Raw genomic sequence first — 57,671 nt, forward strand, 5'->3', positions numbered from 1 at the left:
TCGGGTACAGCGAATTTTGGACGAACATTTGTCGGACGCAAGTTTCAATGCCGCGGCATTTGGCGAACGTATAGGCATGAGCCGTATGCAATTGCACCGTAAATTACAGGCCTACACGGGCCTAAGTACTACCGAATTTATTCGTTCACAACGTTTACGGCAGGCTGCTCAAATCTTAAAAACTACTGACATTACCATTAATGAGGTGGCCTATACCGTAGGCTTTAATACCCCGTCTTATTTTATCAAATGCTTCAAGGAAACTTATAAAAAAACACCCTCAGAGTATCTTCAATCTCCTAATTGACCAACATTAGTCACTGTGTTACATCTATTGCATACATTGTTACATATGTAATATTCGTTGTGTGCTTGCTTCAATAGCTTTGATTCATTGATAAAATAGATGTTTCTGAATTTTTAGTTGGTATGAAAGTGAAGTACACATTAATCGGTTTGTGTTTTTTTCATCTATTGGCTTCATGTGAGAATTTGGGCGAAGATATTGAAGAGAGAATAGGTGAGAATACAGGGGAAACCTGTTTGTTTCCTGATCATCAGACGATTCCTGCGTATATGCGTGCTCTAAGAGATGAGTATAACGCTCAAATGTTGACACCTGATTCAGAGGGTAATATGCAATCTTACGAAAAATGCAAAGCAAATCTTGAGGCTGCCGAATTATACTGGAGCAATTTGGATAATGTAAATCATCTTTTAGACGATTATTGTCCTGAACGTAATAGTAAACGGAACCAAGAACATAGAAGGGATGTAGAAAAACTTAGAAGTGACCTTCAAAGGCAAATCAATGAAACAAATTGCGAATCGGTTTTTGGGGAAGGGGAATAAACCATGGTAATCTTGGTTTCGAACCCTGAAAAAATTACTATAAAAATGTGTGACGGTAAAACTTGAATTATTAAGAACTATTTGATGAACAAGCTTAAATGTTTATTACTTATAATTTGTTTGGGAACCTGTTCAGTAGTACGGGCACAGACCCATAGTACCAAAGAAACTAAGGTAATATTGGTAGTAAGTGCCAACACTCAGGTAGTAACCCATATGGTTTTGTTCAACTCCTTTGAAAAACTGAAGAGACAAGAGGTTGAGAATGCTTTTCCTAATAGTAAGTTTTACATAGGTCTCTTAAAGGGAAACTATATTTTAGACGACTACGGGCTTAAACCTGAGAAAGACACCGAGGTGATTATCTATTCGAACCGACAAGTTTTTCAGGAAGAGCCATTTTTGGCTGGGGAAGACATTGCATTGGGTGATAAGATTAAGCTTGGGAACAGAACGGCACGCATAATTTCAAACAAAAAGGGAGAAATAACGCTAAGAACACACTGATAAGAATTTGAGAAAAACTTAAGGAGATGACAAGCAAAAAAATTGAACGAGGGATTAACATGGTTTTTTTGGGTATTTTTATTTTGGCCACCTTTCTAATCGTTGCAGCACTTTGGGCAAATTATTTCTAATTCATAAAGTTTATTGATGCCTATGTTAAGTTTACCGGTGATATAGAAAATCGTGCTGTTTACACATATTTTCTTGAACCGTACTTGCTAGCTATTATTTTCAAATTTTTTAAGAGGAGAGATGTGGGTCTATGCCTGTCAAGAAAGTCAAAAACCATGTTTACTTTTTCAAAAAAAAGACACCAATAAGTATAAAACTATAAAATTATGAAAACAATGAATTATTTACTTGCCATCGCATTCGTTTTTACGGTAGGCTCTTGTTCAAAAGAAAAACCTGCTGAAAATGAAGATTTGGCCGCTGTCGATTTTAGAGGGCGGATGTCTCATGAAATTCAAGAACCACAAAAAATTCTTGAATTGGATCTGCATAAATTCTATGTGCTCAATCAGCTCGCCAAACTTGATTTTGAAAAGAGACAATTGGAAGAATTAATCGATGGGGGCAGAAAAGATTTGATACCCAAATTAGAATTGACGATGAAGTCTTTCTCTGAATATGAAACACAATTGTTAGATATACAAAAGGCCATATGTTCTTTTTTAGGATTCATTGCCGATGAATTGGCAGAACTTGCTTCAGCAGGGGATTCAGATGCTGAAAAAAAACTATGGGAAATGGACGAGAAACTAAAAGAGTGTGGCATAGAGGTCTCATATGCTTATTTCGAAATTAGTGGTGTCAATTATGCCACTTTGCCCAAAACCAAAACTGTGGGCGGTTGCAAAATTCCGAAACGAGCCTTTAAAGCCTGTGATGTTCCTTTATCATTAGGAGAGCATATTGTCTTGACTAATGATAGACTTGACCAAGTAATCATTAAATCCGGGAAGGGCCAGACGATAGGTAAAGCAGAGCTAATTGGAAAAAGCAAGGTAATTGATGGGTATTATGAATATGCACTTACGATATCTTCTTCAATAGGCTCTCAATTGTCAATGGAAGTTTCCAAAAAAGATGAGATATATAATGTACCAATTGTGGTTGCAGAGGGCATTTAGCAGAAAGAATTTAGCGCAAGTTCCCAAAGATGTAATTGTATATTTTTGGGAATCTTGTTTTTTCAGTACCTTAAAATTCTTAGCGTATTTAGAAGTAATTTCTTCAATCATTTTATGCCCCGAAGAATGAGCGATAAATGAAAAAGAAAACTTTTTATATCAAATACATGCGCAGTACTTGCCTATTGGTCTTTTTTTTCTTTGTTTCGGTAGGTGCAGTATCTCAGAATATCGCCGATAAAGAAAAATTGGTAGAAAAGTTTTATTTCAAGGGCTTGGAGTTGACCAACACTAAAAAAGACAGTTCTTTTTTTTATTACCGACTGGCATTACAACACGCAGAAGAATTACAACACCATTCCGACGCGATTGAAATTCTTTTTGGATTGATTTTAACAGCCCGAAAACATGGTGATATAGAGCATCATCAGATTTTTTTACAAGAAATTGACTCTATTCTGACAAATGAGGATGTTCGTATTGCATTAGACGATTACCAATATTATGAAAATAGGTTTATTTATGAAAAGGCCACCTATTTCTATGACCTACTAGAGTATGATCAGGCAAAGAGAGACTTTCAAAAGCTGTATACCCTTCTTTCAAAAAAAGAACTCGTCAAGTTAGATGAATACGAGTACAACCTCTTAATTCATACCACAAACTATCTTGCACTAATCTATAGTCATAATTCGAAATATGATTTGGCAGAGACCTATTTTAACCGATCGCTAAATTTCATTCAAAGCAATCCAGTTGACGAATCGGAAACTTATAGATTAGCTACGCTGCAATTGTTGGCCCAGTTACATAGGTTTACCCAAAACTATAAGAAATCCAATACTATTCTTAATGAGGTTCTGGGTGCTTATAAAGTTCGGTATGCCAAAAATAAAGGTTATAAAAACAATGTGAATGCGGCCTATGGCAAGTTGGTGGAAATTGCAATAGACCAAGGAAATCTACAAAAGGCATTATCCAATTTACAAGAAGCCCAAGAATATCTTTTAGATAATGACCCCTTCTACAAAGATTATCTGATCTTATATGGAGATATTTATTCTGGTCTTAAGAACGATGAAAAATCTTTGGAAAGCTACCAAGAAGCACTTCGACTTTTTCAAGAATACCGCCAAAACCAACCCCACCAAGACATTGCCGAAGTCCAAGGAAAGATTGCTGAACTTTACTTAAAGCAAAAAAACTATCAAGAAGGGCTGAAAACGGTTAAAATAGCCTTCAATGCTGAGGGAAGTAATATTAAAATCACAGATTATAAGCATAATCCAAATCCGACCCAGGTTTTTTCAAAAACTCAACTACTACATTTACTAGATGTAAAATTGCAACTTTTGCAAGGCACCTATGAAAAAGCAAGCGATGCCTCGGTTCTAGAGGCGATGCTAAAAACAAGCAATAACATTTTAGAAACTTTCGACCTGCTAAAAACAGAATTCGACAGCAAACTCGACAAACAGTTTCTGGCCGAGAAAGCCTATCCTATCTTCCATCGTATGATGGGGGTTGCCTTTATGGCTTACAAAAGCGACCATTCGCCAGAAGTGCTGGAACTAGCTCTTAATATTGCTGAAAAAAATAAAGATTTTGTTTTGTTGGAAGCCCTTCGTAATGCGCAGGCGGTCCAATACGGTGATGTGCCGCAAAAAGTAATGGATAAAGAGGCGCAACTGCGAGCAGAAATCACCCATTTTGAAAAAGAAATTTTCGACACCACTGGCGGCACAACCGAATTTTCAGACCAGCTTTTTATCTTGAAACAAAAATATTATGGTTTGTTGGACACGTTGAAACAGAAATATCCAAAATACCACGATTTAAAATATGGTAGCCAAACCATGGATCTTGCGACGATACGGAATACTGTTATTGGAGATGGGAATACTTTACTATCCTATACGATGACCGATAATTATCTTTACATTATTGTTCTCGACAACAAAGATGAAAACTTTATAAAACTCCCCTTCTCGGAGGCCGACAGGGAAGATATTCGCAAATTTTATCGGCTACTTTCAAAACCGGATTTAAACGGAGCGGAAGAAGAAGTGATTATTTTAGGTGAAAATCTTTTCGACAAACTTCTAAAAGAACCTTTGAAATATTTCAAGGGGCAAAACCTGACTATAATTCCCGATGGTGAACTTTATTATCTACCATTTGACATTTTGCATGAAAATGGGTCTTATTTATTAAAAACAAAGAGTATTGGTTATGGTAATTCAGTTGCCTCCCTAATCGCGCTCAACAAAAAAAGATCGATTAGCAAGAACAAGGTTTTGGCCTTTGCCCCGAATTTTACCGATGCTGTAGTGTCGAGTACCGACCGACAATTCGGAAAATTGCTTTATAACGATGATGAGGTAGCTAATATTAGTTCGTTCTACGATACCGAAACCGTTCTGGACGAAAAAGCCACCTTGGCCAGTTTTAAAATGAAGAATTCACATTTCAATATGCTTCATTTGGCCACACATGCCTCGGCCAATGATGAGTATCCTGATTATTCGTATTTGGCTTTTAGTCAGGGGAAAGATAGTAGCGAGGGCAACATTCTTTATATTAAAGACCTTTACAATATCACCTTAAATGCCGATATGGTGACTTTGAGCGCTTGCCAGACCGGCATCGGAAAACTACAAAAAGGGCAAGGCATGCTGAGCCTTTCAAAAGGCTTTTATTATGCCGGTGCGAAATCATTGGTGAATACCCTGTGGAAAATCAACGACAAAAGCAGCGTAAAGTTAATGAAGTACTTTTATGAGGGGTTAAGTAACGGACAGGGTAAATCGGAAGCTTTGCGAAAGGCGAAGCTCAAATATCTGGCAAGTACTGATGATAACCTGTTGAAGCACCCTTACTATTGGTCTGCTTTTGTCGTTTCAGGAGATGTGTCACCCATAAGCCCCAATCACTTTTGGGAATATACTGTTATGGGTGTTTTGATTTTAGGAATTGTTCTTCTCTACATTGTTGGGCGTAGAAATTTTTTTCGTAGTAATCGAAGTACTTTCAACATTAAAATAAATATGAAAAGGTGATGAAATTCACAGGGTCTCGCTAGTCGAGTTTTTTCAATAGCTCTTTTGCCGCTTCTTGTTTAAAGCCATTTCGGTCTATTAGTTTCTGCAATTGGTCTTCACTTTTGGTAATCGCTCGAAGTTTAAGGTATGAAAGTGCCAAATACCATCTGGCACGATCTTTCAGTTGGCCATCATTTTTAATATAGGTTTCCAGTATTGAAGCGGCCTCTTGGTGCCGATTCAATTGCATCAACACAACAGCCTCATAAAAGTCGATGTATGGGTCGCCCTGCTGTATTTGTAGTTCTTCGAAGAGTTTAAGTGCCAACATGTAGTCTTGATCCTCGTAGGCCGTAAAGGCTCTGGTTTTGAGATCTTTCAATTGTTCACCACGTTCGATGGGGTGTACTACGTTTTCATAAGGTGCAAAATTGGCAGCGTACAACTGGTCGGTGTTCAAGTCGGTATTGTTGAAAAACAAAAGCCAAGATCCTAGTGCGATCAATAAGGCAAACGAAGCAGCAATCAACCATGGGCGCATGCGCACGACTCTGGTTTTTGCTGTTGTCGCTTCTATGTTAAGACCAGCGAACATTGCTTTGATTTCTTGACGCTCCTCTTTTTTGAGCGAACGTTGAAGTTCTTTTTGAAACTCAAAGTCTGTAGCAAATGCTGTATCAGTTTTAAGCAAACGTGCTAACTCCTCCAATTGATTTTCGGAGAGGGAACCTTCAAAATATCCGTTAATCAATTCGTGTTTATCCATCGTTGCGTTGAATTAGCTCTTTTAGTGATTTCAAACAGCGCGATTTTTGGCTTTTAACTACATTCTTGTTATCATAGCCCTGTACGCTCATAATTTCTTCCAGTTTTAGGCCTTGCAAATAGAACAGTTCTAAAATTTCACGACACTTGTCACCTAATTTTTTAAAATTTTCCACCATTTTTTTTTGGTATTCGCTAGGGCCTTCATCTTCATACACATCATCGATTACCGCCTTTTCTTTTTGGTCAAAAACATAGGTCTCTTCGGTGGCTATTTCCTTGGTATCCCTGAACTTTTTAAAAAGCATAAACTTTCCAGTACTGAATAGGTAGGTTTTTAGACTGCCATTCAAGTGGTCCAGCTTTCCTGCTAGGGCGTTTTCGTAGAGTGCTATAATGGCATCCTGGAAAATATCCTCTAAGGTATCATCTGCTTTGGTGTATCGCGAGGCGAATCTGAAAAATTCGGACTTGTATCCGCGATATACGTCTTTTAGCGCATTTCTGTCCCGCCTTTTCAATTGGGCAATCAGCTGCTGGTCATTCATTAGTGTACTATTAGTAAAAAGGTAAACATTCTTTAAATATATATTTTTTTATCCGTGATGTTGACCTTTTCGAATGTTAGGTACTAATGTGTGTAAAAGAAATAGAGCTTATATGTAAAGGCCTTTAAAATAAGTAGAAAAAACTTTTTAAAAGGTAGGTTAATTATAGCATGTTACATCTCTTGCATGTTCGGTTACATATAGTATATGATTTGTTGCTAGTCCATACTAGATTCGAGTTAGGAAAAATTGACAGGAACAAAAAAAACAGAGAAATGAAAACGAAAAAAAACAGCAAGTTGCTAATTATTTTATTCCTATTGGTAGGAATGAATGCTCAGGCGCAATTCTTTAAAAAGATAGCTAAAAGTGCCGAAAAAGCGGCAGAACGAACGGTTTTAAAAAAGACAGAGCAAAAGACGTCCGAAAAAACCGATCAAGCCCTCGATGATATTCTTAATATGGATTTCGGTTCAATGGGCGGGTCTAATGTAGACCCTTCGACCTTACCGAAGTCTTACGAGTTCGATTGGCGCTATACCTTACAGATGTCACACGAGAAGGGAGATATGAAATTCCATTATTTCTTATCGGAAGATGGCGGGGCCTTTGGTAGTAGACCAGAAATGGCACAAGGTGGAACCGTAATGGGTAACATGCTCATGGTAATTGACCCTACGCTTTCAATAACTACAATATTGATGGATAATGGCGGGAGAAAAACGGGAACTGTAATGTCAAATCCTGATATAGTCAACGAAGCTACCCAAGAAAGTGATTTGAGCGATTATGAGTTTAAGGAAATTGGCACGAAGAAAATTTTGGGTTTCACGTGTCAAGGCTTCGAAATGGAAAGTGAAGACCACAGAATGACAATGTATGTGGCCTTTGATGCTCCAGTGAGCTTCAATAGCATGTACAGTGGTAATAATTCTAAACAGATGCCTAAAGGCTTTGATCCCAAATGGTTTGAAAAGATGGGGGATAACAGTTTGTTGATGGAAATGGATTTTCACAATAAGAAGAAACCAAAGGAGAGTGCTAAGATGACCTGTGTTGCCTTGGAAAAGGAACCTCTGCAAATAGATGTTTCTCAATACGAGTTTCTACAGATGCAAGTACAAAAATAAGAGTGTAATAATAATCAATAACTAAGAATTAAAATCATGAAAACAATTAAAGAAATGAAAACAAGACTTTTTTTGATCGGCTGTGGTGCTGCAATAATCACATTCACAAGTGGGTGTAGTAAAGACAACCCTTTGAATCCCAATGGAAATTGTTTCGGTGGAAATTGGGCGGACCAATATACCAATGAGTTACAGGCTTGGTCGAATGCTGCCACTGCTTATAGCCAAGAACCAAGCCAGGCAAATTGTACAAACTATAAAAATGCTGCAAAGGCTTATCTGAATGCTTTAGATGACATTTATGACTGTGTGCCCAATACAAGTCGGGCCGAAATTGACAGAGCCATAAAAGAAGCCAAGGCCGATATTGATCAAGAAAGTTGTGATTAAAAATTTTTCACATGAGTCATTTTAACATCTTGTAGAGCCTTGAAATATTTTGGTTTATTACGAGATGTTAAATGGCAAATTGAGATTTAACCAAGATTCTAATAGCAATGAAAACACTAGGAATAGTATTAGTGACCTTTGCCCTTGTTTCGTGTACGGGAGAGGTAAAAGAAAAACTGAGAAAAGTGAAGCAGAACGTTTCGAACGTGACTACCATTGCCGATAGGGCTCAAGAAGCTAATGCCGACTTCGAAAAACTAAAGGATGCCAAGCCATTAACCAATGAGCAGTTGAAGGAGTGGTTGCCCGCATCCTTGAATGGGTGGGAGCGGACAAGTTTTGGTGTAGGTAAAACTGGCTATATGAACGTTGCCTCTATTGAGGGTGGTTTCACAAACGAAATCGTCATAAAATCTGATACGGGTGAATCGGAAACCGTACGGCAGAAATTCTCGGTCAGCCTTGTAGATGGGGCAGGTCCATCGGGAAGCATCATGGTAGCAGGCCTTGGTATGGCCGCAAAGATGGATATGGAAGAGGAGAACGAAAACAAACATACCATGGCAATAACGGTTAATGGTATTCGCGCGCAACAGACCTTTCATAAAAAACGAAACGAGACGGCCCTTCAATTTGTTTATGGCAAACGTTTGGGAGTCATTGCCAACGGCGTAAAAATGAATCCCGAGGAAACTTGGGCAATGATCGAAAAATTGGATTTGAAAAAACTGACCGATACAGCAGAATGAATTGCCAAATAAAAAAAGTTTAAATCACTAAATAAATAGAAAAATGGAAACCACTAGAACCAAATCGCAAAATGCCGAAGCGGCAACTGCAAACGAAGAATCGAAGAGAATTGCGGTAATTGCCTATATCACATTTATTGGGCTAATCATCGCCTTCGTAATGAATAATGATAAAAAACAGGATTTCGCTAGCTATCATATCCGCCAGTCTTTGGGACTTTGTATCACCGGACTTGCCCTTGGTGTTATTGGTGTCATTCCCATATTGGGTTGGATTATCAACATTATCGGCATATTCGTGTTACTCTATATGTGGATTATGGCCTTAATGAACGCCATCAACGAAAAAGAAAAGCCCGCTCCAATTTTAGGAAAGAAATATGAGGAGTGGTTTAAGAACATTTAAGTAAAAAGCATCGAAGCGATTCATAGGGTAGTTTTCCACATGATTTTTTGCAGCAAGTAATGTTTGATTGCATTACTAGGTCGGAAATGGACTTCTTTTTTTGAAAGGGATCTGCTTATTTGCAATTGACACAAAATTTGATGCCAATTATACAATTTCAAAATATGTTGGCACAAGGTTTGATACCTTGGTATTCGAATTAAGGGAATGAACATTTTGAATCGTATTCGTATTCTGAGCCGTTAGGAGCCCCTAAAAAGTTTAACCATTTATGTTTTTCGACATAAACTGTAAACATCGCAAATCATGAAGTCTATTATAACTTACGTTGTGTTACTTACTATTGCTTTTTTAAGCCTGATTTCTTGTTTAAGTATGGCGCTTACCTAATACAATACTCATTTCTTTGAGGTAGTAGTATATATAACCGACGAAGGAAACCAAATCATAGAAGGTCATTTATACCATTTAAAAATGGTATATAAATTACTTGAAATTAGCATTTTACATAGTTTGTGAAAATTTATGGTGACACAATAGTCTCTTAAGAAGAGAGGCAATTAAAATGCAATAAAATTTTAAACCAAAAAGTATGTTTTTATATACTTTTTGGTTTGTTTTTTTTAAGTCCTTTTTTTAAAATATTTATACTTTCCAAAAGGTCAATGAACATCACTTGCCAAGCTACATTTCAACAGATCGTGTTAAAAACTTTGTATCCTTATTGTATGAATCCCCTTTCCCGATCGCCTATAATTTTCCATCTTTGTTAATCCCGACAGTGAGGTAATTTTCACCCTAACTTATCGAAGGTTAAAATAATTGCACATACCAATTGTCTCTTCCACTTTATCAGAAAACGGAAGTGTAAGACAAGAGAAATGAAAAACGCAATCGCCTTTTGGGCGAAAAAATTAAGTAAAAAGAAAATAAAAACTATAACACCATGTCAACAGCAGAAGAGCCCATTTTAACCGAAAACGCAGACCGTTTTGTGATTTTTCCTATCAAACACCATGATCTATGGGATTGGTATAAAAAATGTGAGGCTTGTTTTTGGACTGCTGAAGAGATAGACCTTCATCAAGACCTTACCGATTGGGAGACCAAATTGAGTGGTGACGAACAATATTTTATCAAGCACATATTGGCTTTTTTCGCAGCCTCCGATGGTATTGTAAATGAGAATCTTGCCGAAAATTTTGTGAGTGAAGTGCAGTATGCCGAGGCTAAATTTTTCTATGGTTTTCAGATTATGATGGAGAACATTCATTCAGAAACCTACTCGCTCCTAATCGACACCTATGTGAAAGATGAAAAGGAAAAGAACATTTTGTTTAACGCCATCGAGAACTTTCCGGCGATTAAGAAAAAGGCGGACTGGGCTCTAAAATGGATTGATTCCCCAAGTTTCGCAGAGCGATTGATTGCTTTTGCCGCTGTAGAGGGTATTTTCTTCTCTGGGGCATTTTGTTCGATTTTTTGGTTGAAGAAAAGAGGGTTGATGCCCGGCCTTACGTTCTCCAATGAGTTGATTTCCCGTGATGAGGGTATGCATTGTGATTATGCCGTGCATTTGCATAACAAACATTTGATAAATAAAGTGCCCAAAGCACGAATTACCGATATTTTGACGAATGCTCTTGATATAGAGCGGGAATTCATAACCGAATCTCTTCCGGCCAGTCTGATTGGAATGAATTCCAAGCTTATGACCCAGTATTTAGAATTTGTAACAGATCGTCTTTTGGTCGAACTTGAATGTGAAAAGGTATATAATTCAACGAATCCTTTTGATTTCATGGATATGATTTCACTTCAGGGCAAGACGAATTTCTTTGAGAAACGTGTATCGGAATATCAAAAAGCTGGAGTTCTTAATAATAAAGAAAAGGACGAAGATTCTCAGAAAATCAGTTTTGACGCTGATTTTTAGTCGGTTCCTCATGCTTGGATGACAATGAACTAACAGATGTCTTTTTAAGATGTCTTCCTTATAGTAAAAAACAAATCAAAACCCCCAGAGTTGAGTATTGTACATGTGCTGTAATTACTTGATTCATAACACCTTAATTCAGAAATTATGTATGTATTAAAAAGAGACGGAAGAAAAGAGCCGATGATGTTCGATAAGATCACGGCAAGGGTAAGAAAATTATGTTATGGCCTAAATGAACTGGTAGATCCTATCAAAGTTTCTATGCGTGTTATTGAGGGGCTATACGATGGGGTGACAACTTCCGAGCTTGATAATTTGGCGGCTGAGATTGCGGCTACCATGACTACTACGCATCCTGATTTTGCAAAGTTGGCTGCGCGAATTTCTGTTTCCAACTTACATAAAAATACGAAGAAGTCTTTCTCTGAAACCATGAAAGATTTATATGAGTATGTGAATCCCAGAACAGGCAAGAAGGCTCCTTTGTTGTCTGATGAGGTTTATAAGGTAGTTTCTGAAAATTCCGAGCAATTAGATTCCACGATCATTTATAATCGCGATTTTGGCTATGACTATTTTGGATTTAAAACTTTAGAGCGTTCGTATCTTTTGAAATTGAACGGTAATATTGCCGAACGTCCGCAACATATGTTGATGCGGGTTTCTATAGGGATTCACTTAGGTGATCTCGAAGCCGCTATGGAGACTTATGAACTCATGTCAAAGAAGTATTTTACACATGCGACACCGACATTGTTTAATTCAGGAACCCCGAAGCCACAAATGTCTTCCTGTTTCCTATTGGCGATGAAAGATGATAGCATCGACGGAATATATGATACCTTAAAACAGACCGCTAAAATTTCACAATCGGCCGGGGGCATCGGATTATCTATTCATAATGTAAGGGCTACGGGATCATACATTGCCGGTACCAATGGGACCTCTAACGGGATTGTTCCCATGTTAAAAGTTTACAACGATACAGCACGTTATGTTGATCAAGGAGGAGGAAAAAGAAAAGGAAGCTTTGCAATCTATGTAGAGCCCTGGCATGCCGATATTTACGATTTTCTAGATTTGAAAAAGAATCATGGTAAGGAAGAAATGCGTGCCCGTGACCTTTTCTACGCAATGTGGATTCCTGATTTGTTCATGAAAAGGGTGGAAGCCAATGAAAGTTGGACCTTGATGTGCCCAAATGAATGTCCAGGGCTTTTTAACCATCACAGTGAAGAATTTGAAAAACTATACCTATCGTATGAGGCTGAAGGTAAAGGTCGTAAGACTGTAAGGGCCCGAGAACTTTGGGAGAAAATATTGGAATCACAAATTGAGACCGGTACCCCTTATATGCTTTATAAAGATGCGGCCAACCGTAAGAGCAATCAACGGAATTTGGGTACCATTCGTTCCTCCAACCTTTGTACGGAGATAATGGAGTATACTTCACCAGATGAAGTGGCAGTGTGTAACTTGGCCTCGATTGCGCTACCTATGTTTATCAAAGGGGGCAAGTTTGACCATAAAGAACTATTTCGGGTAACGAAGAGAGTTACAAGAAACTTGAACCGTGTTATTGATCGAAATTATTATCCGGTAAAAGAGGCTGAAAATTCAAATATGCGGCACAGGCCAATCGGTTTGGGTATTCAGGGGCTGGCTGATGCATTTATTATGTTGCGTTTGCCTTTTACCAGTGATGAAGCCAAAGAATTGAACCAAGAAATTTTTGAGACCTTATATTTTGCAGCAGTTACCGCTTCTATGGAAATGGCTCAAGAAGAAGGGGTGTATTCTACTTATAAAGGGTCGCCTATTTCACAGGGTGAATTTCAACACAACCTTTGGGGTATAAAAGATGAAGAGCTCTCAGGAAGATGGGATTGGGGCAAACTTCGTAAAAGTGTTAAAAAGCACGGCGTACGCAATTCACTATTAGTTGCGCCTATGCCAACGGCGTCTACTTCCCAAATATTAGGTAATAACGAGTGTTTTGAGCCTTACACATCCAATATTTATACACGTAGGGTGCTATCTGGAGAATTTATAGTTGTAAATAAGCACTTGTTGGAAGACTTGGTAAATTTAGGTTTGTGGAATGAGAACCTGAAGCAAGAGTTGATGCGGGCCAATGGTTCCATACAGCACATTGATAATATTCCTGATGATATCAAAGAACTCTACAAGACGGTATGGGAGCTTAGTATGAAAGATATTATCGACATGAGCCGTCAACGTGGGTACTTTATTGACCAGAGTCAATCATTGAACTTGTTTATGGAGAATGCAAACTATTCAAAATTGACTTCTATGCATTTCTATGCATGGAAAAGCGGTTTAAAGACAGGAATGTACTATCTGCGTACGAAGGCGGCTGTAGATGCCATTAAATTTACTTTGGATAACACCAAGAAAAAGGAAGTGCCGGTAAGCGTAACTGCGGAAGCCGAAGTAGTTTCCGTTTCACCAACTGCCGCTAAGGCGATTGAAGTAAAGCCAACAGCGATTTCAGAATCACCTCAGGCGGCCGAGACAGATATACAGCCTATGACCGCAGAAGAAATGCGCGAAATGATTGCACGGGCAAAAGAAGGTCAAGCAGATGATGACTGCTTAATGTGCGGGTCATAATTACAAGGTTGTGATTATTAGATAGCTCCACAATAACATTATTGATTGAAAACCCTGGTATACGCCGGGGTTTTTCTATTAAAAGATTCTTTTAAATGATAATGATTTTGAATAATTTTTTGCAGAAAATGTAGCTGTGTTTGTCGGTAGGAAGAAAACGAAATTCTTGAGCGTAATAAAAAGGGGGGTAAATAAAATTCTTCGAAGAATGGATTTTAACGGCTAGCTGCCTATAATCTGGAATCTGGCTTTTAGAAATAAGCGTACTGCGTATCCAAATAAAAACAAAAATACTTTATTTTTCAATGTAAGGCTTTACCACTACTGATAAGGCATATACCACAATGTAGATAAGCAGAATGATCAAATAATTGTCCATGCCCCGAAACTTTTGAATTACGTAATATATACGGATTAACAACGTATTAAAGATGATGAAAAAAGTGAATTAAGACAAAACAAATGTTAAATTTTATCAAATGACCTGTTTGAAGTTAAATTTTTAAGGAATTTCTTTAACTGAAACCTTTAAAAGGTAAATGTTCATTGATGTCCTGTGAATCCAAAATCGCTTTTTTCTGTTCTCTCGGCATATTTTAGGTAGAAGTCTTAGAGTCATTTTTTTCGATACTGGATAAAACGGACTAAGACCCATCTAAAAATACGACCCACATTTCTTATATTTAGATTCCATTTCATAAAACAAAGCGAATATGAAGCAACGTAAATTCACACTTGAGGAAAATGAGATTCCGGAAAACTGGTATAATATTGTGGCAGATATGCCAAACAAGCCTTTGCCGCCTTTGCATCCGGGTACTTTAGAGCCTTTGGGGCCTGAAGCACTTGAACCTTTGTTTCCGAAAGCCTTGATAGAACAAGAAATGAGTGCCGACAAATGGATCTCCATTCCTGAGGAGGTGCGTGATCTATATTCCTTATGGAGACCAACACCCTTGTATCGTGCGTATGGGCTAGAGAAGGCACTGGATACTCCTGCCAAGATTTATTACAAATATGAAGGGGTGAGTCCTTCAGGTTCGCATAAGCCCAATACGGCCGTTCCACAGGCCTATTATAACAAGATGGAAGGTGTGAAACGAATTACTACGGAGACCGGGGCCGGGCAATGGGGCAGTGCGTTGAGTTTTGCATGTCAACATTTTGGTCTCGAATGTGATGTTTATATGGTAAAACTTTCATACCATCATAAACCCTACAGAAAATCGATGATGAACGCATGGGGAGCCAATGTTTATGCCTCCCCGACTAATTTGACAGAAGCCGGCAGAAAGATACTGGCCCAAGATCCCGATAGTCCGGGCTCTTTGGGTATTGCTATTTCCGAAGCCGTTGAAATGGCCGCGCAACGTGAGGATACCAAATACGCTTTAGGTAGCGTATTAAACCATGTGAAATTACACCAGACGATTATTGGGCAAGAAGCGATTAAGCAAATGGAAAAAGCGGGTGACATGCCCGATATTGTTATTGCACCTTTTGGAGGCGGTTCTAATTTTGCGGGACTTGCATTTCCTTTTTTACGATTGAATTTCGAAGAAAGTCGAAATATACGATGTATTGCCAGCGAGCCGACCTCCTGTCCTAAATTGACACGAGGCGTATTTCGTTACGATTTTGGTGACACAGGCGGCATGACCCCCTTATTGCCGATGTATACTTTGGGCCATGATTTTGTTCCTGCACCTATTCACGCAGGGGGTTTGCGCTATCACGGTGCTGGTGTCATCGTCAGCCAATTGTTAAGAGATAACCTTATAGAAGCCGTAGCCCATGACAATGTTGAGGTATTCGAAGCAGGTGTATTATTCGCTAAAACGGAGGGTATTATTCCCGCGCCAGAGGCCACGCATGGCATTGCCACGGTAATTGCAGAAGCCGAAAAATGCAAAAAAGAAGGAAAGAGCAAAACCATTCTGTTCAATCTATGTGGTCATGGCAATTTTGACATGAAGGCCTATGATGACTATTTTGATGGAAAAATTGTAAAACATGAACTTTCTCAGGAAGAAATCAATGCTTCCATTGCCAAATTGAATACGCCCGAGATACCCTCTTAAAAGAGATTTATTGAGGATATTTCAATTTTTAAGGAATATGGTTCACAAAAAAAACAGCTACGTAAAGTAGCTGTTTTTTATAGTATAAAGCTTATAATGTATGTCTACATAAAAGTATCCTCATGAATATAGGCATCGATAACAGCTTGCTCGCCGGCTTTGCCTTCTTTTGAGTTCCCGTGTTCCATGCCTAAAACGCCGTCAAAACCTTTTTCATGAATCCACTTAAAGACATTCTTATAGTTGATTTCGCCGGTGGTGGGCTCTTTACGTCCTGGGTTGTCACCGATTTGAATGTATGCAACTTCATCCCAAGTAAGATCCATATTATGAATAAGGTGCCCCTCAGTCTTTTGCATGTGGTAGATGTCGAACAATATTTTGCACGATGGGCTACCTACCCCTTTACATATCATATAGGTTTGATCCGAATTCTGTAAATACAGGTCGGGAGAATCGGATAACGGTTCAAGTACCATAACCAATCCATGGGGTTCTAAAATCTCGGCTCCTCTTTTTAATGCTTCGATAATGTTGCCATCTTGTACGCCAATCGGCAGCTTTCTTTCGAATCCACCAGGCACTACGGTCATCCATTTAGCGTTGACGCGTTTCGCGACTTCAACGGCTCTTTTACAACCGTCCAAAAATATATCGATATACTCTTGTTTGCCAGCCGCAAGGGTATTTGCCATGTTGCCCCCTTTGTCAACTACGAATACACCCATGGTCATTCCTCGTTTTGCCAAGGTTTCACCCATTTTGGTCTGCAAAGCGACGTCGCGTTTCATCATACCGTTATCTTCAAAGGCTGTAAACCCTTGATCGGCCATGAAATTGATTTGGTCGATGGGGTCATCGCCAGCAAGATTTTTAAACATGCCCAAATGGGGCGCATACTTTAAATTAAATTGATGTTTTTGTGCGTTCATGCTCAAATTGCTCGATGCGGCCAAGCTTACACCTCCGAGCGAAAGTGCTCCACCGGTAATGGCCGTTTTTTGTATAAAATTTCTTCTCTTCAAAATGGGTTGTTTATTTATAGTGACCAGGCTTTACCTTCGGTCAGTTCATTTAAATCGGCACATCCTATGTATTCTCCCGGAATCGGTAAATAGGCCATTAATTTTTCGCCTACATATTCAGAGGTTTTGTACCCCATGATGGTCAATCCTCTTAGGTTATTGGCAAATGCAAAACGCGATACTCCTTCTTCAAGCTCCGCGGGCTCACCATTGGCAACTGCTTTTTGATAGGCGTTGATAAGTTTGAAATATTTCGTCTCATCTTCTTTGGAGACCTTTAATGAACTGGCCAATACCGGTTCTAAGTCTTCCGATGAAAGATCGGCTATTTTTTCCTTACCTGAGTCTTTTTGGGCTTTGCTTAAGAAGTTGCCCATCGACATTTTAACAAAGTCTTGCTGTTCCTTGTCCATTACTTGATCAGCGAACCGATCGATAAACAAATTTACTTGAACTTCTGAAGCAGAGGGAGTGTCGGTCTTTGGTAAAATAATATCCACTAATTTGGTCAGTGCGGCTCCCTCTTCCTGAGAAAAGAAATCCGGGGTCCATGCCAGAATGGTTTCGTTTTGACAACTTTGAACAATGCTGATCAATGTAGGAGTGGCGACCGTATAACCGAGCGCCAAGCCCATATTTTTGAGTGCTTTTCTTCTATCCATTATATATTTCCTTTTTTAAGTTCTTTAACCGCATGGTCTGCAGCCCTGGCTGTAAATGCCATATAAGTCAATGATGGGTTTACACAGCTGGCAGAGGTCATAAATGACCCGTCAGTGACGTAAACGTTGGGCACGTCGTGCAGTTGGTTGTTCCCGTTCAGTACCGACGTTTTTCTACTACGTCCCATTCTAGCGGTACCCATTTCGTGAATACCCAGACCTAAACCAGTTGGTCCATCATGCCCTTCGACATCACGTAATCCTGCTTTTTCCAACATTTCTACTGCAGATTGCTGCATATCTTTACGCATGTTGAATTCGTTTTCCTGTAAATCGGCATCAAAAGTAACCGTAGGAAGTCCCCAGCCATCGAGTTTGTCGTAATCCAAGGTCATTCTGTTATCTTGATAAGGGAGCACTTCCCCAAAACCACCAATACCCATTCTCCAACCTCCCGGTTTGAGTACACTTTCTTTAAGATCTTTTCCGTAAGAGAGTTCTGCCACTGTTTCTTCCCAATTGCCCCTACTGGCTCCGCCCTGATATCCGAATCCACGTTTGTAGTCTTTTCTATCCGAAGCACCGCCCAGGTTTCTAAATCGTGGAATATATACCCCATTGGGCCTTCTACCTTTATAATATTTATCTTCGAAACCATCAAAATTCCCCGATGCCCCCACGCCAAGATGATGGTCCATAATGTTTCGGCCTAATTGATCGGAATCGTTACCCATACCGTTGGGGAATCGATCCGATTTTGATTGCATTAAGATAGAGGTCGATGCAATCGACGAAGCACAAAGAAAAATAACTTTGGCTTTGAACTCATGGGTTTCCTTCGTTATGCGATCAATAACTTTAACACCAGTGGCCCTTTTAGTATCGGGATCGTACATTACCTCGTGTACTATAGAGTCTGGGCGCAAAGTCATGTTTCCCGTCGCTTCTGCAGCCGGTAGGGTCGATGACAAACTACTGAAGTAACCTCCAAAAGGACATCCGCGTATGCATCTGTTTCTAAATTGGCATTTGGTACGCCCGTCAAATTCTTTGGTCCCTGTAATATGAGCGACCCGACCAATGGTAACGGCGCGGTCGTCGAAACCTGCCATTACTTTGTTTTTGAATTGCTCTTCGACGCAATTCATTTCCATGGGAGGTAAAAAGTTACTATCAGGTAATTGAGGTAAGTTGAGTGCTTCACCACTGACCCCTATATAATCTTCTACTTTCGCATACCAAGGGGCAATATCCTTATAACGAACGGGCCAATCGACCGCAATACCATCCTTCAGATTCGCCGTAAAATCAATATCGCTCCAACGGTAACTCTGACGACCCCATTGCAGCGAACGCCCACCTACGTGGTAGCCCCGCATCCAGTCGAAACGTCTAATTTCGTTGTAAGGGTGTTCCAAGTCGTTTACGAACCACATTTTACTCGCAGCGTTCGTCGTATATCCCGTTCTGTTCTGTTTCTCTTGTTTGGCAATATCTTCTTGAGTCGGTTTTCCGGCATTCGGAAAATCCCATGGATCCATATTGGCCGTTTCATAGTCTTCGATGTGTTTGACCATTCTGCCTCGTTCAAGCACCAAAGTTTTCAATCCTTTTTCACAGAGCTCCTTGGCAGCCCATCCTCCACTTATACCCGTGCCGACAACAATTGCATCATAGGAGCCTTGCTCTTGGTTATAATAAAATTTACTCATTTGAAATATTGTTTATCCGCTAAATTTATTAAATATAAAATTAATTCTTTACTTTTAAACGCCCTATTTTCTAAGGAAGTCACGCCAGTAGGCGTTAATAATATAATTAATTCGAATTCAATCAACTAATACATAAAATGAAGAGAAGAAATTTTATCCGAAATAGTTCACGTGCCGGAATTGCGTTTTCCCTTTTGGGGGTCTATGCCTGCAAACAAACTAAAAAAGAGAATACAGAAGAGGCCGTTGGTGCACAAACTACCATGGAAGATGCATCGCCATTTTTTGAACTCTCTTTGGCACAATGGTCAATACATCGAATGATAAAAAATGACGGGGTGGATCCTTATACTTTTGCAGAAAAAGCAAAAAAATGGGGATTTACCGGTTTGGAATATGTGAGTCAATTGTACAACCCTGAACTGTCAGATGCAAATTATTCACCAGAAGCGATGGCAAATTTTGTTGAAAAATCGAATGCCGAGGCGAAAAAGCACGGATTAAAAAATGTACTCATTATGATTGATGGCCAAGGAAATTTGGCGGTCGATGATGAAAAAGAAAGAAAGGAAGCCATCGAAAAGCACCATAGATGGGTCGATGCCGCTGCTGCGATGGGGTGCCATTCTATTCGTGTGAATTTGGCAGGAACCAACGATCCAGTTAAGTGGAAAAGCAATTCGGTAGCGTCACTTAAAGAGTTGGGTGCTTACGCCAAGGGGAAAAGCATCAATATTATAGTAGAAAATCACGGGGGACTTTCCTCAAACGGAGCTATGTTGGCAGACGTCATGGCCACCACGAATATGGATAATTGTGGTACATTACCGGATTTCGGAAACTTCTGTATCAAAAGAAAGGAAGACAGTCGCGATTGTGAAGAACAATACGATTTCTACAAGGGAGTTGAAGAGTTGATGCCCTATGCTAAAGGGGTGAGTGCGAAATCACACAACTTTGATGCTGACGGAGATGAATCCGAAATCGATTATGTGAAAATGCTCCAGATTGTAAAAGATGCTGGTTATACAGGCTTCGTTGGCGTAGAATACGAAGGAAGTGAATTAGGGGAAGAGGCAGGTCTTTTGGCAACAAAGGAATTATTGCTCAAAGCGGCGAAAGAATTGAGCTGACCCCTGTTTTAGTTTTAAAACCATACACGTGAAAGCATTTTTCAATCAACTTTTTGATTACAATTACGATTGCAATAAAAAAATCATTGATGAATGCGTAAAGATTGATGAGCTACCTGAAAAGAGTGTAAAACTTTTTAGCCATATTTTGAATGCACATCATATTTGGAACGCCCGAGTGAATGATTTAAAACCAAAATATGAGGTCTTTCATGAACATTCAATCACCGATTGGGAAGAAATACATTATGACAACCAAAGGAGTTCTTTTGAGATTATGTCAAAAGACGACGATTTTGAAAGGCGAATAGCCTATGAGAATTCAAAAGGTATGTCGTTCACCAATACGTTGCACGACATACTTTTTCATATTATTAATCATTCTACACATCATAGAGGTCAAATAAATTTGAATTTAAGAGAAAGCGGGTTCGAACCCCTTTCTTTGGATTACATTTTTTACAAACGATAAATACAACAGCGGATGAATACAAAGGTGCGGACACAATTGTCGGTGATGATGTTCTTGGAATTTTTTATCTGGGGTAGTTGGTTCGTTACCATGGGGACTTTTCTGGGTAACAATATAGGGGCCAGTTCGGGTCAAACGGCTATGGCCTTTTCTACACAATCTTGGGGAGCTATTTTGGCTCCCTTTGTTATAGGGCTGATTGCAGATCGCTATTTCAACGCAGAACGAATTTTAGGAATCTTACATCTTTTAGGGGCGGCTTTGCTCTATTTAATGTACTGCAGTTCAAGTTTCGATGTTTTCTATCCGTATGTTTTGGGTTATATGATTTTATTTATGCCAACACTGGCATTGGTAAATTCGGTTGCATTCAATCAAATGAAAGACCCTACAAAAGAGTTTTCGTTCGTTCGTGTTTTTGGCACCTTGGGGTGGATCGTTGCCGGTTTGATTATTAGTTATGCCTTTCATTGGGATTCACCTTCGGGCATCTCCGAAGGCATGCTGAAGAATACCTATTTAATGGCGGCGATTTCATCGGCTATTCTGGGTGTTTTCTCTTTTACCTTGCCCAAGAATCCGCCCAAGGTAGATACTTCTAAAAAAGTGTCCTTCTCTCAAATGCTGGGTCTAGATGCGCTAAAGCTACTGGGTGATAAGAATTTTCTCGTCTTTTTTGTTTCCTCGATTCTGATTTGTATTCCGTTGGCTTTTTATTATCAGAATGCGAATCCGTTTTTGGTTGAGGTAGGTCTTCAAAACCCAACAGGAATGATGACAATTGGCCAGATTTCCGAAATTCTATTTATGCTCTTACTGCCCTACTTCTTTAAGAAGTTCGGCTTTAAGAATACTATTTTGATAGCTATGTTGGCTTGGACATTGCGGTATTTTCTCTTTGCCTATGGTAACGCTGGCGAGTTCACCTTCCTTTTGATCCTAGGAATAGGATTGCATGGTATCTGTTACGATTTTTTCTTTGTTTCAGGACAAATATATACGGATTCGAAAGCTGGGGAAACCTACAAAAGTGCTGCACAAGGGCTTATTACACTGGCAACTTATGGTATAGGCATGTTGATTGGTTTCTGGGTGGCCGGAAAAATCACCGACATGTATTTAAATGTCGATGGTTCCCATGGCTGGGATACCATTTGGATTTATCCTGCGGGATTCGCATTTCTGGTTTTTCTGCTCTTTGCCGTTTTATTCAAAAACGAGAAAATTGCCTATAAGTCTTAGAAAATTTTATAAATTGACAACCTTAAATATTAAATAGATTTTTAAAAAATAAATTAAAATAGGATATGCCAAAAAAAATTAGATTAGGAATATTAGGTGGTGGTGGTGATTCCCTTATCGGAGTATTGCACCGTGTAGCTTCACATATTAATGACAACTATCAAATTACAGGTGCGGTCTTTAATCCCGATTTTAAGGAAAACATTGGATTTGCAGAGGAAATCGACGTGCCGACCAATAGGATCTATAAAGACTTCGATACTTTTATTGAGGAGGAAATGAAGCTTCCCAAAGAAGAACGAATTCAAGTTTGTTCTGTGCTAACACCAAATTTTTTACATTTTCCAATGGCTAAAAAATTGTTGGACAATGGGTTTCATGTCATTTGTGAAAAACCGATGACTACAACATTGGACGAGGCCAAAATTCTTCAAGAAGCACACCAAAAAGCCGGAACTATATTTGCACTCACACATACCTATACCGGTTATCCCATGGTGCGTCAAATGCGGGAAATGATCAAGGCGGGTGCTTTGGGAAAAATTCATAAAATAGATGCAAGGTATTATCAAGGGTGGATCAACCCTATCATTCACGATAAAGCACAGCGTTCTACGGTTTGGCGTCTAGACCCGAAAAAAGCGGGTATTAGCTCATGTATGGGAGATATCGGGGTACATGCCTTTAATCTTATCGAATATACTACAGGTCTTGAAATAAAATCATTGTTATGCGACTTCAATTACCTGTATGAAGACAACCAAATGGATGTCGACGGTACCGTGCTCATCCGTATGAGTGACTATGTAAAAGGAGTTATTCGTGGAAGTCAAGTGGCTACCGGGGAAGAAAATGGTTTGGCTATTTCGATTTATGGGGAAAAGGCGGCTTTCCGATGGGAACAAGAACGCCCTAATTTCCTTTATAAAATGAGCGATACCGAGCCAACGCAAATTTATAAGCCAGGGCATGCCTATAACAGTGAACTTTCACTGGATGGAACTAAGTTGCCGGCAGGCCACCCGGAAGGAATTTTTGATTCAATGGCGAACATCTATTTGGGTGTTGCGAAAGCCATACGTGGCGAAGCATATAACGATGGAGAATATCCGACGATGCATGATGGAGTTCGAGGTATGAACTTTATTGAAGCTACGGTGGCATCGCATAAAGGTGGAAATGTTTGGGTAGACATGGAATAGTAGAAAAATGTCCTATAAAAAAACCCGTCGACTTTTAAAGTCGACGGGTTTTTTTTATAGAAAGAAAAGTTCTCTCGAATTATTACTTCTAAGCTATTCGTTAACGCTCAAAAACCTTCTCGAACTCTTGACAGACGATAATCATGCTTTCTCGGGGTACGCGCCCAAAAGGTCGTAGCTCCCGCTCATAATAATCCCAATGTACACGTTTCCAATATTCGAGACTTAGGTCTCCTTCACCCTCGAGTCGGGCATAAGCAGCATCAATGCTAAAATAGGGTCTGAGCCTCGCCGATGTTGTTCTTACGATACATTGTGCCGAGCCTTCCCAATCGGTAATAATCATAAAATCCCCAATTTTTGGCAAGGGTTCTTGACGACACTGCAATCCGAGCAGTGAGGGGGAAGTGGCCTTTTTAATTCCTTTTTTGACTAATCTCACACAATCATTGGCATCTTTCTCATTATCACAGAAGTGAATCACTTTGGGTGCATCTACAAAAGCATACTCGAGATGGGCATCTAAAAAATCTCCCCACATATTTCTGGCCGAAGCGTTGTCCATTATTATTTTTCTATACGATTACTTTTGTCTATTTATTTCTTTAAAGCAATGGTAAAATAGAATATTACCCGTGAATTAAAGCGAATAATCGATTAATACCATCAACTTGACGTTCTCTAACTTCTTTTTACGAAAATTTACCAGCTTTAAATTGTTTCGCTGCGTGGCTTGCGGCTCTTGCCGTAAATGCCATATAGGTTAGCGATGGGTTTACACAATTCGAAGAAGACATAAAAGCACCGTCAGTAACATATACGTTTGGTACGGTATGAATTTGATTGTGTTTATTTACAATCGAAGTTTTCGCATTATGGCCCATTCTAGCTCCTCCCATTTCGTGTATTCCTAATCCTGGGCCAGTTGCGTTGTCATAGACTTCTATATCTTTGAAACCGGCAGCTTTGAACGTGGCCGCTATTTCCTTTTTTATATCTTCCCGCATTTTGTATTCATTCTCTTTGAATTCTACATCAAAATCCAATTGCGGCAATCCCCATTTGTCTTTTTCAGTGGCGCTCAAGGTCACCCGATTATCATCATAAGGTAGAAACTCTCCAAAACCTGTCGCCCCAATATTCCATTGACCGGGTTTTAAAATGGCCTCCTTTAAGTCTGCTCCATAGCTCATTTCTGCAACTGATTCTGACCAATCGCCCCTGCTTGCGCCACCTTGGTATCCAAAACCACGGATGTAATCTTTGCGTTTGGTTTTTTCGTCGAGGTTGACAAAGCGGGGGATATAAAAGCCATTAGGCCTTCTGCCTTTGTAGTATTTGTCTAGATAGCCATCTACTTTTGCACTTGCCCCCAATTGGTAATGATGGTCCATGATGCCTCTTCCCAAGGCGTCGGAATCATTACCTAATCCGTTAGGAAAACGTTCTGATTTTGATTGTAGTAAAATGCCGACCGATGCCATTGATGAGGCACATAGAAAAATAACTTTGGCCTTAAATTCAAGTTTTTCATGAGTCTCAGTATCAACCACTCGAACACCAGTAGCTTTTTTCGTAGTATCGTCATAAATGACTTCGTGTACGATGGAGTTAGGTCTGAGGGTCATGTTGCCCGTGCGTTCAGCTGCCGGAAGGGTAGAAGAGTTGCTACTGAAATAGCCACCGAATGGGCAACCTCTCGAACATCTATTTCTATACTGACAAGGCTGTCGGCCTTCAAAATCTGCTTTCTTATCTGTGATATGGGCAACCCGGCCAATGGTAAGTAATCTTCCGTCGTCAAATTCCTTTTCCATCGACGATTGTAGGTCTTTTTCCACACAATTAAGTTCCATTGGGGGTTGGAATTTTCCATCGGGAAGGTGTTTTAAGCCGAGGTTTTGACCGCTTACTCCAATATAAACCTCTACTTTATCATACCATGGAGCTATATCATTGTAGCGCACAGGCCAGTCAACACCGATCTTATCTTTTTTATTTGCCTCAAAATCTATGTCGCTCCAACGATAGCTTTGTTTGCCCCAAGTAAGTGACCGGCCACCAACATGATATCCCCTTATCCAATCAAAGCGTTTCGTTTCTACATAGGGGTGATCTAAATCATTAACAAAAAAATGCTTGTTATCTTCTTTTGGAGCCCAGCCTATTCGAGCTTGTACATGTTGTTTTCTCTTGTCTTCTTTTGAAAGTTCGCCTTTGAGCTCATAATCCCAAGGATCATCGTTCATGGTCTTATAATCCTTGATATGTTCTACCATCGGGCCACGTTCCAAGACCAAGGTTTTTAGTCCTTGTTCGCAGAGTTCTTTAGCCGCCCAGCCCCCACTAATTCCAGTGCCCACAACGATGGCATCATATTCTACTTCTTGATTCATATTGTTTTTCTTGTTTTAATTCTGATGGTTTTCCTATATTTATGACTTCCCGAGGAAAAAGGTAGAAAGGGGAATTTTCAAGAAATAAATATAGGATTTATTCTTAGATAACACCTCAAATTTAATAAACATAGAAACATAATAGAACACTATATAAATGAAAACAATTAAAGGACCGGCCGTTTTTTTGGCACAATTTGTAGATAGCAAGGCACCGTTCAATTCTTTGGATGGTATGTGTAAATGGGCATCTGATCTGGGGTATAAAGGAATTCAAATACCTACTTGGGAAAGTTTTTTAATCGATATCGATAAGGCTGCAGAGAGCCAAACATATTGCGATGAACTGAAAGGTAAAGTGAATTCATATGGTTTGGAGATCACGGAATTGTCTACGCACTTGCAGGGGCAATTGGTTGCCGTAAACCCTGCCTATGATCTTATGTTCGACAATTTCGCTCCCGATAAGGTCAAGAATAATCCGAAGGCTCGTACAGAATGGGCTGTAGATGTAGTGAAAAAGGCGGCAACCGCTAGCCGACGATTGGGTCTAAAGGCACATGCTACTTTTTCAGGTGCATTATTATGGCATACATGGCACCCTTGGCCACAGCGCCCACCCGGATTAGTGGAAATGGGATTTGAAGAGCTGGCGAATCGATGGATGCCTATTTTGAACCACTTTGATGAAGAAGGCGTTGATGTTTGTTATGAGATACACCCTGGCGAAGACCTTCATGATGGCGATACTTTTGAGCGCTTTCTGAAAGCGACCGGAAATCACAAAAGGGTAAATATATTGTATGACCCGAGTCATTTTGTGCTGCAGCAGCTTGACTACGTTGAGTATATCGACCACTATCACGAGTTCATACGTTCGTTTCATGTAAAAGATTCAGAGTTCAATCCTACAGGTAAGAAAGGAGCTTTTGGAGGATACAATGATTGGGGCGATCGCGCAGGTAGATACCGCTCGTTGGGAGATGGTCAGATTGATTTTAAAACTATTTTCTCGAAATTGACCCAATACGGTTGTGATGTATGGGCAGTTATGGAATGGGAATGCTGTATTAAAAGTCCGGAGCAAGGTGCACGCGAAGGAGCCATCTTTATTCAAGACCATATTATTGAAGCGACCGAGAAGACTTTTGATGATTTTGCGGGAGCTGCAATCGACAAATCTGTTTTGAAGAAAATATTAGGAATTTAAAATTATAAACTGAAAAAAATGAGAAAACTAGGAGTTGTTTTACTAATGGCAATAGCTGTTGCCAGTTGTAAAGACAAGGCGGAAAAAGAATCAGGCGATGTTTCGACAGAACCGGCAACGGAGTCTTTGAGTCAAACGAATTCAGAGGATGAATGGACAACACTTTTCGATGGCACTTCTTTGGATGATTGGGAAATCTATCAGGGCGGCGATCCAGGAGCCTATTGGAAAATTGAAGATGGCGCTCTGGTTTTTAATCCTCCTGCAGATCGAAAAAAGGGTCAAATCTTAGATATCGTTAGCAAAAAAGAGTATACTAACTTTGTCTTGTCGCTGGAGTGGAAGATTTCCGAAGCGGGCAATAGTGGTGTCTTTTGGGGTATTAACGACGATGAAAAATTCGAAAAGCCTTATCACACGGGAATGGAAATTCAAGTGCTTGACAATGAAAAGCACCCCGATGCCAAAAATGGCACCACGCATCAGGCCGGGGCACTTTACGATTTAGTGGAGCCATCAAAAGACGCTACAAAACCAGTCGGGGAATGGAACACTTGTGTTATCACAATTGATCATAATACCAATAAGGGGAGTTCGGTACTTAATGGGGTAGAAGTGGCTACCTTTCCCGTTGGAGGCGATGAATTGGAAGCCCTGTTAAAGGGAAGTAAATTCGAAAAATGGGAAGGCTTTGCAAAGTTCAAGACCGGAAAAATTGGACTCCAGGATCATGGAAATGTCGTCGCTTTTCGAAATATTAAATTAAAGCAACTTTAAAAAGAATTCGGCAGTCGATGCTAAAGGCGTTGTTATGGCCTTTAAGTAGCGGCTGTCTTTTTTTTTAATCGTACTAATGAATTTTAAGGCCAATTATCTAAAAATGAAAAATTTCTTTTTGTTCACACTGTGTTCGACATTGGCAATGGTTTCTTGCCAAGAAAAAGTAAAAGTAGATCCAATGGCGCCCAAAGAGGAAGGAGATAAAGTTATTGTACATGAAGAATATTCTGGAACGGAGCCAACGAAACCAGAAGAGACAGAATTTTATGAGCCTACTGTGCCGAGGGTAGAGCCTTCACATTTAGGTAGCCCTCCATCCGATGCCATCGTACTCTTTGACGGTAAGAGTTTAGACGGTTGGGTAAGTTCAAATGACGGTTCTGAGGCAAATTGGATCTTAAACGATGACGGCAGTATGACTGTTAAAGACAAGGCTGGTGATATCGAAACCAAACAGCATTTTGGCGATATTCAATTACATATTGAATGGCGCTCTCCCAAAGATGTGAATGACGAAGGTCAACATAGGGGAAATAGCGGTATTTTTTTAAACGGTCTTTATGAGTTACAGGTATTGGATCAAAATGACAACCCTACCTATGTAAACGGACAAGTAGGGTCAATTTATAAACAACACGTGCCTTTGGCAATGGCTTCAGTGGCAAGTGGAGAATGGAATACCTACGATGTTATTTACCATGCTCCAGCATTCAATGCAGATGGAGCAAAGATAAAATCGGGCATTATAACCGTTTTGCACAATGGTGTTTTAATTCAAGACCATGTAGAAATCAAGGGTACTACGCCTTACATCGGCTGGCCTAAGAACCCTTCGCACGGCAAGGGCCCCCTTAAGCTCCAAGATCACGGCGATAACAGTCGTGTAAGCTACCGAAATATTTGGATAAGGGAGTTGTGATATTATGGATTGGGGACAGTTGCTTGAAACCATCATTTATGGAGTGATTTTTATTGCTACAGGGGTGCTCATGAAATGGTTTCCTCCTAAAAATATAAATCGTTTTACGGTTATCGTACAAGGCGTAGCATGTCAAGCCCAGAAGTATGGGAATTCGCCAATAAAACAAGTGCTACCATATTTACCTATTTGGGAGTTTTACTATTGTTTTTTGGTCTACTGGTTTATATATGGTTACCTGAAAAGGCAAATCTTATTACTCTTTTCGCCATGCTTTTATACGGAGTTGGTGGTATCTACTATTGTGAAAGATTGCTAAAAAGGCGATTCAATAAAAACGGAAGGCCAAAAAACTAACAATCTCAGTATCTTTGCCAAAATTTAAAATCAATTTATGATTCAATCCATGACAGGTTTCGGGAAGCATGTAATACAACTTCCTTCCAAAAAAATTACTGTAGAATTAAAATCACTGAATAGTAAAAGTCTGGATTTGAATGCGCGAATGCCCTCTGCTTATCGCGAAAAGGAACTTGATCTACGTAAAATAATTGCAAGCTCATTGGTAAGGGGCAAGGTCGATTTTGGGCTGTATGTAGAGTTTACGGGTGATGAAACTTCTGCTGAGGTAAATGAGGCCGCTATTCGTAATTACATGAAACAATTAAAGACCATTGCCGATGGTGACGATTTGCGTTTATTGGAAATGGCCCTGCGTATGCCCGATGCGATGAAAACGGAACGGGAAGATATTGATGAGGAAGAATACAAAGTGATTCAATTAGCGCTTAAAGAAGCCTTGACCGAAATCAATACCTTCCGATCTGAGGAGGGCAACGTTCTCGAAAAAGATTTTTTAGATCGTATTGGAAACTTAAAGGTCTTGCTTGAAAAAGTAGAGCAAATGGATCCTGAGAGACAAGCAGATGTTCGAGCGCGATTGGAAAAGGCCGTGGCAGATTTAAAAACAGATGTCGATGCCAATCGTTTTGAGCAAGAGCTTATTTATTATTTGGAAAAGTACGATATAACCGAGGAAAAGGTGCGACTCAATAATCACTTGGAATATTTTGGAACTACGCTGCAGTCAGACGATTCAAACGGTAAAAAATTGGGTTTTATTTCTCAGGAAATCGGGAGAGAAATCAATACTATTGGATCCAAAGCCAATTATGCCCCAATGCAACAATTGGTCGTTCAGATGAAAGATGAGCTTGAAAAAATAAAAGAACAAATGTTGAATGTGTTATGATTAAAGGAGGAAAACTTATCATATTTTCGGCACCTTCGGGCAGTGGTAAGACGACTATAGTGCGCTACCTTTTAGAACAACCTGAACTGAATCTTGCCTTCTCGGTCTCGGCCACCTCCAGACCGCGAAGAATGAAGGAGAAAAACGGGGAGCATTATTATTTTATGTCCGTTTCAGAATTCAAAAATCATATTAAAAATGATGATTTTTTAGAATGGGAAGAGGTTTATCGCGATAACTTTTATGGAACGCTCAAGAGTGAAGTTGAACGCCTTTGGGCGGAAGGTAAAAACGTGATTTTCGATATCGATGTTGTTGGTGGACTTCGAATCAAGAAAAAATTCCCTGAAGAAACCTTGGCTGTTTTCGTAAAGCCACCAAGTGTTGATGAACTCAAAATACGATTAAAAAAACGTAGTACGGAGAGTGAAGACAAAATAAACATGCGGGTGGCCAAGGCCTCCGTTGAAATGGCGACGGCACCCCAGTTCGATTCCATCATTAAAAATTATGATTTAAATACGGCTTTGAAAGAGGCACATCAACTCGTTGCAAATTTTGTGGGTGTTGAAACAAAAGAAAAGTAACGGTGAAGCAAGTAGGACTCTATTTTGGCACTTTTAATCCGATTCATGTTGGGCATTTGATTATAGCGAACCACATGGTCGAATTTTCCGATTTAGACGAAGTTTGGTTTGTAATTACACCCCAGAGTCCCTTTAAAACCAAACAATCTTTGCTGCATAACAATCATCGCTATCAAATGGTCTATGAAGCAACTGCAGCTTACGCGAAATTGAAGCCTTCTAAGATAGAATTTGATTTGCCCCAGCCTAATTACACGGCCCATACATTAGTGCATCTGACCGAGCAATATGGAGCGGAATATAGATTTTGTCTTATTATGGGAGAAGATAATTTAAAAAGCTTCCATAAATGGAAGAATTATGAGGTCATCTTGGAGAACCATGATCTTTATGTCTATCCTCGAATTTCTAAAGGTAAGGTAGAACATCGTTTTCAGGAACATCCGAAAATTCATAAGGTTGATGCGCCCGTTATGGAAATTTCTTCTACATTCATTCGTAGAAATCATAAGGCGGGCAAAAATATTAAGCCATTATTACCTGAAGCCGTTTGGAATTATATGGATGAAATGAACTTTTATCGGTAACTACTGAAATCTTTTCGAATCAAGGGAAAGGCCTTTAAAATCACTCTCAAAACTTTAAACATACAGGCATTGAAAGTGCTATTTGCTGTCCAGTATAGGATGGTATTCCTGTTTTTGCATCAATTTTAAATACTGTTATGTTATTCGATTTTTGGTTAGCCACCAGCATATATTGTCCGTTTGGAGACAAAGTAAAGTTGCGGGGCCAGTCACCTTCTACCGAGACGGTGTCTATTAAGTCGAGTTTACCTTCATCGGAAACGGAAAAAACGACAATACTGTTATGTCCACGATTCGAGCCATAAAGAAATTTACCATCCGCACTTAGATGCATATCGGCGCAGAAACTGGGTTCCGTAAAGTTTTTAGGAATGGTGCTTTTTTTGTCAATTCGGGTAAACGTGCCAGTTTCGTGATTTATGGAAACGGATACAACACTATTCGAGTGCTCGTTAATAATAAACGCCATATTCTTCTTTGTAGGGTGGAAGGCCATGTGACGTGGACCATCACCCGGATCCATTTGCAACGCGGTTTGCTCATTTCCTAATTTACCATTGTTGTCAATTGTGTACGAGAGCACTTTGTCGATTCCTAAATCTACCACATATACATACTTGTCATTATCATCAAAAGCGGAATAGTGGGCATGGGCCGATTTTTGAGCGGGCATTACCGGTCCGCTACCTTGGTGATTTCTGACTTTTGCTTCTCCAAGAAAGTCACCATCTTCATTTGTTTTTAAGAGCGTAAAAGTACCCGATCCGTAATTTGCAATAGCCACAAAGTTTTGGGCGTTGTTAAGTGTAATGTGGCAAGGCCCACTACCCCCTGTAAGCTGTTCTGATATGGGATTTAGTCGTGTGCGGTCTTCGTTCCAGCTGAACGAAATGGCTTTACCTTCTTTTACCTCATTGACGGCAAAGACTCTTTCTTTATTTTGACTTTGATATAGAAAAGTTGGGTTTTCAGTTTCGACAAGTAGCTGTGGCTTAGACAGGGTACCTGTGCTCTCATCAAAATACGCTTTGTAAATTCCTTGGCTTTCTTCTTTAGTGTATGTTCCTATCAATATTTCGAGACCCATTGGTTTTTCTATTTTCATCTCCGTCGTTTCTATCTTAGCCTCCTTTTTTTCCTTACAACCCATTCCAATGGCAAAAAGAAAAATCGATAGAATAGAAATATATTTAAAAGTAGTGCGGTATGTCATGGTTATCATGGGTTAAATGGTATTCTTCTGAATCGTATTTTTTTATAGTCGTCAGTTTCATAAATAACGCCCAAAGTTTTTTTGTCTAGACGTACCAAATCGGAATATGCCGAAAACCCGTTATGCACTTTAAAAAGCATATGCCACGTTTTGGATGCATCATTACTGGCCATGATGACGAGATTTTCTCTTTTGTTTGGTGTCGAAGGCGTAGAAAACAATAGTTTGGTCCCTTTTTTTGAGTCCCAACTTAAAAGAGCCGATTGAACTATGGGACTGGGAAATTTATCGGATTCAATGATGGGTCCTGAGAAGGTCAAGCCACCATCCAGACTATATACTTCGCCACGGTTCTTTTCCTTTGAACCGCCATTTTGATCTCGGGTATTCACATAAATGCGTCCATCTGCGAGTTCTGCAATGGTTGTCTCGTTCGAAAGAACAATATCGGAAAGATTTTCATCTACTGCACCAATTTTCCAATGCTCCCCGGCATCATCCGAATAAATCAGGGCCATGCAATAAGACTTATTTCCTTTTTCGATACTAATGGCTACAGGTACGACCAGTCTGCCTTTGTGGGCGCCATGATGAAGCTCAATACCATGCACAGGACCAGTGGCGTGCCACCGCCAATTTTCTCTCTTAACATCTCGCGTGATATCCCTTGGGGTTGTCCAAGATTTTCCATCATCTGTAGATGAGGTCAAGAATGCTTTTCGTTCTTCGTCAAGGCCGTAATCTTTATTTAAAACATCATGCTCGCTTAAGGATGTCGTATTGAATAAGAAAACAATCTTATTTGTCTTTTTTACATAAACAGGTACAGGATTTTGAACGGCCATGGTATCTAGGTCGTATAAAATACTTAACGGTTCCCACGATTTTCCATCGTCATGCGATCTTCGATAGACCACATCGATATCTCCAAAATCGCTGGTGGAGTTTTTTCGGCCCTCGGCAAAGGCTATGAGTGCCTTTTTGGTTTTTATTACCGTAGGAATTCGAAAAGCGTGATACCCGTTCAAACCTGAATAAAAAGGAATGGAAACGGTAGTGGAGTTGGAAGATAGGTCGTTATAATTCGAGCTAGTAACATTTTGGGCATTGCTTTTCGGAGATAAAAATAGAAGAGCGGTCAACAGATAAAGAATGCACCAATGTTGTCTATAGTTCATGAACACGTCTTTGATGGAAAATGGATAGGCCGAATTGCATATGTTTCCCTAAATATAGCACATTTTCTATTTTGAAATTTTCTTGGCGTTGCCGTTATATATCTTTTGCAGCGTCTCATCGTTAAGGTCTAGCCCATTCAGTGGCCAATGGTATGAAAAGTGTTCGTGTACATAGAAATGCTCGTCGGCAGATTCTAAAATTCTAAAGGTAGTTTCATAGACAGAGGGATCCGAGCCCATGTCGGTACCATAGACCAACCTGTCTTGGTATTTTTCAAAAAAAGCTTTGGTGCGTCGGGGTACAGGTGCAAATTCAGCGTAACGGGCGGCTATGTCGGCGTACAAATTCCCATAGGCGTCTAGAAGCTTTCCTAAGATATCGAGATTGTGACTGCTATTTGCGAGATGGCAAGCTATAAAAGTAGTCTTAGGGTTGTTTTTAACGGCATTTTCGAGCGTGCCAATAAGTTCTTCGTGAGATAATAGGTCTTTTTGTGATGTGTCTATTCTCCATTTAGCGGCATTCATGAGGCCGTCGTTATGTTTGTCTATCGGAAGATACATCCAATAGGGATCGGCAACGTGAACGCTTATGGGCATTCCAAGTTCTCCACAGCGTTCTAGAAGAGGTTGCATGCGTTTGTCATCAATATGCATTCCGTAACCGGGTGATGGCCAGGAATAAAACAGACCTTTGCCTTTGTCTCCAAGTTCGCCCACCCCCTTTGCGCCTGCTCGAAAACAACGTTCAAGCTCTTTTACGGCTTTTTTTGACCAACCTTTTTCATTGTGACCTGAATAATCAAATCCGCACCATAATTCAAATTGGTCTCCGTATTTCGAATAGATTTTATAGATACTATCGAAACTCTTTCCGGTAGCGTAAGTAAGAATAATGCTTTTTTCAACTCCGAATTTTTGCATATTTTGAACCCATTCATCAAGTTCTGCATCGGTCTTGGCGTAGGGATGCGCATGAAAATCGACCACAGGATATTTGGCCTTTTCTATCTTTGTTTTGACAACATTATAGATTGAAACGGGCTCAAAATCCTTTAACAATAAGTCATCTTGCGATTGGACAAGGAATGTAGACAAGAAAATCGAAAATAGTATTGAAACAATGTTACGCATTCAAATATATATCGAATAGCTGCATCGGTGCAAAGCTTTCGACCTAAAGATAATAAGAAATGCCGATTTAAAATTAATCCTCCGGATTAAAAAGGGTGACTAGGTATTCGTAGTCCAGTATTTGTCCATCCAAAGCAACGCTTTTGATTGTTACCAAATACGAAGTGTCGATACTTTCATTGGTCTTAATACCCTTCGGAACCCATACTATGGTCGGGTCGGCGTACGCCAAACTAAGTTCTTCTAAATTAAGCTCAATTACTTTGCCATTTTCGTCAATCATAGAAACCTGTGCTTGACTAAAATCGGCTCCAGGAATGGAGAATGACCATCTAGGGAAAACGACGTTACCAGGCACATAGCCAGCGGGAGGCCATGCTATAAACTCGGGCATGTTTGAAGGCTCTTGTCCCGAGTTTCCTACTACCCATATCGCATTGGAGCTATTAGTATTGCCGACACCAATTGACCTTAGCCGTGGATATAAAAGCCATCTTCTATGCCCAACAGGGCCATTACTGTCACCAGGCTCGCTAATGTATGAATCGATGGCTTCCGCATTTTTGGTCATAGTAAGGTTTGATTTACCTGCGGCTTCGCTACCTTCTTCAGTGAAACAAGACCAACTTGCAGGAGGAAAGTGATCTAATTTATTATTCGATTTCATCATCAGGGCCGCTTTTTGAGCCTTGGCACTTTGATCAATGTTTTCAGTAACCGTATTTTCCAAGCCTACCGCCTTTCGGTAATACTGCAATCGTAAAAATATTTTGTTCATTACATCTGTGGGTACCGCACCAGGGTCGCAGGTCGTAGTATTGCCACTCCACTGTGTTTCTGAACCATTTGTTTTTGAAGCTTTGTAATAGTCTACATAAAGTTCTTTTGCAGCTAGACGCGCGAGATTGTCAGTTTCTATTTCGAGTGGGGTAGTTGACAAGTTATCATCTGAACTACATGATGTAAATAAGGTCAGACTAATTATAAGAAAACCAGTACAGGAGTATAGGTCGCGTAGCATAAAGATATTTGGATTTGTTTAGAGATAAACGGGAAAAGTGAAAAAAAGGTATAATCTCTCGACAAACGACAAGTGTATGGCCCGCCACGACCCAAATACAATGGTTTCGGTATTTACTTATAGAAGGAACAACGGTATGCGATAGTATAAGGTAATCGGTCTATTTGGAATGTAGGGGCTAGCCTAATCTAGGTTGAAAAATTGTGGCTTCGAAATGATACAGAAGCGAATGAGTTACCGTGTGGTTAGGAAATTTCTTGTTCCTCTAACCGTGCAGGCTTCACGCGGCTATCATGTTCGCTGTAATACATTTCAAGTAAATCCATAATCGCGGTCATCAGGTCTTTTGTCTCCAACAATAAAGAAAAATACAAAGTAGTGTTCTTGGGGCTGGATTCTTCTACCCGTGTTCTGACCACTTGCTTTTCAATTTTTTGTGAAACAAGGTCAAAAAGCTCTTTTCTCCCACTTAAGATATTACCAATCTGCTCAAAGGAACGTTCATCAAAGGCCTTTCTGGTCTTTTCAAGAATTTCTTCCAATTTCAAGTCTATTTCCTTTAGTTCCTTGATTTGGTTGTATTTCAGTTTCTTGTGATTGTTGTGTACGTGTTTATGGCTGACCTTTCCGATATATTCTAGTGATTGGCTCATGTCTTGCAAAGAGCTTAGAATATTGATATAGAAGTTACTGGCACCAACACTACTTTCATCAAGGTTTTTTATGAAGTAGAAAATATTGTCGCGAAGATCCTCTATTTCCGCAGCAAGTTTGGCACCTTGCTTTTTGTTCTTTTTCAATAAATCAAGATCATGTTTTGCCAAGCCATTAATGCTATTGGTATAAAGCTTATTTGTTCTTTTTACCACATTGGCAATGTTGTTGGCGCTTTCTTCAATAACTCCTTGAATAGAACTGCTTTCTGCTCTTTGAAGTCTGTCTTCCGCTTTTATTTCCTTGGCTTTTTTATTATAGGAAATGTAATTTCTTGCTAACAACAACACAGCGGCGAACAGTAGAACGGCAATTGAGGCTCCTTTTCCAAAGCTAATAATAGCCAAAATACTTCCGGCAGCTATAAATGCAATAATGGCGGTACCAAACCAGCCCCCTATAACATTAAGTACGCCTGCAACCCTATAAACGGCACTCTCTGCACCCCAGGCCCTGTCTGCTAACGAGGTACCCATGGCTACCATAAAAGTTACATAGGTAGTTGATAATGGTAATTTATAAGAAGTGGCAATCGAAATCAAGATACCTGCAACCATTAGGTTTACCGCGGCCCTTACCATATCAAAAGCCGGTAGTTCGTGCACCTTTTCCTTAGAAAGGGCAATAACAGGTTTCTCAAACTGCTTGTCAATTCTTTTTTGAATGGATCCAGGGAATAACGAAGAAACCATTTGTGAAATACCGATTGAAAACCTGACCAAACTTCGCGATAAAAAATTTGGTTGAAAGCGCTCTTTGGTATCGCCTTGACTAGATAAGTCTATGGATGTCTTTACAACGCCTTTGGCTTTGCTCGAAAACCAAAGTGTCAAGACCATGACCATTCCTGCAATGAATAGCAAAAGAGTCGGCGTCGGTACTTTTTCGGCCAATATTTCCATGCTAAATTCTGAAGCGGCCACTCCCGAGGCAACCCAAGCTTCGTACGATTGCCAAGCTGCGATAGGTACACCGATAAAGTTTACTAAATCGTTGCCTGCAAAGGCCAAGGCCAAGGCAAAAGTACCTACACCGATTATCAATTTATAAATATTGACTTTAGCAAAGGTCATTAGAATATAGGAAAGTAGGGACCAAAACACAAAGTTCGTGGCACCGATTCCCCATACGTTTTTCTCTAGAAAATCGGCAATGGTCATTCCCCCTATGATGCTTAAGTTTTCTCCGGCGAAAGCAGTACCCTTAATGCCTTTCATCAGAATAAAATAGGTAATTGCCGCAAGGGCCATACCCCCAAAAAGAGCACTTATCCAACTGGATTTTCTCTCGAACTTAAAGGAAAGTAAGAGCCTCGAAAACCATTGGACCAGAGCACCAATGGAAAAGGCTATGACTACTGACAATAGAATGCCTAGAATAATTTCGGTCGCTTTTGATGTATTGATGTAGTTGACAACTTCATAAAAATTACCGCCCTCAGCAGCTATTTTAATTAGCGCCATGGCAACCGCTGCCCCCAATAGTTCAAAAACAATGGAAACGGTAGTCGATGTCGGCATACCCAATGTGTTGAAGAAATCAAGTAACAAAATATCGGTAATCATCACCGCCATAAAAATGAACATGATGTCTTCAAAATTGAACATTCTCGGATTGAAAATTCCTTTTCGGGCAACTTCCATCATTCCACTGGAAAAAATTGCACCGAGGGCTATCCCGATACTTGCCACGATCATAATGGATCTGAACGAAATTGCTTTGGAACCTATCGCAGAATTCAAAAAGTTTACAGCGTCATTGCTAACGCCGACAACTAAATCTGCAATGGCCAATGCAACCAAAGCAATTATCATTAACAAATAAATATTATCCATAATATTCCTTAAAAATCAATTTGCAAATATCTATAGTAGAATTGTTTACAATGTTATGTAAAGGTTATATTTTTATTTTGGATGATGGGCCTATTCATCTAAAAATGTAACTCGACCTGAAGGCGGCACAAAATTTGATCTTGTTCATTGCTTACCGCAAGATAGCTCATGTCGGTCTGTACTTTTAATTTATGACCAACTATATATTTTGAAAGTCCAATGGTATATTGGTTTTCAAGGTTTCTTCCCGTAATGATTTTATCAATGTCAATGCTGGTAAACCTGCCGGAAACCTCCCAATTACTAGGAAAAAGATAGCCAGTCTGTAGATTCAATCCATTTCCGACCCACACTACTTCACCTGTTTCCGTTCCATCGGAATTTTTTGCAATGGGATCGTTAGCACTTCTGTAGGCATATTCGCCCATCAACGAAAAACCATTGTATTTGAACATAGCATCTATAAAAACGGTACTGATGTTGGTCTGGTAGAACCCAATGTCATTGATCATATACGAACCTTGATTACTCCTGGTCTTGACCGCATTTTGGTTGCTGTCATAGCTTCCGGCTAACATCAATTTGGGCTTTTGTTCCCTTTTCAGGTCCCCGCCACTGTATTCCCCATTATTTTCAAATTCCCCCAGCGGAAAGAGTTCCACCCTTGCTGTATAATGGTGGCCTCCTAGATTTTCTGATGTGACATTTCTTCCTTCACCTTTAGCAATGGATAGTTTCTCACGCACCATGAAAGTATCGGTCAGGTTGAAATGATGCCATAATTGAATTCCCATTTCACGGTCTATGGTAAATCGACGGTTCAATAAAGAACGGTCTACTTGTTGCAAATTTCCAGAAGAAATTAACCGTTCCATATTACCGGGTAATTTGGATTGTCCTAGCCTAACTTCGAAGTTTTTATAAAAATTCCACATTATAACCGCATCCAAAATGTATCTGGGTGCATTGCTGGTATATTCCGAAGCCCCTGAAATGTCTCGATTAGAGAGGCCAAGTTCTATTTTGTATTTTAGTTTTGGAGAATAGGCAAAACCATCGAATTTTAACCGAGCCCTTCGTATCAAGGTGTTCGACGTTGGGTTTATAAGTCCGCCATTGGGGCCTTTTTCCCAGCTAGCAGTGGATAATAATTGCATGCGAGTCGCAATTTTCATACTCCAAGTACTGTCTTGCCCTATTAAGTTTAAAATACCCTTTCCAAACTTAGGGGCGGGATTCTCCTGAGAATAGGAAATGAAACAAGAAAGTAAAAGAAACGATAAAGGAAGGTATCTCAGTTTTACCAAGGATATCGTTTTGTGAACGTTCATGAATACAGCAATGTTAAGTTAATGTTTAGAAAAAGTTATTTCAAAAGTAATGATATCGAAGATACCGATTGTATTTCACGTATTATGTTTTCGATTTTGAAGGTTTCTTTTCTGAAATAGGGTAATGGTGTATCTTGCGGCAAATTAGATTCGATGATGAACTGGGAACAGCTTCTATCGCTCAAACGAGATGGCGATACCCATAAGCGATTGCGAAAGGAACAAGACGAAACCCGTTTGGGGTTTGAAGTAGACTATGACCGAATTATATTTTCTTCGGCTTTTAGAAGTCTTCAAGACAAGACTCAGGTTATTCCGCTATCAAAGACCGATTTTGTTCATACCCGATTGACCCATAGCCTTGAAGTTTCTGTAGTAGGGCGTAGTTTAGGTAGAATTGCCGGTAAAAGAATATTGGAAAAACATCCCTATTTAAAGGAGATGCATGGATATCAATTCAATGATTTTGGAGCGATTGTGGCTGCGGCGGCCCTTGCGCATGACATAGGTAATCCGCCTTTTGGTCATAGTGGGGAAAAGGCTATTGGGGAATATTTTAAAAACGGAAGTGGACAACAGTTCAGGTCGAACTTAACGGAAAAGGAATACCAAGACCTCGTCGATTTTGAGGGAAACGCGAATGGTTATAAATTAATGGCCGAATCGCGCGAAGGGGTTTCCGGAGGGTTAAGACTGAGTTATGCCACTTTGGGCGCTTTTATGAAATATCCAAAAGAATCACTTCCTAAGAAACCGACAAACCATATTGCAGATAAAAAATTCGGATTTTTTCAGTCGGATAAATCATCTTTTCAATCTATTGCGAAAGATTTGGGGTTATTACAGCGGGGATCGGGAGAAGCTGTCTCTTATTGTAGACACCCTTTAACATATTTGGTCGAAGCTGCCGATGATATTTGTTATACAATTATAGACTTTGAAGACGGCATCAATCTCGGTTTGATTTCTGAAGATTTTGCTCTTGAATACCTTATTAAACTGGTCAAAGACACTATCAACACCAAAAAGTATAATGCGCTTGCCTATAAAGAAGACCGACTAAGTTATTTGCGGGCACTGGCTATCAACACGCTTATAAATGATGCTGTGAGGGTCTTTATGGAGAACGAAGATAAAATACTCAACGGTATGTTCTCGGTTTCTTTGCTAGATAAGAGCATGTATACTGCACAGATAGATGACATTATTGCCTTAAGTGTAGAGAAGGTTTATCAGTCTCAGGAAGTTATAGAAAAGGAGATTGCGGGCTATAAGATTATCTCCGATATTTTAGATGTGTATACCGATGCCTTGGTACGAGAGAAAAATTCTGATGCGTCGAATTACAATAAATTGATGCTTCGAACCTTACCTGAGTTTTACCGAAGAACGAATGTGTCGCTTTATCAAATTCTTTTGAATACGTGTTGCTATGTCGCCAGCCTTTCCGATGGTGCCGCTATTTTATTACATAAAAAAATAAAAGGGATAGAGATTTAATAATAAATAGCTTAGTGGTGGTTTTTAAGATTTAGAGTGTTTCTTACAATTTCGTCTTAAAAATCGTAGGTTATCCCGACACCCAATAATTGTTTAAATTGTAGACGCGGTCTACCGGGGTTTGTGACAATACCATTGGCATCGACCTGCTCATCGAATAGAATATCATCATCGTAAATAAGGTGGGTTCCTATTGTGGTGAGAATATTTTTATTGACCCTGAGACTGACATTTAATTCCCAATCCACATCGATATTTCCGAATTTTCTCAAATAGTCGGTGTAGAGGCTCGCTCTTGACTTTAGGCCTACATTATCCATCAATTTTGTTTCCCAAGTATTTGTGACCAAAAAACCAAATTCAAGGAAAACATTCTCGCCCGGGGTTATTACATTGCCATCTGCGTCGAGTATTGCTCTTTGTACACCAAAAGCACCCTTGTCAGCTAAATTTTGGTCCATTACAAAAGTGGCCTTTTGGGTTATGGGCGAAATGTATAGGTTGAATTTTTGATCCTTCGTGATATACGAAGTACCCGCACCTAGAAAGGAATAGCCAGGTGCCATGAACCGTGATTTGGGCGTTGTTCTGTCAGGATATTTGTAACCGTTCGAGAATTGTGTATTAAAATTGGCCTTTACCGAGTAATACCAATTACTAATGGTGTCTCTTTGGTAGCCGAATGTAGAGCTAAAACGTAAGGCGTCATCGGTCTTTCGCAGTTTTTGATTGTCTTGTAGGTTCAGCCCATATCGCATCTCCATATTATTGTCCCACTGTATATAACGAAATTTGTAGTTTCTTTCAAAACGTACATTTCCCAAGGCGGTTACAGAATTGTTTCCCCCGGCATTCCAATTGACAAAGGCTACTTCGCTAAAATTTATGCCAAATTTGTTGATGTTCGTCCAAAATGAGGGAACCCTGAATCGTTTATAAGGCTTGTTCAAAGCCTTGGTTTGCTTAAATGAAATAACCGGGTTGGTTAGATTGGCGCCTCTTGGAATATTCTTAATCCTTTCCTGGGTCTTGCGTATTACGATTGTATCAATGGCAGTTGTATCAATAGGCGTTTCGGTCGGAATGGTATCTTGAGCTGATATCGCAGAAATCCAAAAAATTAAGATGAAAGTAAAAAGAACTTTTGTAAGCAGACTATTTTGCATTTAATAAGGTATTGATGTGATTCTTGATTGATATGGCGTCGATTTTGGCAATGCGTTGAAGTTCAGTTGTAGTGCCTTGTTCAAGGAAATTATCTGAAATACCCAAAACGGATATTTTGTTGGTATATGCCCTAATATTGGCGAACTCAAGTATGGCACTTCCAAAACCCCCTATTTTGCAGCCATCTTCAAGGGTAACGATATGCTGATAATTATTGAATATGTATGTAAGCATTTTTTGGTCTAGTGGTTTTATAAAGCGCATATTGTAATGTCCTATAGATTCCTTTTCAGGAAGACCGGCAATCACCTCACTAGCGATATTGCCTATATGGCCGATGGAAAGCACCGCAATTTTCGTTCCTTTTTTTAATTCTTGAGCAATTCCTATTGACATTTTTTTGAACGGTAGCTGCCAATTCGTAAGAACTCCGGATCCTCTAGGATAGCGAATAGCTATAGGGTGGGGTAAGCCCAATTGGGCCGTATACATCACGTTTCGCAATTCTTCTTCGTTCATCGGGGCAAAAATAATGAGGTTTGGAATACAACGCAAATAGGCTATATCAAACAATCCGTGATGTGTAGGTCCATCTTGTCCGACAATACCAGCACGGTCCAAACAAAAAATAACGGGAATATTCTGCAACGCTACATCATGAATCACCTGATCATAGGCACGTTGCAAGAAAGTGGAATAAATATTGCAAAAAGGAATAAGCCCTTCAGCTGCCATTCCTGCCGCCAAAGTTACGGCATGTTGTTCCGCAATGCCTACATCAAAGGCCCTATCTGGCATTTGGTCCATCATAAATTTTAATGAGCTTCCCGATGGCATGGCTGGTGTGATACCGACGATTCTGTCATTTTGTTTTGCGAGTTCTACAATGGTATGCCCAAAAACGTCTTGATATTTTGGAGGTTGTTTTGATAACTTTTTTTTATGAATTTCTCCTGTAAGCCGATCAAATTTGCCTGGGGCATGATAAATGACCTGATTTTCCTCCGCTTTTTTTAACCCTTTGCCTTTGGTGGTTATTATATGTAAAAGCTTAGGTCCTTTAACATTTTTTAACCGTTTCAGTTCAGGCAACAGTACGTTCAAATCATGGCCGTCGATGGGCCCCGTATAATCAAAATTGAGGCATTCAAAAATGTTCTCGTCTTTGGCGGTACCTTTTTTTACATTGGTAAGATACTTCTTTAGCGCTCCTACGCTCGGGTCGATGCCAATTGCGTTGTCGTTCAGTATTATAAGTAGGTTGGTATCTGCTACACCCGCATGATTAAGGCCCTCGAACGCCATTCCACTGGCAATGGAAGCATCACCAATGACGGCAATATGTTGTATGCTATCTTCTTTTTTTAATTTTGAAGCCATGGCCATACCTAATAGCGCGGAAATGGAAGTAGAGCTATGACCTGTACCGAAGGCATCATAAATGCTCTCGCTGCGTTTTGGAAAACCGCTGATGCCACCCAACTGTCTGTTGGTTTCAAAAATTTCTTTGCGGCCGGTCAATATTTTATGCCCATAGGCTTGATGGCCAACATCCCAAATCAACTTATCTATTGGTGTGTCGAAAATATAGTGAATTGCTATGGTAAGTTCGACCACGCCGAGACTAGCGCCAAGATGGCCTTCTTTGGTAGCTACAATATCAATGATGAATTCTCTAAGTTCTTGGGCGAGTTCAGGCAGTTCGCTTGGCGACAACTTGCGAAGGTCTTTTGGTGAATCGATGTTGGATAACAAGCTCATGGTTGAACGACAAATTTAAGACCAATTGACAATTAACTAGTCACTGAGTCCGATAATTATATATTTTATCTTTTTTAGGCTGGCATTATTTTGATAATAGCCTAATTTTCATGAACTTGTAAGGGACCAAATTAACCACATCAATACTTTATGATTCCCCCATACACGGAGACCAAACTTTTTTTTGACAAATATCTTACCGCTGTAACGACCGCCACCCAGGTTGATGGCTATTCATCAAATTTTTATGCCCCGAAGAATCTGTTGTGTTGCGAATTGCTTCAAAGTAACAACTGGTCTAAGCTTGGTATCAATGTTAATCTGATTTTAAATTTTTTATCATTGTATGAAAGATTTTCATTGGGACGCTTGCCCAAATTTTTAAAGGCGATTAAGACGATAGTGGTTTACGACTACACTCAAAATAGTACCCTTGTTATAAGATTTTAAAGCAATTTAAGTATCTTGGAATGCGAGGGGTAATACAAAAAAAGGATGAACTTAGAATCATATGAAAGAACATTCAGCACCAATGATAAAATAGATCATGATGCGGTAAAAAAACATATCAAAAAACTGGAGGAATTAGATCAATACCTTCCAAAACTACAATCCTTTATTCTAGTTCAGAATACTGTTAGTCAGCGATACGAATATATCTGTGAAAACTATGAACCGTTGCTGGGCTATTCGAAAGAAGACGCTCTTAACAAGGGAATGTCGTTCCATTTTTCAAAAATCCATTCGGAAGATGTGCCAGATTGGCTGAAGATTCTAGATGATTTGATGCTTTTTACAATGAACAACGTTTCACAATCCGAGAGGAGCAAATGCGTGTATTATTGGAATTACAGATTAAAGAATGCCAAGGGTCTTTATGTTAATATTCAAGTACACCAGACCCCTTGGTGTTTTGACAAAAAAGGCAAGCCTATTTTAGGATTTTCGCAGAATACTATTTTTGGCAATAGTAAGAGACAACCCATGATCGGGGTGTGCAAAAAACTGAATGCGAGTAATGAGTACGAAACCCTTTTTTATAAAAACTACTCAGAAACATTATTGATCGATAATCTGAGTAATCGTGAACTGGATATTGTACGCCTTCTGGCCAAGGGCAACACTACCAAAGAAATATCTTCTAAATTGAATATCAGTATTCATACGACTGCTACACATCGAAAGAATATTTTGTCTAAACTACGGTTTAACTCATCTATGGAGATTGTAAATTACTGTAATGAGAATCATTTGTTTTAAATATAGTGATACGGAAGATTAATTTTTTCCATCTTCTAAAATCGCTTAATTGAACTTCCCATTGAATATTAGGGATGCAATTTTTAGGAAAAGCACTTGCTATTTGACCAATCGGAACATTAAAATACCCATTGTTGGGTATTTTTTTTGGTCGGTTGCCCCGTTAGCTTTGTTTTTACAGAATCAAGTTTTTTCATACGGTCAACCGGTCGGTGGGGATCTTAACGCAGATGGTATAATCAATGACGATGATAGTGGGTATGCTGATTTTTACCAAAAGCAATAATTTTTATTAGTAAATAATGACGGCGACGAGTTTAAGTCAGCTGTTGAACCGTGTCTTTTCGGGGGAACTAGGCACGGTTCTTTTATTTAAACAATATCTATGGAACTTTCATGTTCGTATTTAACCAATTAGTAAAACAACTAGTAAAACAATAAGATTGCCTCATAAAATCGTCTTGCAATAATTAATTTATTCAGATTATACTTTAATGATTGTTGCAATGTTCTTCGTTGCGATGGTATTTCGTGTTGTTAAAACAATGAACATTTGGTAGTTCGTCTGAAAAAACTTCCTATGATGGTATTTTCTTGTTTTTCCTAATCTAGTGGTGCATATTGTTGAATATTTCCCCTTAACCATCTTTTTAACCTTTTGTTTTTATCAGCATCTATTAGCATAGATTATGCAGGTGTGATTCATTTCAACGACAAAAACAACGTTATTGTCCAGTTGGTAATAGGATTCATATTTTTCACTATAAGTTGTTTAATTCATAGGAAATAAAATGATGAAAAACAGGCATCGTCTAAGAGCTAAAATTAGAAATAGACTATCTAGTATATCACCTCTGGAACTTCACATAATAGAAGTAATGGAACTTCATAATGATAAAAATGAAGTTGCCGAACATCTCGGGTTCTCTGAACAGAAGCTGAATGCCATGAAGAAAGAGCTTTATAGAAAAACGGGATGTATTAGTATTGACGATCTCAAGTTGTATAAAGAAGTTTATCTAATGTCAAAAAAAAATCAGTCAAGAAAGTTAAAAGAAACGTGATTGGTTCTTGCTAAGCAAAACTTTCTTATTTGGGCTTATGATGTAAATTGTAAGCTTTTTTTGTGTCCGAAAACAATATTTACTACTATTGTCAATTAAAAAATGAGCTATGGTTCTGCCTTTTGATGATGCTTACTTTATGAAAAAAGCGCTGCAAGAAGCGGAGATTGCCTATGAAAAGGGAGAAGTGCCCATAGGGGCCGTTATTGTTGTTCAAGAAAGGGTAATTGCACGGGCTCACAATCTTACCGAACAACTAAATGATGTAACTGCACATGCTGAAATGCAAGCCATAACGGCTGCTGCCAATTTTCTTGGAGGCAAATATTTGAAAGACTGTACATTGTATGTAACGCTAGAACCTTGTCAGATGTGCGGAGGAGCTTTGTATTGGAGCCAAATTTCGAAAATTGTATATGGGGCTAGAGATACACAACGAGGTTATGAGGTTATGGGCACAACATTGCACCCTAAGACAAAGATTGTCGGTGGAATACTTGAAAATGAGGCAGCAGATCTTCTCAAACGATTTTTTATTCAAAAGCGAAATTTAAACTAGCGCTGTTTTGATTGTCGAATCCAACTTTTTTAATCTGTAAATCTCTTTTGTAGATTTATTTATATTTCATTATATGAAAACAAAGCATTACATATTACTTTTCAGTTTTGTGTTTCTTTGCTTTGGATGTGATAAAGAAAAAACAGAAGAAGAAGAAACGAACGATAACCCCATTCACGGAATTTGGAATATGATTAACGTGAGTGGCGGTTTCACCGGTGTTGACAATGATTTCGATAAGGGGGTAATCATTTGGGAATTTGACGCCACAAATAACACGCTGGAAGTTAAAAACACTTCAGGCAGCCTCTTTAGTGGATTGTCATCGGGCGATTATGGCTATTCTGTGGTTGAGGATGATGGCAGGTCATACCTTTTCGTGGGAGCAGTTGAAATGGGTGGAATTACCATTGCAGAAAATGAAATGATAATCAATCAAAATGACATGTCGATTGGTACTAGTGCTGATAGATTTGTATTTAAATTAGTACGTTAAGAACCCCGATGAAGAGGTCGAGGTTCCTTTTTAATCTAGGCTAGGAAACTTTTAGCCGATTACCTGAACTTGTGCGGCGACCCTGCCTTTTTGTCCTTCTTCTTCTACATATTCGACTTTGTCTCCTTCATTTAAGGCAATTCCTTTTAGTGCCGTCGCATGAACAAAGATGTCGCTTCCTGTTTCGTCGTTGGTAATGAATCCATATCCTTTAGATCCATTAAAAAATTTTACTGTGCCAGTCATTTCAATACAAATTAGTTTATAAAGCATTTACAATACTAATTTATATTTTTTTTGCAAACACCTTGAAAATCAAGGGTTAAATCTTATTGAAATTATTGTTTTTTTGATTTTTCTTTAGTTTTTGACTGCATTTTTAATATGTTTTCTTCCGTCAACATATAATCTTTCATTTTTTTTCCTTTGCTGACAGATAACAAAAAAAGTGGCATCGCCAATAGGAATAGACCTACGGTGCCAAAACCAATACATTTATCGGCTAAAACCACGTTCTCTTCTTGAATTGTAAATCCGTAAACAATAGCACTCAACGATGCCAGAACGACCAATAAGACCACGTATTTCATTTGTATTATTTTTAACTAAGGAAGAAGGCAAACATCCATCTTCATTTTTAAATTCCGACCAATATTAATACTGATTCTTTTACCTTCGATTATAGCATTATTTTGTAAAATTAATCAACTCTCGGCGATAGGCGGTCAGTAGTTTTGATTTCGAGACAAAACCCATATATCTGCCATCTTTGATTACGGGTAGATTCCAAGCTCCACTATCTTGAAATTTCCGCATCACTTTCTGCATCGAGTCCTTTTCGTAGAAAATATGTTCGGGTGCGGCATGCATATAATCAGATACTGTTGTTGTGGTGTACATGTCGGTATTGAACATACATTCTCTGATGTCGTCTAAAAGTACAATACCTACAAAGGCTTTCTTTTCGTCAACAACAGGGAATATATTTCTAGTTGATTTGGCTACCGATTCGTGAAGCATTGCCCCTAATGTCATTTCTGGGTGAACTACCTTGAAATTTTTCTCTATAACATCGTCCAACTGCATCAAGGTTAGTACGGTTTGGTCTTTGTCGTGAGTCAATAGTTCCCCGCTTTCCGCAAGTTCTCTTGTGTAGATAGTATAATCTAATGCGCTTTTTGCAATTAAATAAGAAATTGATGCCGTTATCATTAAAGGAACGAAAAGCGCATAACCTCCTGTAATTTCCGCAATCAGAAATATCGCAGTGAGTGGTGCATGTAATACCCCTGCAATAAGTCCGGCCATGCCGATAAGAGTGAAATTGCTTTCCGAAACTGCGAATCCCAACCCAGAATTATTGATGACCTTTGCAAGTACATTGCCCAAGGCGCTGCCCATTACCATGGTCGGGATGAAAGTTCCACCCGCACCACCAGCAGCCAACGTAGTGGTCATGGCAACCGCTTTAAATATGGTTATGCCGAAGAGGAGTGCAATAACGACCCAAATATTACCAATATAGCGGTCAAACGGGGTTTTGCCCAGCGCCTGAACATGGTCGCCTTGTAAAAGGTTATTGATGAATCCGAAACCTTCACCATATAAAGGTGGAATAAAATAAAGCATGATACCGATGGCCAATCCGCCGACTAATAATTTATATTTCGGACTTTTTAAAAACTTGAACAAGTTCAAGATGCCGAAATACATTTTGGTGAAATATATGGATGCAAAGGCTGTACCCACACCTAAAATAATATAGAATAAAGTATCTTTTACTTCAAAATTTTCAGTAATCGTATAGCTAAAGAGCACTTCGTTTCCCAAGAAAAAATAAGAAGTAAGTACACCGGATATGGATGCCAGTAGTAAGGGCAACATCGACAACATTGTCAAATCTAAACTAAAGACCTCTACCGCAAAGATGATGGCTGCAATGGGCGATTGAAATATAGATGCAATGGCACCAGCCGAGGCACAAGCTATTAGCAGCGATTGGGTTTTGCTGTTCATATGGAACAGTTGCCCCAATGTTGAACTTATAGCGGATCCCGAAGCAACGGCCGGACCTAAAAGTCCTGTAGACCCACCGAAACCTACTGTCAATGGTGCGGTAATTAGTCTAGAGTATATTTGTTTTGAATCAATAATTCCCTTCTTCTTTGATAAGGAAAACAGTATAGAAGAAACAGCGAGTTGCAATTTTTCTTTATGTACGAACTTTACATAAAGATAGACCAGCGTTAGTCCGATAATAGGCAGAATGAAGTAGAGACCGTTATTGGAGAATAAGATGCCCTTTTCTAATAACGCTTCAATGAAATAGGTTAGGTTTTTCAAGGTAACGGCGGCCAAACCTGCCAACAAACCGACTACTACACTCATGATGTGCACGAAAGTCTTGCTGGAAATATTCTTATACTTCCATATGAGCAACCGTTTGAATAGCGTTTTTTTTTGGGCAGGCATTTCGTTGTTTGCTTCCTTAAAAGTATTAAAAAATCCCACCGTTAAGTGGGATATTTTGCTTAAGACTTGATATCTAGCACCAAATGCAGCTCTTTTAGCTGTCCCTCGTCAATAGGTGCAGGTGCATCGATCATTACATCGCGTCCGCTATTATTTTTTGGAAAAGCAATAAAGTCACGAATGGTTTCCTGGCCCCCTAAAATAGAAACTAATCGGTCAAGACCAAACGCAATGCCGCCATGTGGTGGGGCACCATATTGAAAGGCATCCATCAGAAAACCAAATTGCGCTTTAGCTTCTTCAGGGGTAAAGCCCAAATGCTTGAACATGGTACTCTGCATATCTTTATCGTGAATTCGAATGGAGCCTCCGCCAATTTCATTGCCGTTCAACACCAGGTCATAGGCATTTGCCCGTACGGCTCCCGGATCAGTCTCCAAGAGCTCCATTTGTCCCGGTTTCGGCGAGGTGAAAGGGTGGTGCATGGCGTGATAGTTTCCAGTTTCCTCATCGAGTTCCAATAATGGAAAGTCGATTACCCATAATGGGGCGAATTCCTTTGGATTCCGAAGTCCCAACCGTTGGGCCATTTCCATACGCAGTGCACTCAATTGTGTCCTTGTGGTATTGGCATCACCTGAAAGTACACAAATCAAATCACCCGGCTTCGCTCCAGTAATCTCTGCCCATTGGGCTAAATCTTCTTGATCGTAAAATTTGTCAACTGAAGATTTGAAAGAGCCGTCTTCGTTACATTTAACATAGACCATACCTTTAGCGCCCACCTGTGGCCGGCGTACCCAATCAACAAGGGCATCGATTTCCTTTCGGGTATAGGTTGCTCCTCCAGGAATAGCGATTCCAACGACCAAATCTGCTGAATTGAAGACGTTGAATTCCTTATGTTGGGCAACGGCATTAAGTTCGCCGAATTCCATTCCAAAACGAATGTCAGGTTTGTCATTACCAAATCTTTTCATTGCCTGGTCGAAAGTAATTCTAGGAAAAGTATCAATTTCTATTCCGTTGATTTCTTTTAATAGGTATTTGGTTAATCCTTCAAAGGCAATTAAAATATCTTCTTGCTCGACAAAGGCCATCTCACAGTCGATCTGGGTAAACTCAGGTTGCCTATCTGCACGAAGATCTTCATCTCTAAAGCATTTTACAATCTGAAAATATTTGTCCATTCCGCCAACCATAAGCAGTTGCTTAAAGGTCTGCGGCGATTGTGGTAAAGCATAGAACTGCCCCTCGTTCATACGGCTGGGCACAACAAAATCGCGGGCACCTTCGGGAGTTGATTTTATGAGATATGGGGTTTCCACTTCAATAAAACCATGTTCCGAAAGGTACTTTCGAACTTCCATAGTCACTTTACTACGGAAGATTAGATTGTTTTTAACGGGATTTCTCCGGATGTCTAAATACCGATATTTCATTCGAAGGTCTTCGCCGCCATCCGTTTCATTTTCAATAGTAAAAGGCGGTGTTTTTGATTCGTTCAAAACAGATAGCTCTTTTACCAAAACTTCAATATTTCCGGTAGGTATTTTCGGGTTTTTCGATGCTCGTTCAATAACGGTCCCTGTTATTTGAATTACATATTCACGACCCAAATCCCGTGCTTGTGCAATAAGTTTACTGGAGGTTCTATCTTCGTCGAACACTAATTGAGTGATACCGTAGCGATCTCTGATATCTACCCAAGTCACAAATCCTTTATCCCTGACCTTTTGAACCCATCCTGATAGGGTTACCGATGTGTCAATATCCGATTCTCTTAATTCTCCGCAATTATGATCTCTGTACATTGATGTTGCATAAATTTGGTGGCAAAGGTATAAAAGTATGTTGTTATCTTGATAGTGCAGGTTGTGCTTAATCTTATAATTGAAAGGAAACCAGAAGTAAAGCGGAATTATTCTACTCCATACCTTAAAATTTGGTTTCTTTTCTAAAAGATTACTAAATATAGTGTTAACTTGTTATCAAATAATCAAAAATATATTTGAAGGATGAAAGTTATTTTAAGCAAAATTTTATGCTCTTTTGTTTTTTTTATGATCTCATTCGGCCTTTCGGCGCAGGATGAAATAATGGGGTCAGTTTCTGATCAAAACAATCAACCCCTCCCTGGAGTCAATGTTGTGATAAAAGGCACTTCTAAGGGCACAACAAGCGATTTTGATGGCAACTATGTTATTGCCATAGCAGATTTTCCTGTCATCTTAGTATTCTCTTCTATAGGATTTACTACAAAGGAAGTAGATGTTAAAGGTCCAGGTCGCATAGACGTAGTTTTACAAGAAGGCGTGGCACTTGATGAAGTGATTTTGGTAGGAAATAGATCAAAACCTAGAACAATTATGGATTCACCTGTGCCAATTGATAATATTGGTGTCAATGAACTCAAGAATACTGGTCAGCCCACTGTTGACAAGATGTTAACCTATAAAGTGCCATCTTTTAATGCTACTACACAGGCCATTTCTGATGGTACGGCACATTTTGACCCTGCAGATCTTCGGGGATTAGGCCCCAGTAGAACGCTGGTTTTGGTAAACGGAAAGCGTAAGAACCTAAGCTCTTTGGTTTATATAAACGATACTCCTGGAAAAGGTGAGGTCGGGGTCGATTTAAAAAGTATACCCGCCGCGGCGATAGAAAGAATCGAAGTATTGCGTGACGGTGCATCTGCCCAGTATGGATCAGATGCGATTGCTGGCGTTATTAATATGGTCTTGAAGAAAAACGTTGAATATACAACGGTAGGGATTACTTCAGGAATTACTACAGAAGGTGATGGGTTTAATTTTGCGGCTGATTTTAATTCGGCAATAAAACTTAATGAGAATGGAGGGTATTTGAATTTGACTTTTGGTTATTATGAACAGGAAAAGACGAACAGGTCTGGGGAGCCAGGAGCAGATGGTTTGTTTGGTGTTCCCGCAGATGATCCCACTTGGGGGCCTTGGTTATCAGCTCACCCAGATTTGGGAATGAATATTGGGCAACCCGAAATGCAAAAGGCAGACGTATTTCTCAATGCCGGAGTTCCTTTTAAAAGTGGAAATGGAGAGTTTTATGCGTTTGGTGGATTGACTTATAGAAAGGGTAAGAGTTTTGCTTTATACCGTCCACCTTATTGGATCCCAGACCCGCACAATCTATTGCATGAACCAGGAACAGAGTATCAAGGGTTTCAGCCCACGTTCGAAACAGATATTAGGGATAACACGATGACTGTTGGAGCGAAATGGAAATTAATTGGTTTTGATGTTGATCTAAGTGGTACTTATGGCAGAAATGCCGTGAATTATGACGTGAATAACACACTTAATCCTGCCTTAGGAGCTGGAAGTCCCACTTCTTTTGATGTAGGTTCATATACGTTTAGCAACACCCTCGGTAATTTGGATTTTTCAAAAAACATGGGAGCGGTTAATATTGCTTTTGGTGCAGAATTAAGGGGAGAGCGATTTACCGCAATGGCCGGAGATCCTGCGTCGTATATCGGCGGGGGAGCGCAATCTTTTCCGGGCCTACAGCCTAGCAACGTTGTGGAGGCCACACGTGACAATTATGGTCTTTATGGGGACTTGGAATGGGAACCCACCGATAAATTATTACTCGGAGGGGCACTGCGCTATGAGGAGTTCAGTGATTTTGGAAATAACACTTCCTGGAAACTGAACGGAAGATATTTATTGGGTGATAATTTGGGAGCGCTAAGAGCTTCATATAGCACCGGCTTTAGAGCCCCGGCACTGCACCAAATTTATTTAAGTAACATTCAAACCCTAGTTTCCGGAGGGACCATTTCGAATCAAGGAACTTTCAATAATGTTGACCCCATTATCAGAGATGGATTGGGTGTGCCCCAGCTAACGGCTGAAACGTCAAAAAACATTTCCGCAGGTTTTACTTTTAAGCCCGTAACGAATTTGTCTATTGCCGTCGATTTTTATAATGTCAAGATAGACAATAGGGTATTGTTTACAAATGAAATAGGTTTCGATGGAGATGATAGTGCCAATAACCCTGTTGAAGAAATTTTGATTGATAATGCCATAACCAGCCTGAAGTTTTTTGTCAATGCCGTTAATACCAATACGACAGGGGTAGATGTGGTTGCTAGTTATAAGAATTTAAAATTGGGAAGTGGCGTGTTAGCAGCTACGATAGCTGCTAATTTTAATAAAACAAAGATAGATGGGGAAATTGGTACGCCTCCTTTGCTTGCTGCAAATGGGTATGAAATTTTTAATCGTAAGGAACAGTCGCGCATTACAACGTCACGGCCAAAATCGAAAGTTTTGCTGGGGTTCGATTATAATATACAAAAGTTGAATTTCGCTTTGAATAACACCTATTTTGGTGAGGTAAAATGGGACCATGCAACTGATCCATTAAACGACCAGACCTTTGCGGGTAAAGTGATTACTGACTTAATTGTTGGTTATGATTTTTCAAGTAAGGTTTCGGCCACTTTGGCCATTAATAATTTGTTGAATGTTTACCCTGACGAGCTTGAGCCGAAAGGAGATGTGGTTACAGACCTTGGTGGAAGATTCAAGTATCCTTGGGAGGTGAACCAATTTGGATTTAATGGTACGATTATAAGTGCCGGGCTCGCCTTTAAATTTTGAGTATTCATTAAATATTTTACAGGTTATAGCTATAGTACCAGAGTTTTGAATTTTTGGTGTTACGAACAAAATTTCAGTTTCTATATTTTGGTTTTAGGGAGTACTTCATTGTGATATTACAATTGGATATTTATTAGACTGTACGCAATTTGCTTATAGATATATTGCTGTAATTGAGGTGTTTACATTTTCAATGTAAAGTTAATGTAAATTAAAGGTTAGGTTAACATTTATTTTTGGTAAAATAATTGTATCTTTGATTACGTTAGTATGATAAATATCAATTGAAATCCCAAATAAAATGAAGACAGTAACAATCGCTTTAGCACTTATATTTTCGGTAGCAATGACCGCACAACAAGTTGAGCCCAAAATTGAAAAAAACGGTAACGACTTAAAAGGCACTTATTTCCATGAAAACGGAATCATTGCGCAGACTGGTTTTTTTCGTGATGGGAAACTTCACGGAGAGTGGAAAATGTTCGACGAAAGCGGTAAAAAAATTGCAATGGGTGAGTATGTTAACGGCAAGAAAGCTGGAAAATGGTTTTTTTGGGAAGGTGAAGCCTTGAAAGAAGTAGATTATACCAACAATAAGATTGCCAATGTTACGACATGGAACAATGGCAAAACTGTTGCCATAAACAAATAAGTCAATAAAATTCTAAAGAAAAAATCCCGACTTGGTAACCAAGTCGGGATTTTTTATACTATTAATTTTGGTTATTATGCAGCAGCTTCAAGCTGCTTTTTCTTCTCTTCCCTTCTATTCTTTCCTTCCCGCAACCAAATCTTCATTCGATAGGTAATATTGAATAAAACGGGAACAATTATCAAGGTCAAGAAAGTGGCTACAATTAATCCAAAGATTACCGTCCATGCCAGTGGTCCCCAGAAAATTACATTGTCTCCTCCTACATAAATTTTCGGGTCAAAGTCTGAAAACAGTGAGAAGAAATCGATGTTCAGTCCAATTGCCAAAGGAATAAGACCTAAAACGGTTGTTATCGCCGTTAATAAAACGGGGCGAAGTCTTGCCTTTCCGCCACGAACGATAACTTCGGTAACTTCTTCACGGGTAAGCAGATCTTTATCGTCCATACCCAATTTTACTTTTTTCCTGTCAATAAGAATCTGTGTATAATCTAACAAAACCACGCCATTGTTTACCACAATACCTGCCAAAGAGATAATACCCATCATGGTCATCATAATTACAAAAGACCATCCGGTAATCATCAAGCCTCCGAAAACACCAATGAAACTTAAGAAAATGGCAATCATAATGATTAAGGGTTTCGAAATTCCACCAAATTGGAATATCAAGATCAACATGATGAGTCCAAGACCAGTAAAAAAGGCGCCCACCAAGAATAGCATTTGTTTATTTTGCTCTTCTATTTGTCCGGTATAATCTATTTTGATATCGCTTGGAAGTCCCTCGAATTCTTCCATTTCTTTCTGAATCTCGGCGACAATGGCCGCTGCATCGGTAAAACCGGGCTGCAGGCCTGAATATACCGTAACTACACGCTTATTGTCTTTATGTTTTATGGCACTAAAGGCCGAAGTGTTTCTTTCACTTGCTACCGCTGAAACGGGTATTTCCTTAATCTGCCCATTGGCAGGATCTCTAAAGATGATATTTTGGTTAAAAAGGGCACTTCGGTTATAGCGTAAATCTTCATTGAAGCGAACGTTAATGTCATAGTCATCCCCATCTTCCTTGTACACACCGGCTTTTTCACCAAATAGAGCCCTACGTAATTGATTACCCACTTGACCGACCGATACCCCGAGTTCTCCGGCCTTTTCGCGATCTACAATGACCTGCATTGAGGGTTTACTTTTATTTACATCGATTTTGATTTCTTCAATACCCGCAATATTCTTGGTATTGATAAAGTTTCGAATATTTTCGGCCGAATTGATCAGTTCATCATAATCTTTACCCTCCAATTCGATGTTGATTGGATAACCGGCTGGGGGGCCATTGGCATCTTTTTCTACAGAGATGGCAACACCTGGATAGATACCACTCAAGGCTTCTTGTACCCTTGCCCGTATTTCTTCGGTATTCTTTCCTTTTCTGTACTTAAATTCGCTAAAGTTGACGGTCATTTTTCCCCTGTGAGGCATTTCTGCCGCCGAACCTCCATCGGTCAAAGGGTTTCCAGCACCTTCTCCAACCTGTGAAACTGCGGATGCCATCATAAAGTTCTCACCATTCTCGTCAATATAGTCCTCATTGTTGAGAACGGCGTAAACTCTTTTTTCGACGTCTTTGGTAATTTCGTTTGTCTTCTCGATGGCGGTACCCTCGGGATATTCGATATAGACGTAAATTTCATTGGGTTTGTTATCGGGGAAGAATTCAATTTTTGTCCTACCGCTTCCGATCGATTGTCCGAAAAGTATAAAAACAACAATCAAGAGCGCAAATGTAGTACCAAAATACCAATAAACATTTCTACCTCTTAGTGCGTGAATGATGCGTTTTTCATACCAATTTTCAAATCGCACCATGGTGTTCATCTGAAAACCAATGGCCCATCTTTTGAGAAAATATTTATAGATCCAAAACATGGCCGCTGTCAAGATCATCACAGTTCCAAGGCCTCGCATGGCACCCCCAAAAATTAATATCAGTAGTCCGATTCCACCTAAAATGATACTTAAACGAATGAGTTGTTTTACTTTAAGCTCTTTCTCTCCCGTCTCCATAAAGCTGGAAACCAGCATGGAGTTCATGAAAATAGCAACAAAAAGTGACGATCCCAATACGACCGATAAGGTAATCGGGAAAAATATCATAAACTGTCCGAAAATACCCGGCCATAGCCCAAGGGGCACAAATGCAGCCACAGTTGTGGCAGTGGATATAATGATGGGAAAAGCAATTTCACCGATACCCTTTTTCGCCGCCTCTATACGGGGCATGCCCTCATCCATCAACCGAT

General features: G+C 39.6%; 49 protein-coding genes and 1 pseudogene (2 of these 50 cut by a window edge). 30 read left to right on the forward strand and 20 right to left on the reverse strand.

The window, feature by feature from the left end; translation table 11 throughout:
- The 5 genes from BLS33_RS12665 to BLS33_RS12685 all read left to right on the forward strand — a co-directional run.
- Positions 1–307 carry the final stretch of a two-component regulator propeller domain-containing protein gene (locus BLS33_RS12665; RefSeq protein WP_089889486.1) on the forward strand. It extends 3,725 nt beyond the left edge of the window, so 307 of the gene's 4,032 nt are visible here — the last part of the coding sequence; its start codon lies off the left edge, out of view; its stop codon occupies positions 305–307.
- A gap of 122 nt (positions 308–429) precedes the next feature.
- A complete protein-coding gene (locus BLS33_RS12670; RefSeq protein WP_089889489.1) occupies positions 430–852 on the forward strand; it encodes a hypothetical protein in 423 nt (140 codons plus the stop codon).
- 84 nt (positions 853–936) lie between these two features.
- Positions 937–1,359 carry a hypothetical protein gene (locus BLS33_RS12675; RefSeq protein ID WP_089889492.1) on the forward strand — a complete coding sequence of 141 codons (423 nt, stop codon included), beginning with the start codon at positions 937–939 and terminating at the stop codon, positions 1,357–1,359.
- Between the two features lie 338 nt (positions 1,360–1,697).
- A complete protein-coding gene (locus tag BLS33_RS12680; protein WP_143017605.1) occupies positions 1,698–2,492 on the forward strand; it encodes a hypothetical protein in 795 nt (264 codons plus the stop codon).
- A 137-nt stretch (positions 2,493–2,629) separates the two neighbouring features.
- The gene (locus BLS33_RS12685) at positions 2,630–5,551 is read left to right on the forward strand and encodes a CHAT domain-containing protein (protein WP_089889497.1); all 2,922 of its coding nucleotides are present in this window, start codon (positions 2,630–2,632) and stop codon (positions 5,549–5,551) included.
- Positions 5,552–5,570: 19 nt separating this feature from the next.
- On the opposite strand, the gene BLS33_RS12690 is transcribed toward BLS33_RS12685, so the two are convergent.
- Together BLS33_RS12690 and BLS33_RS12695 are read right to left on the reverse strand one after the other, a co-directional pair.
- Positions 5,571–6,299, reverse strand: coding sequence for a tetratricopeptide repeat protein (locus tag BLS33_RS12690; RefSeq protein ID WP_089889500.1), 729 nt, complete (start codon positions 6,297–6,299; stop codon positions 5,571–5,573).
- A complete protein-coding gene (locus BLS33_RS12695) occupies positions 6,292–6,846 on the reverse strand; it encodes an RNA polymerase sigma factor (RefSeq protein WP_089889502.1) in 555 nt (184 codons plus the stop codon). Before BLS33_RS12695 ends, BLS33_RS12690 begins: the two co-directional genes overlap by 8 nt.
- 275 nt (positions 6,847–7,121) lie before the next feature.
- On the opposite strand from BLS33_RS12695, the gene BLS33_RS12700 reads away from it, so the two are divergent.
- From BLS33_RS12700 to BLS33_RS12730, 7 genes are all read left to right on the forward strand, one after another.
- Positions 7,122–7,976, forward strand: a complete 855-nt coding sequence (locus BLS33_RS12700) for a DUF4412 domain-containing protein (RefSeq protein ID WP_143017606.1) — start codon at positions 7,122–7,124, stop codon at positions 7,974–7,976.
- A 36-nt stretch (positions 7,977–8,012) separates the two neighbouring features.
- The gene (locus BLS33_RS12705) at positions 8,013–8,366 is read left to right on the forward strand and encodes a hypothetical protein (RefSeq protein WP_089889509.1); all 354 of its coding nucleotides are present in this window, start codon (positions 8,013–8,015) and stop codon (positions 8,364–8,366) included.
- Positions 8,367–8,473: 107 nt separating this feature from the next.
- Positions 8,474–9,115, forward strand: a complete 642-nt coding sequence (locus tag BLS33_RS12710) for a hypothetical protein (protein ID WP_089889512.1) — start codon at positions 8,474–8,476, stop codon at positions 9,113–9,115.
- A gap of 43 nt (positions 9,116–9,158) precedes the next feature.
- Positions 9,159–9,521, forward strand: coding sequence for a DUF4870 domain-containing protein (locus BLS33_RS12715; protein WP_089889515.1), 363 nt, complete (start codon positions 9,159–9,161; stop codon positions 9,519–9,521).
- Between the two features lie 946 nt (positions 9,522–10,467).
- On the forward strand, positions 10,468–11,457 hold the full coding sequence (locus BLS33_RS12720; RefSeq protein WP_089889518.1) for a ribonucleotide-diphosphate reductase subunit beta: 990 nt from the start codon (positions 10,468–10,470) through the stop codon (positions 11,455–11,457).
- Positions 11,458–11,604: 147 nt separating this feature from the next.
- A complete protein-coding gene (locus BLS33_RS12725; RefSeq protein WP_089889522.1) occupies positions 11,605–14,094 on the forward strand; it encodes a ribonucleoside-diphosphate reductase subunit alpha in 2,490 nt (829 codons plus the stop codon).
- A gap of 713 nt (positions 14,095–14,807) precedes the next feature.
- Complete coding sequence (locus tag BLS33_RS12730; protein WP_089889525.1) at positions 14,808–16,175, forward strand: TrpB-like pyridoxal phosphate-dependent enzyme; 1,368 nt, start codon at positions 14,808–14,810, stop codon at positions 16,173–16,175.
- Positions 16,176–16,279: 104 nt separating this feature from the next.
- Here the strand turns inward: BLS33_RS12730 and BLS33_RS12735 are convergent, their stop codons facing one another.
- The 3 genes from BLS33_RS12735 to BLS33_RS12745 are packed head-to-tail and all read right to left on the reverse strand — an operon-like array spanning position 16,280 to position 19,574.
- Entirely contained in the window at positions 16,280–17,200 is a 921-nt protein-coding gene (locus tag BLS33_RS12735) for a hydroxypyruvate isomerase family protein (protein WP_089889528.1), read from the reverse strand.
- Positions 17,201–17,214: 14 nt separating this feature from the next.
- Positions 17,215–17,862, reverse strand: a complete 648-nt coding sequence (locus BLS33_RS12740) for a gluconate 2-dehydrogenase subunit 3 family protein (protein WP_089889531.1) — start codon at positions 17,860–17,862, stop codon at positions 17,215–17,217.
- A complete protein-coding gene (locus BLS33_RS12745; RefSeq protein WP_089889535.1) occupies positions 17,862–19,574 on the reverse strand; it encodes a GMC oxidoreductase in 1,713 nt (570 codons plus the stop codon). The genes BLS33_RS12740 and BLS33_RS12745 overlap by 1 nt, the downstream gene beginning before the upstream one ends.
- Positions 19,575–19,711: 137 nt before the next feature.
- Between BLS33_RS12745 and BLS33_RS12750 the strand changes: the two genes are divergently transcribed.
- From BLS33_RS12750 to BLS33_RS12765, 4 genes are all read left to right on the forward strand, one after another.
- On the forward strand, positions 19,712–20,707 hold the full coding sequence (locus BLS33_RS12750; RefSeq protein WP_089889538.1) for a sugar phosphate isomerase/epimerase family protein: 996 nt from the start codon (positions 19,712–19,714) through the stop codon (positions 20,705–20,707).
- A 28-nt stretch (positions 20,708–20,735) separates the two neighbouring features.
- Entirely contained in the window at positions 20,736–21,179 is a 444-nt protein-coding gene (locus BLS33_RS12755) for a DinB family protein (protein ID WP_089889540.1), read from the forward strand.
- A gap of 12 nt (positions 21,180–21,191) precedes the next feature.
- A complete protein-coding gene (locus BLS33_RS12760; protein ID WP_089889543.1) occupies positions 21,192–22,421 on the forward strand; it encodes a nucleoside permease in 1,230 nt (409 codons plus the stop codon).
- Positions 22,422–22,486: 65 nt separating this feature from the next.
- A complete protein-coding gene (locus tag BLS33_RS12765; protein WP_089889547.1) occupies positions 22,487–23,623 on the forward strand; it encodes a Gfo/Idh/MocA family protein in 1,137 nt (378 codons plus the stop codon).
- A gap of 100 nt (positions 23,624–23,723) precedes the next feature.
- Here BLS33_RS12765 and BLS33_RS12770 read toward each other — a convergent pair whose 3' ends face one another.
- Positions 23,724–24,188, reverse strand: coding sequence for an ASCH domain-containing protein (locus tag BLS33_RS12770; protein ID WP_089889550.1), 465 nt, complete (start codon positions 24,186–24,188; stop codon positions 23,724–23,726).
- Positions 24,189–24,315: 127 nt separating this feature from the next.
- The gene (locus BLS33_RS12775; protein ID WP_089889555.1) at positions 24,316–26,019 is read right to left on the reverse strand and encodes a GMC oxidoreductase; all 1,704 of its coding nucleotides are present in this window, start codon (positions 26,017–26,019) and stop codon (positions 24,316–24,318) included.
- A 157-nt stretch (positions 26,020–26,176) separates the two neighbouring features.
- Between BLS33_RS12775 and BLS33_RS12780 the strand changes: the two genes are divergently transcribed.
- The 7 genes and pseudogenes from BLS33_RS12780 to nadD all read left to right on the forward strand — a co-directional run bounded on the left by BLS33_RS12780 (position 26,177) and on the right by nadD (position 31,354).
- Positions 26,177–27,229, forward strand: a complete 1,053-nt coding sequence (locus tag BLS33_RS12780; protein ID WP_089889558.1) for a sugar phosphate isomerase/epimerase family protein — start codon at positions 26,177–26,179, stop codon at positions 27,227–27,229.
- Positions 27,230–27,247: 18 nt separating this feature from the next.
- Entirely contained in the window at positions 27,248–28,006 is a 759-nt protein-coding gene (locus BLS33_RS12785) for a 3-keto-disaccharide hydrolase (protein ID WP_089889561.1), read from the forward strand.
- 103 nt (positions 28,007–28,109) lie between these two features.
- Positions 28,110–28,928 (forward strand): 3-keto-disaccharide hydrolase, encoded by an 819-nt coding sequence (locus BLS33_RS12790; protein ID WP_394330903.1) that lies wholly within the window; start codon positions 28,110–28,112, stop codon positions 28,926–28,928.
- 108 nt (positions 28,929–29,036) lie between these two features.
- Positions 29,037–29,285, forward strand: a pseudogene (locus tag BLS33_RS25420) (SdpI family protein); the annotation flags it as partial.
- Between the two features lie 37 nt (positions 29,286–29,322).
- Complete coding sequence (locus tag BLS33_RS12800) at positions 29,323–30,180, forward strand: YicC/YloC family endoribonuclease (protein ID WP_089889567.1); 858 nt, start codon at positions 29,323–29,325, stop codon at positions 30,178–30,180.
- A complete protein-coding gene (gene gmk, locus BLS33_RS12805) occupies positions 30,180–30,767 on the forward strand; it encodes a guanylate kinase (RefSeq protein WP_089889789.1) in 588 nt (195 codons plus the stop codon). The genes BLS33_RS12800 and gmk overlap by 1 nt, the downstream gene beginning before the upstream one ends.
- Before the next feature lie 2 nt (positions 30,768–30,769).
- Positions 30,770–31,354 carry a nicotinate (nicotinamide) nucleotide adenylyltransferase gene (gene nadD, locus BLS33_RS12810; RefSeq protein WP_089889570.1) on the forward strand — a complete coding sequence of 195 codons (585 nt, stop codon included), beginning with the start codon at positions 30,770–30,772 and terminating at the stop codon, positions 31,352–31,354.
- A 46-nt stretch (positions 31,355–31,400) separates the two neighbouring features.
- Here the strand turns inward: nadD and BLS33_RS12815 are convergent, their stop codons facing one another.
- The 6 genes from BLS33_RS12815 to BLS33_RS12840 form a co-directional block, all read right to left on the reverse strand.
- Positions 31,401–32,567, reverse strand: coding sequence for a lactonase family protein (locus BLS33_RS12815; protein ID WP_176801384.1), 1,167 nt, complete (start codon positions 32,565–32,567; stop codon positions 31,401–31,403).
- Positions 32,568–32,572: 5 nt separating this feature from the next.
- Positions 32,573–33,745: a sialidase family protein gene (locus BLS33_RS12820; protein ID WP_089889576.1), complete on the reverse strand. Its 1,173-nt coding sequence runs from the start codon at positions 33,743–33,745 to the stop codon at positions 32,573–32,575.
- Positions 33,746–33,811: 66 nt separating this feature from the next.
- Entirely contained in the window at positions 33,812–34,879 is a 1,068-nt protein-coding gene (locus BLS33_RS12825; RefSeq protein WP_089889578.1) for an amidohydrolase family protein, read from the reverse strand.
- A 73-nt stretch (positions 34,880–34,952) separates the two neighbouring features.
- Positions 34,953–35,900 carry a CAP domain-containing protein gene (locus tag BLS33_RS12830; RefSeq protein WP_089889581.1) on the reverse strand — a complete coding sequence of 316 codons (948 nt, stop codon included), beginning with the start codon at positions 35,898–35,900 and terminating at the stop codon, positions 34,953–34,955.
- A 245-nt stretch (positions 35,901–36,145) separates the two neighbouring features.
- A complete protein-coding gene (locus BLS33_RS12835) occupies positions 36,146–38,449 on the reverse strand; it encodes an inorganic phosphate transporter (protein WP_089889584.1) in 2,304 nt (767 codons plus the stop codon).
- A gap of 98 nt (positions 38,450–38,547) precedes the next feature.
- Positions 38,548–39,780: a porin gene (locus tag BLS33_RS12840; protein WP_089889587.1), complete on the reverse strand. Its 1,233-nt coding sequence runs from the start codon at positions 39,778–39,780 to the stop codon at positions 38,548–38,550.
- A 156-nt stretch (positions 39,781–39,936) separates the two neighbouring features.
- On the opposite strand from BLS33_RS12840, the gene dgt reads away from it, so the two are divergent.
- Entirely contained in the window at positions 39,937–41,280 is a 1,344-nt protein-coding gene (gene dgt, locus BLS33_RS12845; protein WP_089889792.1) for a dGTP triphosphohydrolase, read from the forward strand.
- A gap of 56 nt (positions 41,281–41,336) precedes the next feature.
- Here the strand turns inward: dgt and BLS33_RS12850 are convergent, their stop codons facing one another.
- Positions 41,337–42,446, reverse strand: coding sequence for a DUF3078 domain-containing protein (locus BLS33_RS12850; RefSeq protein ID WP_089889589.1), 1,110 nt, complete (start codon positions 42,444–42,446; stop codon positions 41,337–41,339).
- Positions 42,436–44,208, reverse strand: a complete 1,773-nt coding sequence (locus BLS33_RS12855) for a 1-deoxy-D-xylulose-5-phosphate synthase (RefSeq protein ID WP_089889591.1) — start codon at positions 44,206–44,208, stop codon at positions 42,436–42,438. The genes BLS33_RS12850 and BLS33_RS12855 overlap by 11 nt, the downstream gene beginning before the upstream one ends.
- 495 nt (positions 44,209–44,703) lie before the next feature.
- Between BLS33_RS12855 and BLS33_RS12865 the strand changes: the two genes are divergently transcribed.
- The 4 genes from BLS33_RS12865 (at position 44,704) to BLS33_RS12885 (ending at position 47,587) form a co-directional block, all read left to right on the forward strand.
- The gene (locus BLS33_RS12865) at positions 44,704–45,468 is read left to right on the forward strand and encodes a response regulator transcription factor (RefSeq protein ID WP_089889598.1); all 765 of its coding nucleotides are present in this window, start codon (positions 44,704–44,706) and stop codon (positions 45,466–45,468) included.
- An 878-nt stretch (positions 45,469–46,346) separates the two neighbouring features.
- Positions 46,347–46,532: a hypothetical protein gene (locus tag BLS33_RS12875; RefSeq protein WP_143017607.1), complete on the forward strand. Its 186-nt coding sequence runs from the start codon at positions 46,347–46,349 to the stop codon at positions 46,530–46,532.
- Between the two features lie 109 nt (positions 46,533–46,641).
- Positions 46,642–47,091 (forward strand): nucleoside deaminase, encoded by a 450-nt coding sequence (locus BLS33_RS12880; RefSeq protein ID WP_089889608.1) that lies wholly within the window; start codon positions 46,642–46,644, stop codon positions 47,089–47,091.
- A gap of 73 nt (positions 47,092–47,164) precedes the next feature.
- Positions 47,165–47,587: a hypothetical protein gene (locus BLS33_RS12885; RefSeq protein WP_089889610.1), complete on the forward strand. Its 423-nt coding sequence runs from the start codon at positions 47,165–47,167 to the stop codon at positions 47,585–47,587.
- A 51-nt stretch (positions 47,588–47,638) separates the two neighbouring features.
- On the opposite strand, the gene BLS33_RS12890 is transcribed toward BLS33_RS12885, so the two are convergent.
- The 4 genes from BLS33_RS12890 to aspS form a co-directional block, all read right to left on the reverse strand.
- Complete coding sequence (locus BLS33_RS12890; RefSeq protein ID WP_089889613.1) at positions 47,639–47,833, reverse strand: cold-shock protein; 195 nt, start codon at positions 47,831–47,833, stop codon at positions 47,639–47,641.
- Between the two features lie 92 nt (positions 47,834–47,925).
- Positions 47,926–48,177, reverse strand: a complete 252-nt coding sequence (locus BLS33_RS12895; protein WP_089889616.1) for a hypothetical protein — start codon at positions 48,175–48,177, stop codon at positions 47,926–47,928.
- 97 nt (positions 48,178–48,274) lie between these two features.
- Positions 48,275–50,059 (reverse strand): chloride channel protein, encoded by a 1,785-nt coding sequence (locus tag BLS33_RS12900; protein WP_089889619.1) that lies wholly within the window; start codon positions 50,057–50,059, stop codon positions 48,275–48,277.
- 59 nt (positions 50,060–50,118) lie between these two features.
- The gene (gene aspS, locus BLS33_RS12905) at positions 50,119–51,873 is read right to left on the reverse strand and encodes an aspartate--tRNA ligase (protein WP_089889622.1); all 1,755 of its coding nucleotides are present in this window, start codon (positions 51,871–51,873) and stop codon (positions 50,119–50,121) included.
- Positions 51,874–52,158: 285 nt separating this feature from the next.
- Between aspS and BLS33_RS12910 the strand changes: the two genes are divergently transcribed.
- Positions 52,159–54,711, forward strand: coding sequence for a TonB-dependent receptor (locus BLS33_RS12910; RefSeq protein WP_245731434.1), 2,553 nt, complete (start codon positions 52,159–52,161; stop codon positions 54,709–54,711).
- A 301-nt stretch (positions 54,712–55,012) separates the two neighbouring features.
- The gene (locus BLS33_RS12915) at positions 55,013–55,363 is read left to right on the forward strand and encodes a toxin-antitoxin system YwqK family antitoxin (RefSeq protein WP_089889630.1); all 351 of its coding nucleotides are present in this window, start codon (positions 55,013–55,015) and stop codon (positions 55,361–55,363) included.
- Between the two features lie 74 nt (positions 55,364–55,437).
- Here BLS33_RS12915 and BLS33_RS12920 read toward each other — a convergent pair whose 3' ends face one another.
- Positions 55,438–57,671, reverse strand: the 3' portion of a protein-coding gene (locus BLS33_RS12920; RefSeq protein ID WP_089889634.1) for an efflux RND transporter permease subunit. 1,270 nt of this gene lie beyond the right edge of the window; the window shows 2,234 of its 3,504 coding nt (coding positions 1,271–3,504); its start codon lies off the right edge, out of view; it ends in the stop codon at positions 55,438–55,440.

Origin of the sequence: Kriegella aquimaris (genome assembly GCF_900103215.1) — a bacterium.
Classification (GTDB): domain Bacteria; phylum Bacteroidota; class Bacteroidia; order Flavobacteriales; family Flavobacteriaceae; genus Kriegella; species Kriegella aquimaris.

What these genes read in the sequence shown, in the direction of transcription:
- BLS33_RS12740 (WP_089889531.1), bottom strand. Translation starts at nt 17,862, where the DNA reads ATGGATAGAAGAAAAGCACTCAAAAATATGGGCTTGGCGCTCGGTTAT.
- BLS33_RS12815 (WP_176801384.1), bottom strand. Translation starts at nt 32,567, where the DNA reads ATGACATACCGCACTACTTTTAAATATATTTCTATTCTATCGATTTTT.
- BLS33_RS12770 (WP_089889550.1), bottom strand. Translation starts at nt 24,188, where the DNA reads ATGGACAACGCTTCGGCCAGAAATATGTGGGGAGATTTTTTAGATGCC.
- BLS33_RS12765 (WP_089889547.1), top strand. Translation starts at nt 22,487, where the DNA reads ATGCCAAAAAAAATTAGATTAGGAATATTAGGTGGTGGTGGTGATTCC.
- BLS33_RS12680 (WP_143017605.1), top strand. Translation starts at nt 1,698, where the DNA reads ATGAAAACAATGAATTATTTACTTGCCATCGCATTCGTTTTTACGGTA.
- BLS33_RS12700 (WP_143017606.1), top strand. Translation starts at nt 7,122, where the DNA reads ATGAAAACGAAAAAAAACAGCAAGTTGCTAATTATTTTATTCCTATTG.
- BLS33_RS12895 (WP_089889616.1), bottom strand. Translation starts at nt 48,177, where the DNA reads ATGAAATACGTGGTCTTATTGGTCGTTCTGGCATCGTTGAGTGCTATT.
- BLS33_RS12910 (WP_245731434.1), top strand. Translation starts at nt 52,159, where the DNA reads ATGGGGTCAGTTTCTGATCAAAACAATCAACCCCTCCCTGGAGTCAAT.
- BLS33_RS12730 (WP_089889525.1), top strand. Translation starts at nt 14,808, where the DNA reads ATGAAGCAACGTAAATTCACACTTGAGGAAAATGAGATTCCGGAAAAC.
- BLS33_RS12715 (WP_089889515.1), top strand. Translation starts at nt 9,159, where the DNA reads ATGGAAACCACTAGAACCAAATCGCAAAATGCCGAAGCGGCAACTGCA.
- BLS33_RS12685 (WP_089889497.1), top strand. Translation starts at nt 2,630, where the DNA reads ATGAAAAAGAAAACTTTTTATATCAAATACATGCGCAGTACTTGCCTA.
- BLS33_RS12745 (WP_089889535.1), bottom strand. Translation starts at nt 19,574, where the DNA reads ATGAGTAAATTTTATTATAACCAAGAGCAAGGCTCCTATGATGCAATT.
- BLS33_RS12785 (WP_089889561.1), top strand. Translation starts at nt 27,248, where the DNA reads ATGAGAAAACTAGGAGTTGTTTTACTAATGGCAATAGCTGTTGCCAGT.
- BLS33_RS12915 (WP_089889630.1), top strand. Translation starts at nt 55,013, where the DNA reads ATGAAGACAGTAACAATCGCTTTAGCACTTATATTTTCGGTAGCAATG.
- BLS33_RS12855 (WP_089889591.1), bottom strand. Translation starts at nt 44,208, where the DNA reads ATGAGCTTGTTATCCAACATCGATTCACCAAAAGACCTTCGCAAGTTG.
- BLS33_RS12710 (WP_089889512.1), top strand. Translation starts at nt 8,474, where the DNA reads ATGAAAACACTAGGAATAGTATTAGTGACCTTTGCCCTTGTTTCGTGT.
- BLS33_RS12890 (WP_089889613.1), bottom strand. Translation starts at nt 47,833, where the DNA reads ATGACTGGCACAGTAAAATTTTTTAATGGATCTAAAGGATATGGATTC.
- aspS (WP_089889622.1), bottom strand. Translation starts at nt 51,873, where the DNA reads ATGTACAGAGATCATAATTGCGGAGAATTAAGAGAATCGGATATTGAC.
- BLS33_RS12830 (WP_089889581.1), bottom strand. Translation starts at nt 35,900, where the DNA reads ATGCTACGCGACCTATACTCCTGTACTGGTTTTCTTATAATTAGTCTG.
- BLS33_RS12695 (WP_089889502.1), bottom strand. Translation starts at nt 6,846, where the DNA reads ATGAATGACCAGCAGCTGATTGCCCAATTGAAAAGGCGGGACAGAAAT.
- BLS33_RS12840 (WP_089889587.1), bottom strand. Translation starts at nt 39,780, where the DNA reads ATGAACGTTCACAAAACGATATCCTTGGTAAAACTGAGATACCTTCCT.
- BLS33_RS12750 (WP_089889538.1), top strand. Translation starts at nt 19,712, where the DNA reads ATGAAGAGAAGAAATTTTATCCGAAATAGTTCACGTGCCGGAATTGCG.
- BLS33_RS12760 (WP_089889543.1), top strand. Translation starts at nt 21,192, where the DNA reads ATGAATACAAAGGTGCGGACACAATTGTCGGTGATGATGTTCTTGGAA.
- BLS33_RS12775 (WP_089889555.1), bottom strand. Translation starts at nt 26,019, where the DNA reads ATGAATCAAGAAGTAGAATATGATGCCATCGTTGTGGGCACTGGAATT.
- BLS33_RS12835 (WP_089889584.1), bottom strand. Translation starts at nt 38,449, where the DNA reads ATGGATAATATTTATTTGTTAATGATAATTGCTTTGGTTGCATTGGCC.
- BLS33_RS12790 (WP_394330903.1), top strand. Translation starts at nt 28,110, where the DNA reads ATGAAAAATTTCTTTTTGTTCACACTGTGTTCGACATTGGCAATGGTT.
- BLS33_RS12820 (WP_089889576.1), bottom strand. Translation starts at nt 33,745, where the DNA reads ATGAACTATAGACAACATTGGTGCATTCTTTATCTGTTGACCGCTCTT.
- BLS33_RS12825 (WP_089889578.1), bottom strand. Translation starts at nt 34,879, where the DNA reads ATGCGTAACATTGTTTCAATACTATTTTCGATTTTCTTGTCTACATTC.
- BLS33_RS12705 (WP_089889509.1), top strand. Translation starts at nt 8,013, where the DNA reads ATGAAAACAATTAAAGAAATGAAAACAAGACTTTTTTTGATCGGCTGT.
- BLS33_RS12725 (WP_089889522.1), top strand. Translation starts at nt 11,605, where the DNA reads ATGTATGTATTAAAAAGAGACGGAAGAAAAGAGCCGATGATGTTCGAT.
- BLS33_RS12875 (WP_143017607.1), top strand. Translation starts at nt 46,347, where the DNA reads ATGGAACTTCATAATGATAAAAATGAAGTTGCCGAACATCTCGGGTTC.
- BLS33_RS12675 (WP_089889492.1), top strand. Translation starts at nt 937, where the DNA reads ATGAACAAGCTTAAATGTTTATTACTTATAATTTGTTTGGGAACCTGT.
- BLS33_RS12880 (WP_089889608.1), top strand. Translation starts at nt 46,642, where the DNA reads ATGGTTCTGCCTTTTGATGATGCTTACTTTATGAAAAAAGCGCTGCAA.
- dgt (WP_089889792.1), top strand. Translation starts at nt 39,937, where the DNA reads ATGAACTGGGAACAGCTTCTATCGCTCAAACGAGATGGCGATACCCAT.
- BLS33_RS12780 (WP_089889558.1), top strand. Translation starts at nt 26,177, where the DNA reads ATGAAAACAATTAAAGGACCGGCCGTTTTTTTGGCACAATTTGTAGAT.
- BLS33_RS12800 (WP_089889567.1), top strand. Translation starts at nt 29,323, where the DNA reads ATGATTCAATCCATGACAGGTTTCGGGAAGCATGTAATACAACTTCCT.
- BLS33_RS12900 (WP_089889619.1), bottom strand. Translation starts at nt 50,059, where the DNA reads ATGCCTGCCCAAAAAAAAACGCTATTCAAACGGTTGCTCATATGGAAG.
- BLS33_RS12670 (WP_089889489.1), top strand. Translation starts at nt 430, where the DNA reads ATGAAAGTGAAGTACACATTAATCGGTTTGTGTTTTTTTCATCTATTG.
- BLS33_RS12850 (WP_089889589.1), bottom strand. Translation starts at nt 42,446, where the DNA reads ATGCAAAATAGTCTGCTTACAAAAGTTCTTTTTACTTTCATCTTAATT.
- BLS33_RS12720 (WP_089889518.1), top strand. Translation starts at nt 10,468, where the DNA reads ATGTCAACAGCAGAAGAGCCCATTTTAACCGAAAACGCAGACCGTTTT.
- BLS33_RS12885 (WP_089889610.1), top strand. Translation starts at nt 47,165, where the DNA reads ATGAAAACAAAGCATTACATATTACTTTTCAGTTTTGTGTTTCTTTGC.
- BLS33_RS12690 (WP_089889500.1), bottom strand. Translation starts at nt 6,299, where the DNA reads ATGGATAAACACGAATTGATTAACGGATATTTTGAAGGTTCCCTCTCC.
- BLS33_RS12865 (WP_089889598.1), top strand. Translation starts at nt 44,704, where the DNA reads ATGAACTTAGAATCATATGAAAGAACATTCAGCACCAATGATAAAATA.